Source organism: Bacteroides reticulotermitis JCM 10512, from assembly GCF_000517545.1.
Classification (GTDB): Bacteria; Bacteroidota; Bacteroidia; order Bacteroidales; family Bacteroidaceae; genus Bacteroides; species Bacteroides reticulotermitis.
Map to the genome: position 1 here is coordinate 57,672 of NZ_BAIV01000018.1, position 54,521 is coordinate 112,192.

Annotated in this window: 31 protein-coding genes and 10 pseudogenes (1 of these 41 only partly in view); 9 read left to right on the plus strand and 32 right to left on the minus strand. The window is 43.3% G+C overall.

What is annotated here, in order from left to right; translation table 11 throughout:
• From JCM10512_RS11990 to JCM10512_RS12055, 14 genes and pseudogenes are all read right to left on the minus strand, one after another.
• Positions 1 to 674, minus strand: partial view of a RagB/SusD family nutrient uptake outer membrane protein gene (locus JCM10512_RS11990; RefSeq protein ID WP_044163361.1) — the 5' end (the start) only. The gene continues 1,522 nt to the left of window position 1, outside the view; the window shows 674 of its 2,196 coding nt (coding positions 1–674); its start codon is at positions 672 to 674; the stop codon falls past the left edge of the window.
• A gap of 12 nt (positions 675 to 686) precedes the next feature.
• Positions 687 to 4,069 (minus strand): annotated as a pseudogene (locus tag JCM10512_RS11995) (SusC/RagA family TonB-linked outer membrane protein).
• A 20-nt stretch (positions 4,070 to 4,089) separates the two neighbouring features.
• Positions 4,090 to 5,550, minus strand: a complete 1,461-nt coding sequence (locus JCM10512_RS12000) for a DUF4992 family lipoprotein (protein WP_044163364.1) — start codon at positions 5,548 to 5,550, stop codon at positions 4,090 to 4,092.
• Positions 5,551 to 5,681: 131 nt separating this feature from the next.
• A complete protein-coding gene (locus JCM10512_RS12005; RefSeq protein WP_044163368.1) occupies positions 5,682 to 6,575 on the minus strand; it encodes a sugar phosphate isomerase/epimerase family protein in 894 nt (297 codons plus the stop codon).
• Between the two features lie 710 nt (positions 6,576 to 7,285).
• Entirely contained in the window at positions 7,286 to 9,556 is a 2,271-nt protein-coding gene (locus tag JCM10512_RS12010) for a GH92 family glycosyl hydrolase (protein ID WP_044163369.1), read from the minus strand.
• A gap of 6 nt (positions 9,557 to 9,562) precedes the next feature.
• Positions 9,563 to 10,543: a glycoside hydrolase family 130 protein gene (locus tag JCM10512_RS12015; protein WP_044163371.1), complete on the minus strand. Its 981-nt coding sequence runs from the start codon at positions 10,541 to 10,543 to the stop codon at positions 9,563 to 9,565.
• Between the two features lie 38 nt (positions 10,544 to 10,581).
• Positions 10,582 to 11,934, minus strand: a pseudogene (locus JCM10512_RS12020) (MFS transporter).
• Between the two features lie 100 nt (positions 11,935 to 12,034).
• Complete coding sequence (locus tag JCM10512_RS12025) at positions 12,035 to 14,233, minus strand: glycoside hydrolase family 20 protein (protein ID WP_044163404.1); 2,199 nt, start codon at positions 14,231 to 14,233, stop codon at positions 12,035 to 12,037.
• 1,026 nt (positions 14,234 to 15,259) lie between these two features.
• The gene (locus JCM10512_RS12030) at positions 15,260 to 16,171 is read right to left on the minus strand and encodes a DUF4999 domain-containing protein (protein WP_044163406.1); all 912 of its coding nucleotides are present in this window, start codon (positions 16,169 to 16,171) and stop codon (positions 15,260 to 15,262) included.
• Positions 16,172 to 16,222: 51 nt separating this feature from the next.
• Positions 16,223 to 17,422, minus strand: a complete 1,200-nt coding sequence (locus JCM10512_RS12035) for a DUF1735 and LamG domain-containing protein (RefSeq protein ID WP_044163373.1) — start codon at positions 17,420 to 17,422, stop codon at positions 16,223 to 16,225.
• 13 nt (positions 17,423 to 17,435) lie between these two features.
• Positions 17,436 to 18,529, minus strand: a pseudogene (locus JCM10512_RS12040) (glycoside hydrolase family 18).
• A gap of 28 nt (positions 18,530 to 18,557) precedes the next feature.
• Positions 18,558 to 20,096 (minus strand): SusD/RagB family nutrient-binding outer membrane lipoprotein, encoded by a 1,539-nt coding sequence (locus tag JCM10512_RS12045; RefSeq protein ID WP_044163374.1) that lies wholly within the window; start codon positions 20,094 to 20,096, stop codon positions 18,558 to 18,560.
• 15 nt (positions 20,097 to 20,111) lie between these two features.
• Positions 20,112 to 23,415: pseudogene (locus tag JCM10512_RS12050) on the minus strand (TonB-dependent receptor).
• A 572-nt stretch (positions 23,416 to 23,987) separates the two neighbouring features.
• Positions 23,988 to 24,985, minus strand: a pseudogene (locus tag JCM10512_RS12055) (FecR family protein).
• 159 nt (positions 24,986 to 25,144) lie between these two features.
• Here JCM10512_RS12055 and JCM10512_RS12060 point away from each other — a divergent pair.
• The 8 genes and pseudogenes from JCM10512_RS12060 (at position 25,145) to JCM10512_RS12095 (ending at position 34,845) form a co-directional block, all read left to right on the plus strand.
• Positions 25,145 to 25,750 carry an RNA polymerase sigma-70 factor gene (locus JCM10512_RS12060; protein WP_044163376.1) on the plus strand — a complete coding sequence of 202 codons (606 nt, stop codon included), beginning with the start codon at positions 25,145 to 25,147 and terminating at the stop codon, positions 25,748 to 25,750.
• A 24-nt stretch (positions 25,751 to 25,774) separates the two neighbouring features.
• Positions 25,775 to 28,944 (plus strand): annotated as a pseudogene (locus tag JCM10512_RS12065) (UvrD-helicase domain-containing protein).
• Positions 28,945 to 28,946: 2 nt separating this feature from the next.
• Positions 28,947 to 29,564 (plus strand): radical SAM protein, encoded by a 618-nt coding sequence (locus JCM10512_RS12070; protein WP_044163378.1) that lies wholly within the window; start codon positions 28,947 to 28,949, stop codon positions 29,562 to 29,564.
• Between the two features lie 4 nt (positions 29,565 to 29,568).
• Entirely contained in the window at positions 29,569 to 29,910 is a 342-nt protein-coding gene (locus JCM10512_RS25080; protein WP_044163408.1) for a hypothetical protein, read from the plus strand.
• A gap of 56 nt (positions 29,911 to 29,966) precedes the next feature.
• On the plus strand, positions 29,967 to 30,269 hold the full coding sequence (locus JCM10512_RS25085) for an energy transducer TonB (RefSeq protein ID WP_052517189.1): 303 nt from the start codon (positions 29,967 to 29,969) through the stop codon (positions 30,267 to 30,269).
• 21 nt (positions 30,270 to 30,290) lie between these two features.
• Positions 30,291 to 31,100: an energy transducer TonB gene (locus tag JCM10512_RS12085; RefSeq protein ID WP_044163379.1), complete on the plus strand. Its 810-nt coding sequence runs from the start codon at positions 30,291 to 30,293 to the stop codon at positions 31,098 to 31,100.
• A gap of 27 nt (positions 31,101 to 31,127) precedes the next feature.
• A complete protein-coding gene (locus tag JCM10512_RS12090) occupies positions 31,128 to 31,940 on the plus strand; it encodes an energy transducer TonB (protein ID WP_044163382.1) in 813 nt (270 codons plus the stop codon).
• Between the two features lie 40 nt (positions 31,941 to 31,980).
• Entirely contained in the window at positions 31,981 to 34,845 is a 2,865-nt protein-coding gene (locus JCM10512_RS12095) for a PD-(D/E)XK nuclease family protein (RefSeq protein ID WP_044163385.1), read from the plus strand.
• Between the two features lie 659 nt (positions 34,846 to 35,504).
• Here the strand turns inward: JCM10512_RS12095 and JCM10512_RS12100 are convergent.
• The 5 genes and pseudogenes from JCM10512_RS12100 to JCM10512_RS12120 form a co-directional block, all read right to left on the minus strand.
• Positions 35,505 to 36,639 (minus strand): annotated as a pseudogene (locus JCM10512_RS12100) (hybrid sensor histidine kinase/response regulator).
• A gap of 18 nt (positions 36,640 to 36,657) precedes the next feature.
• A pseudogene (locus tag JCM10512_RS12105) lies at positions 36,658 to 37,592 on the minus strand (UDP-glucuronic acid decarboxylase family protein).
• A 239-nt stretch (positions 37,593 to 37,831) separates the two neighbouring features.
• Positions 37,832 to 38,374, minus strand: a complete 543-nt coding sequence (locus JCM10512_RS12110; RefSeq protein WP_044163387.1) for an IbrB-like domain-containing protein — start codon at positions 38,372 to 38,374, stop codon at positions 37,832 to 37,834.
• Positions 38,371 to 39,675 carry a DUF3440 domain-containing protein gene (locus JCM10512_RS12115; RefSeq protein WP_044163389.1) on the minus strand — a complete coding sequence of 435 codons (1,305 nt, stop codon included), beginning with the start codon at positions 39,673 to 39,675 and terminating at the stop codon, positions 38,371 to 38,373. Before JCM10512_RS12115 ends, JCM10512_RS12110 begins: the two co-directional genes overlap by 4 nt.
• 6 nt (positions 39,676 to 39,681) lie before the next feature.
• Positions 39,682 to 40,077, minus strand: coding sequence for a hypothetical protein (locus tag JCM10512_RS12120; RefSeq protein ID WP_044163391.1), 396 nt, complete (start codon positions 40,075 to 40,077; stop codon positions 39,682 to 39,684).
• 867 nt (positions 40,078 to 40,944) lie between these two features.
• On the opposite strand from JCM10512_RS12120, the pseudogene coaW reads away from it, so the two are divergent.
• Positions 40,945 to 41,768: pseudogene (gene coaW / locus JCM10512_RS12125) on the plus strand (type II pantothenate kinase).
• Here coaW and JCM10512_RS12130 read toward each other — a convergent pair.
• The 13 genes and pseudogenes from JCM10512_RS12130 to JCM10512_RS23920 form a co-directional block, all read right to left on the minus strand.
• Positions 41,750 to 42,325 carry a PepSY-associated TM helix domain-containing protein gene (locus tag JCM10512_RS12130; RefSeq protein ID WP_044163393.1) on the minus strand — a complete coding sequence of 192 codons (576 nt, stop codon included), beginning with the start codon at positions 42,323 to 42,325 and terminating at the stop codon, positions 41,750 to 41,752. The pseudogene coaW and the gene JCM10512_RS12130 sit on opposite strands and share 19 nt — an antisense overlap.
• A 2-nt stretch (positions 42,326 to 42,327) precedes the next feature.
• The gene (locus JCM10512_RS24600; protein WP_439644375.1) at positions 42,328 to 43,080 is read right to left on the minus strand and encodes a S46 family peptidase; all 753 of its coding nucleotides are present in this window, start codon (positions 43,078 to 43,080) and stop codon (positions 42,328 to 42,330) included.
• A complete protein-coding gene (locus JCM10512_RS24605; protein ID WP_052517191.1) occupies positions 43,001 to 44,530 on the minus strand; it encodes a S46 family peptidase in 1,530 nt (509 codons plus the stop codon). Before JCM10512_RS24605 ends, JCM10512_RS24600 begins: the two co-directional genes overlap by 80 nt.
• Positions 44,527 to 46,578, minus strand: coding sequence for a zinc-dependent metalloprotease (locus tag JCM10512_RS12140; RefSeq protein ID WP_244437145.1), 2,052 nt, complete (start codon positions 46,576 to 46,578; stop codon positions 44,527 to 44,529). The genes JCM10512_RS24605 and JCM10512_RS12140 overlap by 4 nt, the downstream gene beginning before the upstream one ends.
• A gap of 186 nt (positions 46,579 to 46,764) precedes the next feature.
• A complete protein-coding gene (locus tag JCM10512_RS12145; RefSeq protein ID WP_044163394.1) occupies positions 46,765 to 48,321 on the minus strand; it encodes a DUF6850 family outer membrane beta-barrel protein in 1,557 nt (518 codons plus the stop codon).
• A gap of 15 nt (positions 48,322 to 48,336) precedes the next feature.
• Positions 48,337 to 49,533, minus strand: a complete 1,197-nt coding sequence (locus JCM10512_RS12150; RefSeq protein WP_044163398.1) for a DUF4876 domain-containing protein — start codon at positions 49,531 to 49,533, stop codon at positions 48,337 to 48,339.
• A gap of 14 nt (positions 49,534 to 49,547) precedes the next feature.
• Positions 49,548 to 49,844 carry a hypothetical protein gene (locus JCM10512_RS23895; protein ID WP_244437146.1) on the minus strand — a complete coding sequence of 99 codons (297 nt, stop codon included), beginning with the start codon at positions 49,842 to 49,844 and terminating at the stop codon, positions 49,548 to 49,550.
• Complete coding sequence (locus tag JCM10512_RS23900) at positions 49,826 to 51,412, minus strand: TonB-dependent receptor domain-containing protein (protein WP_369346472.1); 1,587 nt, start codon at positions 51,410 to 51,412, stop codon at positions 49,826 to 49,828. The genes JCM10512_RS23895 and JCM10512_RS23900 overlap by 19 nt, the downstream gene beginning before the upstream one ends.
• Positions 51,413 to 51,624: 212 nt before the next feature.
• Positions 51,625 to 51,969: pseudogene (locus JCM10512_RS24850) on the minus strand (TonB-dependent receptor plug domain-containing protein); the annotation flags it as partial.
• A gap of 14 nt (positions 51,970 to 51,983) precedes the next feature.
• The gene (locus JCM10512_RS23910; RefSeq protein ID WP_244437150.1) at positions 51,984 to 52,496 is read right to left on the minus strand and encodes a hypothetical protein; all 513 of its coding nucleotides are present in this window, start codon (positions 52,494 to 52,496) and stop codon (positions 51,984 to 51,986) included.
• A 33-nt stretch (positions 52,497 to 52,529) separates the two neighbouring features.
• Positions 52,530 to 53,591, minus strand: coding sequence for a FecR family protein (locus JCM10512_RS12160; RefSeq protein ID WP_044163399.1), 1,062 nt, complete (start codon positions 53,589 to 53,591; stop codon positions 52,530 to 52,532).
• 207 nt (positions 53,592 to 53,798) lie between these two features.
• Complete coding sequence (locus JCM10512_RS23915; RefSeq protein ID WP_244437152.1) at positions 53,799 to 54,017, minus strand: RNA polymerase sigma factor; 219 nt, start codon at positions 54,015 to 54,017, stop codon at positions 53,799 to 53,801.
• Complete coding sequence (locus JCM10512_RS23920; RefSeq protein ID WP_244437153.1) at positions 54,014 to 54,379, minus strand: sigma factor; 366 nt, start codon at positions 54,377 to 54,379, stop codon at positions 54,014 to 54,016. Before JCM10512_RS23920 ends, JCM10512_RS23915 begins: the two co-directional genes overlap by 4 nt.
• Positions 54,380 to 54,521 lie beyond the last annotated feature (142 nt).

Sequence of the window (54,521 nt, forward strand, 5' to 3'; positions counted from 1 at the left end):
CCAAAATCCGAAGAGGTCCATCCCCCATTCGTTGTGAACGGAGCAAGTAGTTCAGCAGATAAGTCTAAGTCTTCACATATAAAGTCAACACATTCTTTGGTTGTAGAACGAGGAACAACTGATCCGGATACAATTTCTTGCACTTCTTTAATGATAGGTACACCGCCATACCATTTAACCAGATTATAGTAACACCAAGCACGGAAAAAATAGACCTGTCCCAATAACTTACTTTTTTCTTCTTGAGTAAGCGTACTGTTTGTTATGCCCCGAATTACATCGTTACAATTGCGAATACGCCCCCAGACCATGGTTTGAATATTTCCACTTGAACCATGAAAATAATCAGGTACCGGATTGTTTCCTTGTTGATAAGTCAGTTCGGCATCTGGATCTACAAATACTCCAAAGCCACTATACTCCTCTGTTGATTTAGCCTGAGTATCAGCCAATCCTGTACTGTTGTATTTCCAACTGGGATCAGCATTTGCATCAGGCAGGCACCACATGTAAATGTCTGCTACACGAGCTAGTGCGCCACTATAATAATTGTACGAATCCGCATTAGCATTATCATAATTCTTTTTATCTTGCAAGAATTGATCACTGCATGAGCTAAAAACCCCGGCTGTTATCAAAGCTATGCTAAGAATTCTTATATTTTTCTTTTTCATTGTTATTTTCTTTTAGAATGTAACATTAACACCGATAGTAAACTTACGTAAAGTTGGATAGCTACCATAAGAAGTCATCGGGTCCATGAAGTTATCAGGATAAGGATTGTTGAAGCTCAATAAGTTCTGTCCTGTTACATTAAAGCGACAGCTTTCAATCCCAATCATCTGGGTATACTTCGATGGTATGGAGTAAGCAAATGTCAACCGATTAAGTCTAACTCGCGTTCCACTAACTCTCCAAAATGAAGATGTCACACTATTAATAGATCCCCATCTTAAGTTCGGATATTTTGCATCCCGATTAGCATTTACAACCACATTTCCTGCTGCATCAACAACATCGTTATAGACAAACATATTATCGGTATTCCAGAAAGAAGGCATATTAGTATATTCCAAGTCGGTATAGCTTCCTGATCCAGAACCAACCATATTACCTATTTTAAGTGCAGAAGAAGGAAGGAAACTATATCCACCCCAACTTGCGCTGAGCTGTGCTGATAAAGAGAAGCCCTTCCAATCCGCACTTAGATTCGTAGTGAATCCGTAAGGATTACTTCTGTTGGATAATCTCACCTGATCATTATCTTTATCTACAATACCATCAGGCATGGCATATGTGCCGTCTGTTTGCAAAGCTCCTCGAACATCTTTATATATTAACATACCGGGCTTTACATTATCCTTAGTCATTCCCATATATGAGCTGATGTTATATTTTGTAAAATATTCATCGATGTCCTGATAATTGCGGAACATACCGAGACACTGCATCCCCCATGTTCCTATGTCCGAACGGTCTCCCTTGCGAATACTTTTGAAAGTTGTAATAGCATCCCAGTCTTTTTCCAACACTTTATTATCCGAATACCCCGTATTAACTTGTATCTTATACTTAAAGTCTTTTCCAATCTTATCTCTCCATGTTGTAGACAATTCTACTCCATAAGTGTCAAATTTACCATAGTTAATATAAGCTGACTGAGTACCTACTGTACCGGGAATAGATTCTAAATATGGAAGTAACATTTCACGGTTCCATTCATAATAACCATCGATATTGAAAGTCAATCGGTTATCTAGTACATTTAAATCAATACCGAAGTTACCTTTATACGATTTATCCCAATGTGCATTAGAGTTAACTGCAGAATTGTTTTTATTAAGCGTAATGTGACTACCTGCATTAATCTCTGTACCTGTGCCAAATATAGGCCCCTTATCTTTATCTGTTCCATAGTTCTGCATCCACTGCCAAGCAATCGTATTATCACGTCCTGTCAAACCAAACGATGCACGCACTTTCAGATAATCAACCCATTTTACATTGTTTTTAAACCATTTCTCCTGTGATATAATCCAACCTCCGGAAACAGAAGGGAATACACCCCAATAGTTTTTCGGTGCAAATTTAGTAGATGCATCCGAACGTAGTAAAAACTCGAATAGATACTTATCAGCATACGCATAATTGATACGTCCGATATAAGACAATGTGCCCGATTCACTACGTGTAAATACCGTACCAGGTTTACTATCAGCCCAACTGAGTTAGACTGTCCAGTAGTAAATTCATACGGATCGGTAACACTACCATTCAAATATTCGCTTTCAGCTTCCGACTTCTCAATTGAGAACAGAGCACCGACATGATGATCTCCGAAGTCCCGACTATAGGCGGCCATAAAGTTCATCTGATAATTGTCTGTGCGATCCATATCGCGAGATAAATACGCAGCATCACCATTCGTGATAATTGCTCCACCATTGGCCAACAAGAAATTATTATCAGTAATTAAATCGTTATATGCATTTTCTTCACCGGCAATAGGAGTATATAAATGGCTACCACTTCCGGCACGTTGAGACATGTAGTATAACTTATATGAAGAACCGTATTGATTATTCTTTGTCGTATTAACACTCTTTGAATATGTAAATTTCAGAGTCAAACCTTTTAACCACTTGCTCCATCCAAAGTCGTATTCCAAACCTGCATTGATATTCATATTCGAAGTCATAGTCTTGTTATAATCTCCTGAATTCTGAAGTACATCAAATGCATAATTCTGGCTGGAACTTATTTCTTTATTGCTTATGCCATACGGTGCAAGAGGATAATCTCCTATTGTCTCCGGTATATACTGTGGATGCATCAATAACAGATTATAGTCTTTCTCACTATTGGTACCTCCGACTTTCACATTGGGCGTATTCCGATTCCCATAATCTCCAGACACCTGTAGATTAGCTTTTATCCATTCACTGATTTTTACATCAACACCGGCACGATAAGTCCAACGATCATAATCCAATTTACCTAGATTACCGTCTTGCTCAAAATAAGAAATACCGGCGAAGTAACTAGCTCTATCAGTAGCACCACTTAGATTAACACTATGCTGTTGTGTAAATGCAGACTTCCAATATTTATCCAACAAATCATAATTCAAACCCTTCATAGCATTCAATTCATCGGCTTGAAACAAATCAGTCAATGGATTCATAGCTGTATCTGTAGGATCTGCTGCACGTACGGCATTCCAAAGTTTACCGTATTGATTAGCATTCAACATTTTAGCACGAGAGACCTCATCAGCGACTCCAAATGTTCCACTATATGAGATTTTCGGTGCGCCTAGTTTTCCTCTTTTAGTTGTTACCAAAATAACACCATTAGCAGCACGAGCTCCATAAACTGCCGCTGATGCATCTTTCAAGACAGAGATACTTTCAATAACAGACGGATCCAAATTGTTGAATGCAGTTGCACCTAAGTTTTCAGTAGTAGCACCAATCTTAACTTCAGTAGGATAAATATATCCGTCAATTACATAGAGAGGTTCTACATTGGTCGCCTTCATACTTGTTAATGCATCATTTTGACGGATACTAACTCGAGCAGTTTCTCCCGGACGAGTATTACCACCACTAACGCTAACACCAGTTACTAAACCACTTAATGTATTAGCCAAATTACCAGCTGAAATATCTTGAATTTCATTCATAGGTACAGTACCAATGGCACCTGTTAAATGCGCTTTTTTCTGTGTACCATAACCAACCACGACTACTTCATCCAATTGCTGCGCATCTTCTTTCAGGATGATTTTAGTCTGTTTGAGATCTGGCAATACTTGCGACACATATCCAATGTAGGATATTTCAACTTTTCTTCCAGATGGCACAGTTACCGTGAACTTACCATCTAAGTCTGTAATTGTTCCTGTTGTAGTTCCTACAACTTTTACAGAAGCACCAATAATAGGTTCTCCTGCACCATCAACAACAACTCCTTTAAATGTCTGACCGGTTTGGGCTATAGCTGGAAAAGCTAATACAAAAGCCAAGAACATGCCAAGACACAATTTAATTATACTATTATGTTTCATTTTTATAGCATTATAGTTATTTATTTATACCAACGAGGGTCGCCTGCTTTATTTGAATAAGCCTTTGTACTGCTAGCAGGAACAAAATTAACTTGATCCGGATCTTGATCTACGGGACCGATAAACGCTGGGTCTTCTTCTGTTCCGTAAGTTTTGTCAGTATTGTCCAAAGCACCAACATTAGTAGCACCACTAGAAAACAAATAATTATCTCCGATGGCTTTTGTTGTATTACCAACAATCTTCTGTACTCGGTAAGTATTATAGAATATATTATTCTTAATTGTAGTGGTAACAGTATTTACGCTTGCCATATTATTCGCAAAGTCTTTATTGGACATCGTTTGGAAGAATGTGTTATTTGTAATCGTAACACTCCCGGATGTATCATTCCAAGTCTTATCAGGCCTAGCATTACTAGCGTTATTCAAACGAATAAAATAAGCTTTGCTATTAGTTTGCAAATTGTAGAATGTATTCTTTGAGATGGTTAAAGATTTAATAGCTCTACCACCATTGTCTTCAAAGTTAATAATAGGCTTACTGCTAGCCCCATTATTTAGCTCAGCAATACAATTTGTAAGACGTAAATCTTGTACTGCCCAAGGACCATTGTCCTTACCTGCATAAATTATACTATTATTAACTCCCTTGAAATTACACTCTTGAAAAATAATAGGATTACTGATAAGGTAAGCACCACCTTTTTCTGTTGCAGGCGCCCCGCTTGTTACAGCGTTTCCTAAAGTTACTAATCCGACTTGTGAATTAGCCGCACTCATTGCAGAACAATCAAAATTGATGAATTTCACTTTCAGCCCTCCTTCAGTAACTATACCACCAGTAGCTCCAACCACTACAGTTGGACGATGCGCTTTATCTCCACGGAATGTTATCTGATTTATTCCGAAGTCAACCAAGTCATTCAACGTATATGCTTTACCTGCTTCCAACTCAAAGCCCTGTTCTTTATCGCTCGGTTGAAGATTTGCTTTAACAAATTCAGCTATGTCTTGCCCTGCAGGGATAGTCACAGCAGAAATTAAAGTGGAATATGCAAATTCAGTAGCAGATGGAGCGTCTGTATTATGCAATTTCTCATTACCTAAAGCTTTAACAGAAACTTCATATTTCGTATCCTCTAACTTGGTAAATACAGCAGAACTACCATCAATAACACTGTCTTTTACTACAACAATGGGATTAGAAGGATCATCTACAATATTCACATTAAATAGATAACCTCCGGCACCCATTACTACCGACCAAGTCACCTTCACATTCTCTGACCCATCAGAATTAGTCAATGTTGAAAAGCTGTTCTCATCGATTTTAGGCGACGATAACTGCGTATTTGTTACTCCTCCAGAAAAGGTCTCCTTATCAAAACCATCTCCTGCACAAGAGCCAACAAAAAGAACCATCGACAAGCAGCATATGCCTCCGACAGCCTTCATTTTAATCTTCATTTTACTCTTCATAGATTAAACTTTAATTAAACAAATATAATATATCATACTCCAAAAAATAAGTTTTTATTAAGAAAGACGAATAACTATCAAATATGTAATCAGTCACCTCCCAAAAAAAGACGGTTATAAGTTATTTTTAGTCATCGCTCTTGAAAAACCTCCTTCAAATAGTTAATGTTCGTTCCGTAATTTTTCTTCACGTTATGAACATCATTTTTATCACGGGAACGCTCGACAACAAGCCATCCGCTCCACTTCATCTTATCTAAAGTTTCTTTAACTTTATTCATATCCAAACGCTCATTGTTAGGCAAAGTGACACCATCTGTGTCCGTGCAGTGTATTTGGCAAATTCGTTTTTTACCCAAGACACGGAGTTCTTTATATAAGTCACGTCCGTTTTCCAACGCATTCTGAAACTTATAATAGATTTTAATGCCCGGAGAGTTGATCTCTTTCAAGAGTCTAATTTCTCCTTTGGCATCCAATTGTGTTTCAATTCCAATAACCAAACCTTCGGATGCAGCCATATCTCCTACTTCTTTCAAACGCTTAACTAATTCTTTCCGGCGTTCCTGATCTTTTTCCCAACCGCTTTTAACTCCGCCAAGTGGGAGAAAAGCAACTTTGGTATCCATTACCTTCATCGCATCCAAGCATTCCCGAACTAACTCTTTATAGTTGGCACGCTCCAGAAAAGACTGTCCGTAAAAGCCGGACATGGCAATCGAAGAGACTTCTAACTGAAACTTTTGTGCTGTTTCCCGGAATAGTTGTTGGAAATGAGGCTCACGAAGTTTATTATCAAACTTCTCTCGCTGACCAAGACTTCCCATATCTAACTCAACACCATCACCATTCAATGAACGAACTAACTCAAACGAACCGATCTTCTGTCGTTTCAAAATCATCCAGTCGCACACTGCAATTTTATAACGCTGCTCAGTTGGTTGAACAGGAGTTACTGCTTGCAAAGGCAAACTCTCTGCAAACAGAATGAATATTAATATATATATTAGCCTAAGGAATTTCATATTTCATTGTTGGTTATTACATGACTGTACCTAGTAGACGGACGAAACGCAATTTTGTAATCGGTTTAATTAAAGTTTTTTTAGAGCCCCCTTACAGAAGCATCTATTTAATCAAACGATTCCCCTTCGTTTTTCATCCGCTACGAAATGAATACCACCTATCGGACAAGTTGTTGCCAAGCCTAACTTTAGTGCTAGTTTACCCTAAGTCGAATACTCATTTTGCTTAGTTCAACCGCTTGTTTGCCTTTTCTCAAAAAATAAAAGACTTCTGTATAACAAAATAAGAGACGTTTTTCTCATTCCATTATGATAAAAAAAGACTGCCGAGAAGTTAAAAATGCAATACTCTACTTGTCTGGGGAGAAGAAAAATTAGAGTCAATCCAAGTCAGGGTTAAGAAAAACTCGCCAATTGAAAATAGATATAAGAGTAGATAAAGCCAATTCAAAGGCTTCTTTTGAACTGTTTCATTACTCAAAATATTAGTTTGCAGTGTACTGATTCACAATACGACTTTATTGCAAGGCTTCAGCCCTACTTCACTGTCTCTTCCTACTCTTCCTCTCGGGGGTTAGCATAGGACACAGCGTATTCCGAACTTGCTTTCGCTGAAATATGTGAGAACATAAAAAAGGCTGCCGGACCAATCAAAATGATCCGACAGCCTCGTCACCTTAAAAAAACGATACCTAATGAAACGCTATGCGTTACTTTAAGTTAAAGAACAATTGTTTGCCGTGAATAAGTTCTTCGTGACTAATACGATATTTATTAAATCCTTTGCCATTCAACATTACCTTATTAATATATTGCGTTCCGGAGTGAGTACGATTACTTTCGATGACCAGTTCCTTTTCCTTATACCACTTCGGATCCAAGCGAATGGTTATTTTATTAAAGACAGGTGTTGTCAACGTGTATTCCGGTAGTCCCGGACAATCGGGATAAAAGCCGATCATATTAAAAATCGCCCAAGCAGACATCGTTCCCGTATCATCATTTCCGGGAATCCCATCCGGTTTGGTTGTGAAGTATTTGTCTAACAGACGTTGTACTTCTTTCTGCGTCCGCCATTCCTCTCCTTTGAAATAAGAGAATAGATGCGCGTAAGCAATGTCGGGTTCATTCGCCGGATCGTAAAGACCCTTATCGAAAATCATTTGTAGCTTATCTATAAAAGGCTTTTTACCTCCCATTAACTTAGCCAATCCATATACATCATGGGGAACATAGAATGTATAATTCCACGAGTTGCCTTCATGAAAGCCCGGACTAGGTTCAAAGTTCTCTCCTTGTTTGGGATCGAACGGAGTGTAGAAACTTCCATCCGGTAAGATCGGGCGAAGCGTACCAAACTCTTTGCTATAATAATGTTTATAACCTAAAGAACGATTATAAAACAGTTCCGCATCTTTTTTCTTACCTAACGCATCGGCAAAGCGAGAAAGGGCGAAGTCGGCTATATAATATTCCAAGGCATGAGATACAGAATTGTCGTACTGTTCGCGAAGTGGAACATATCCTTTCGACATATAATCATCGTTGTCCGGACGCATCAGATTCTCAGCTCCGGGTAAAGTCGCCGATTTATACATTGCTTCATAAGCCAGATCGACATCAAAATCACGCAAGCCTTTCATCCATGTGTCAACAATCACCGGAATGCTCGGATCACCTTCCATCGTCAGCGTTTCTCTTCCGTACAGCTCCCATTTGGGTAGCCAACCATGTTCCCGATACATATCAAGCATGGTGCGAACCATTTCGATCTGACGTTCGGGATAGACTAAGGTCAGCAACTGATGTACATTTCGATAAGTATCCCACAGCGAGAAGACCGTGTATCGATTCCCTTGTGTAGTTAATATCTTATCACTCTCCATGGCCGGATATTGTCCGTTGACATCTTGCAGAATATTCGGATGGATCAATAAATGATAAAGTGCGGTATAGAATACGGTATTCTGTTCTTTAGTTCCTCCTTCTACGGTGATGCGTGACAAATCGTCTTCCCAAGAAGCGCGAGCTTCGGACAGAACTTGATCAAACTGCTTGCCGTTTTGTTCTTTCTCTAAATTTAAGCGGGCATTTTCGATGCTGACGAAGGAAACTCCCATTTGTACCTCGACCTGTTCACCTTCCTGCGTGTCGAAAGTGAAATAAGCGCCGACATCATCGCCGGCAATTTCTTTCCCATAGCGGGTATATAATTTGTATTTGCCGTTGTCGGGATCCCATTCGGCTTCCACACCGCTCATTGGACGTTGTTTTTTCCAATACCCGGTTGTAGCAGGCACTTTATTTACCCGCATTACGAAATAGATGGGGAACACCGCTTGCGGATTATAACAGAAAGTACCCAGCAGTTTAACGCCTTCCACTTCGCGTTCGCTCACTCGGCGAAGCATCGCTCCGCTTTCGTTGGTTAAACCTTCACCGAGATTCAACAAAATATGGCTCTTACCTTTGGGGAAAGTGAAACGAGTTATCCCCGTACGTGGTGTAGCGGAGACTTCGGTTTTCACATTATATTTAGTCAGATAATTCGAGTAATAGCCCGGCGATGCTTGTTCGTCCTTATACTTACTCCCGTATTCTTTATAATCCACGTTCAGTTCTCCGGTAGTAGGCATTAGCAATAAAGAACCTAATTCCGGACAACCGACTCCACTCAGATTGACATGAGCATAACCGGTAAAGAAACAATTCGTATATTCATAAGGAGTCGACCACCAACGTGCGTCTTTATCATACGTATTTTCCGAAGAGCCCATAACATTGAAAGGCACAACAGACATCATCCCATTCGGACAAACTGCTCCCGGATTAGTCGTTCCGAAGTTTGTTGTCCCAATAAAAGGATCTACATAATCGATCAAAAGCTTTTTCCCTGTGTTAGAGGGGGAGCTTCCCTCTCCTCCCGCAAAAACGGGAAGAAGAGAGAAAGCCAGTGTGTAAGTTAATAAAATGAATCTCATATCTACTTAAATGATGCTTGTACGTTTGGTGAATTCGATAATCTCGGGTATATAACCAAAAGCCAATCCGGTCACCGTATCAGCACATCCATAATAGATCGCAATTTGTCCTGTCTCGGAATCGTGAAGTGCAGCGCAGGGGAAACAAACATTGGGTACATCACCCATACATTCGTACGCTTTTTGTGGAGAGAGCAGGTATTGGCCCGAACGGTATTTCACTTTCCAGGGTTCATCTCTGTCGAGGATAGCAGAGCCGAAGCTATATACATATCCATTGCAGGAATGAAGTACGCCGTGATAAATCATCAGCCATCCTTCTTCTGTTTCAATCGGAGTTGGTCCGGCACCGATCTTCATACACTGCCAGGCGCTCTGCTCGAAAGGAGCGGGAGCCATTACGTGCCGATGCTTTCCCCAATAAACCAAATCGGGTGATTCACTGTAGAAGATATCACCAAACGGGGTATGGCCCGTATCGCTTGGACGACTTACCATGGCAAAGTTACCATTGATCTTCACGGGGAACATCACTCCGTTGCGGTTGTAAGGTAAGAACGCGTTCTCTTCCTGGTGGAATGTCACGAAGTCATCAGTCCACGCTACACCGATAGTCGGTCCGTGGTAACCATTACACCAAGTCACATAGTAACGTCCTTCAATTAGGCATACGCGGGGGTCGTAGCCATAAACCCATTCTCCTATTTCCAGGTTATCACATTGGAAACGTAGTGGCTCTTCATTGATCTTCCAGTTAATGGCATCATCACTGAAACCCACATGCAAAGCCATGCGCCTGTTCCGGTCGTCACAGCGAAACACTCCGGCAAAACCTTCTTTAAAAGATACTACCGCACTGTTGAATATGCTGTTGGAAGTAGGAAGAAGATCACGGGGGATGATCGGGTTCTTTGAACAACGCCACACCACATCCTTACATCCGGCTGGGCGGTCTTCCCAAGGCATCTGATTGGTATTCATACTCATTGTCTTTATTTGTTAGTAAACGTATATTTTATTCTATCTTATTCAGAGGGTAACTCTGCTACTTGTTCTTTTTTCGAATCATCGTATGTAAACGGGATGAAGTAAGTGATCAGGAAAGCTGGGATTGTGGCAATCAATACATAAATAAAGAAATCCTTATATCCCAACCAATCACTCAAATAACCACTCAACATACCAGGAAGCATGACTCCGAGATTCATAATGCCCGAAGCAAACGCATAATGCGACATTTGGTGTTTACCCGGAGCAACCTGTTGCATCATGAACAGGGTTAAGCCGACAAACCCGAAGCCGTAACCAAAATATTCCATTGTAATACATCCGCCGATCAAGTACACATTTTTCCGGCTGTGCCACAGCCAAAAAGGTATAAGCCACAAACGGTAGGTTAAATACGCAACACAAAGAGAACAGTGTTTTCTTCAATCCGAATCTCGAAACATAAATTCCTGCAAGCAAAGAGCCAAGCACAAAAGCTGCCGACCCAAAGATACCGTTCAAGGTTCCGATCTCCGTCAAAGAAAGACCGAGTCCTCCCACTTCTCTGGACGCACGCAAAAACAAAGGAGCTATCTTCATGATAAAGCCTTCCGCCAAGCGATAGAGAATAATGAAACAGATATAGTAGAGAATGTGTCTTTTGGTGAAAAAGTTACCGATAATGCCAATCAGTTCCCGGCCAGCCTCCGAAGCCTTCTTCTTACCGTCGGAAGGAACTTGTGTAGAGGGTAACATTTTAATGTGATAAATACTGAGTAGTATAAGCATCGCTGCAATTACACCAAAGATTATCATCCAGGCAGAAGAGTAAGCGCCGGCATTAACATCCGTAGTGGCTCCTTCAATTGCACCGAAGTGTTCAGCCAATTTTCCTGCCATAGCAACCAGACCTCCGTTGGCAACCAATTTGGCGATGTTATAAAACGCCCCTTGCACACCGATATACTTAGCCTGATTTTGTTTGTCCAGTTCGGCCATATATACACCATCGCAGGCAATATCATGTGTTGCACCACTGAACTATCAACGCCATAGTAGAAATACTAATTGCGAAAAAGTAGTCGAAACATTAACGAAAAGGCTACTACTCCGAATAAGATTCCGCTCAAGAGTTCAGTCAGTAGAACGAAAAACTTCTTTGTACGATATATTTCAAGGAAGGGACTCCAAAGAAACTTCAAGGTCCATGGCAGCATGACAAGCGAAGTCCAAAAGGCAATCTGCGCATCAGACACTCCCATATCTTTAAACATAAATACCGAGACCAAGTTAATAGCAATGAAAGGAAGACCCATTGCAAAGTACGCAGTAGGTACCCAGCACACCGGATTTACTGCTTTTTGTTTGGAAGATGTTTTATTCTGCTGCATATTTCAATAGCATATAGATGAAGGATTCATGTTTTTTTTAATGCCTTTATATATAATACAACCAAGAAGGCCAAACTACTAACCCTCCTTCACACTTTTTTTATTTTATAGTAACCTCGTCGATGAAAAACCAAGAGGGATGTCCCACACCGTAATGCCAGGTCGGACATACTTTTGTTCCGCTAACTTCGACTTTTAGATAGCGCATTTTTATCGATTGAGCCGACTCGGTCTTGATGCCATTGAACTTCACCACACCTGACCGATCTTCAGGCAAATCATGAGTTTGCCAACGTGTATAGTGCTCGCCATCTTCCGAATAGGAATAAACGACTTGCAACGGGAAGAGTATCCAAGCCCCTATTTGATGTAAGAAATCAGTCTCGATGCTACGAATATCTTTAGATTCACCCAGATCGATCACAAAAGCACCGTCGGTACCTTCCCAGCCAACCCAACTATCCGCATAAGTAGCTCCGCCAAACAAGCCATCGACTAAAGCTGTTTTCCCAAGTTCGGCATATTTGCCTGTAGGAGGAATCAGATAGGTCACTTTAGCTCCCAATGCCAGACTCTGCTCCTTTTGCGGCATATAACGTTCTTTATATAAATGGCAATACTCTATTGGCGAATTGGAGCGTTCGTTGAGCGTGGGTACATCGAATAACTTTACCCGTTCTTCGAAAAGAGCGAGCTGTCGGCTAATATCTGCCAAGTCTTTTTCGGTTTCCGTACGGGCTATTTCCAAAGCTGAATATTGAATGGGCAAACGAGCGCGCTGTACCCGTCGAAGCAATACATCATCTGTTGCAACCGCTTTTTCCGCTTGATCGAACAACTGGTTGTAGCGACGCATCAAAGCAGGCTTCAACATACCATTTTTATGAGAAACCGGAGAATCATAAATCCATAACCGTTGCCCGCTACCGATCAGTGCGCCTTCCATCACTTGAATATACCGATAGATGTAAGGGGCCGCTTCTCCATAATATCCATGCAAGAAGTGTTGCATCAACGAATCTACATTAGCTTCGGGGTTCCACATCAGTTTGGAAACCAAATAAGCACGCAGTTCGGCAAAGTCCCCTCCTCTACTTCCGGCAATCTGCGAAAAGTGCATGGTTGCATGATTCTTCTTGAAAAGACGAATGTTATCCTGCAGAATATGGAAGTTGGGAAAAGGAGAAAGATAGTTATCGAAGTTAATACCGTAATCCCAAACAAAGATATTATTGGTTATGGCAGACCATCCTTCCATTGCTTTCACAAACTCTCTACCCGATGCGTTTTCGGTCAAACTGACTTCCCGGTTACAGTCAATATCGCAAAGCATGATGTTTACATTCGGCAATGGTTTTATATGCTTCGGAGGATTCATTGTGTATAAATAAGCCAGTGTAGAGAATTCCTTATCAGGAAAACGAGCTGCCAGTTTATTCAGGAAAGTAATGATACTGCCTGACAATGCTCCTTCGCGGTCATCAATCGCTTTACACGAGTCGCAGGTACAGTTTGTATAGTTGCCATCATTCTGGCTCACAGAGATGATGTGTTTATCCGGGTTCGCCCGAAATATGGAATCTATTCGTTGTGCTACAATCTCGAACACTGACGGATTGGTGAGACACCATTGGCTTGCCTTACCGGGGTGACGTTTTCCTTTGAAGTACGAATAATATTCCGGATGTTCTTCTCCATACACAGAGGAAGGAAGAAGCTTGTCGAAAGTGTGTACCCAATATCCGGCAGCAAAGACTTCTTGAGGTTCTTCCAGACGATTCCACCATTTATAAACACTATCTGTTTGCAAGGCGTAACACTGCGTTTGCCGATAGCGAAAAGCGGGATTTTCTATTCGATCGATTAAAGGAAGTGTAATTGTAGCCTGAGGTGTAAGGGAGTATTCATTTTCTCCCCAATAGTCGACACCTAGATATTGTTCCAACAGCGTGACAACTCCATATATTGTGCCTTTATCAAGACCGGAGATACGCAGATAACCCTCTTTGGTAGTAAGATGAAACCCATCCTCGGTTACTCCTTCTGACGTTTTCCCACCGATCACAATATCTCCCTTTCTTACTCGAGTGTTTTCCTCTATGGGCAATGTACATCCCGAAATCTTGTGCACAAATGACTGCAATAGGTTAGCGGATGTCTTTTCGTTCTCATTCTTTTCCAGTAATACAATCTTTGAATTGGTTTTACCGTTTTTTATTAACGATACTTGTGCCTGAGTAGTCAAACAAAAGCTAAGTAAGATCAATAAAACAGATGAACTTAAAATGGGTGTTTTCATTTTCATTATATTAAGTCGTTTGATATAATACAATCCAAACGCCCCAACTCCTAAGGGGAACGGCTAGGATTTAACAATTAATAATTCATTCGATGCTTATACTCGGTTTTCAACGTGAATCCAGGAAGACTTGTAAAAGTATGGGGCCGATGTGACCTCATACCTTTTTGAGTACTGCTTAAGTTTCTATTCTTTTTGCAACCTGTACAATATCCGTGTGGCCATTCTGTGTTCCTAATTTCATCTTCGAGGCTTGACAGAAACACTTAGCACAATGATACAACACTCTTATGACTTAGTCACTTTTTTGCATATCATTCAGTATATCAGTGTCTTATTTTGCGTCTTCTTTTTTTTAGATCATTTTAATTTTATGAGCGATAGCTATTGCTTATTTTCTCAAGAAGCAGAGCGTACAATTTACCCAACAGGCCTTTTTAAGAACCGTATCGTACGCAATTATTAGTGGATCTAAGCAGTACTTTTTCAGGTTTATTCCCTTTTATTTCCTGTTTCACATTATGTGCGACGACTGTTTCACATTATGTGCGACGCCTGTTCCACAATATGTGAGTCAGCTGTTCCACATCTGTGGAACAGGAAATATAATGGGCAAAAATGTCTTTAACTAGTTGTTTACGACTATATGCCGGGGTATTTTAGCCAAGTACACAGCCTTTGGAATTTGGCATTATGTATTGAGTCGATCAGTCTGAGAAAAGCACCCGCATTGTATCAAGATATCAATCAGACATTTATGGCAAAAAGTGACTGTGACTAGATATGATTCTACATGCTGTTACTCTAATTTTTATGCTGATTTTAGTTAAGGGAAGTAATGAACCGACTCTTATTCCTGCATAGATTAACGAAAATAACGCATAATCTCCATACTTTTGCAGATGATTCTGAATTCAAGCATATCTTTCATAGAGATACCTTAAAATGGAAAGACAAGGGCAAACATATACATTGTCTGTAAGTCTACCCTTGTCTTTCTAGTTTATCGGAAAAGTCTAGTATACTTTATTCATAAGAATAGATATAAAACCGTGTAATATCAACACGATTAGGGACATCGATCATTTGGTATTTCAAATATCGAGTTTTAACACGCTCCCCAAATGTAATAGTTTGCGTAGATCCTTTAGTAACATACACCCCGGCTGTAATCCATTTCACTCCGTCACTAGATGTGAATATCTCCACTTTTGTCGGAGCATAAGTAGCCCCCCAGTGTCTTGTCTGAACTCCGGTTACAGTCTTTGTCGTCTTCAAATCAACAGTCAACCAGAATGGAACTCCATTAGTAGCAACATCGCTAGAACCAGTTCCAGCAACACTATTTGATTCAGAATTCTCCACACCTTCCATAAAAGTGAATATCCAGTCTTTTGCATTAGTTAACAATTTATTTTCTTTTGGTTTCTCAGCTGTTTTAGAAATCCTCAGCACTATCTCCTTATAATAAACCGAACTACCCACATCTTCAGCTGTTGTCTCTATATCTTTGAGTCTAATTTTTAATGTGCAATTTGTAGCCGTCTTTACATCCTCCAAATCCCCCCAATTTCTAACACTAATGGTTATCGTATCAGACGTTCTAGAACCAGCTTTTACAATTGCAAATTCCGAAGTAGCCTCAACATTATCCTCCGAGAATCCATCACATTCAAAGTCAAAATACGCTTTAACATCCTGCTTAGCAGCCTTACTGACGGCAGCTACGAATTGGAACTCAAGACTTCCCTCAATACCTTCTTCTTCAACATGAGTTAATGCGAAAGTCGGTATGGGAGTGAGATAGTCAGCAGGTAATAAAGTGACATAACTCATATCCCACTCGTTGTTTGAATCATCATCTGCACACGAGTAGATAAGAGAACTAAGTCCGAGACTCAGAGTCACTATTAACATGATTTGATAAATCTTTTTCATAATAAATATCATTTTCAAATGGTTACTGTAAGAGAATAGTCATTTTTTTACTTATGGCCAAGGAGTAGCAATATCAGTTGATAAAACTCCTTCTATCCATACGGGAGTAGACGATGTCGTAAGGGTGTGTCCTTTGCCGGTACTATCTTCAAATACGTTTCCTTTCCCTTCAGTAAAATGCCAATAAGCTTCCAATCCCGGTGATTTAGGACTTATCATCGTCATATTATTCTGAATTTGAAGTTCGGTACGGCAAGTCGACCAAATACGAGCTTCGTTCATGAGTATTTTACAATTAGCCCATGGATCTCTATTGTCATCTCCCTTACAGAACCAATTAACATCGGAAAAAGTAGTTGGTCCAGAAGGTATCTCTTTGGTTCCGGCATACACTCCATTGATATAGAGACGGTAATTCGAACCATCACAAGTTAAAGCCAAGTGTTGCCATTTGTTTGGCTCGAATGAATAAGTAGGATTCATGTAGAGACGATTCCGACCAACAATCTGCACCAAAGCATGAGCTTTATGGTCATTTGTATTAGTCTGTGGATCTTCAAAGCGAAGCAGAACGAAGCTAGCATCATCAGCCAAGTTCTTGAAAATAGCCCGATCTCGGTCGGCAGTATTACTTACCTGAAAACGAACCTCTATTGTATATTGCCCATATGTTTCGGGGCTTTCCGTATACCTGTCAACATGCATATTGACAGCATGCGTAAACATTGGAACCGGATACTTCATAATACTACCGGCAGCTATCACAAAGGTTCCTGTGCTAGCCATCGCAGCTGCACTTCCATCTTGTTCTACCAATTTTAAAGGCAATGCATAAGATTCGCCGGAGTCATTCATCTCTTTACTGAATGCCTTTATTGGTATACTTACGGTCTTTGCATTGTATTCACCAGCCGCAATTATAATATCTTTTGGCAGTGTATAATAGTCAGATGGCAACATGGTGTAGTCAGTCCCGTTTACTTGGTTATACTCATCTAATACCGTTTGATCCGGCACCAGTTGATAATGATTATCCACTGATGAAAGATCACTTAAGTGAATGTTCAGGTTCATGGTAGTTTCGCCTTCAGCCAATACCGTTATTTTGGTCCCTGTACTAGCTAACGCCTCTTCAATATAAGCGTGGATACCTAGCTTTTGATAGTTGGCATCATTACAACTAGCTAACGCTCCTGCTCCAATGACAAGTAGCATAAAGAATATATTCCGGATAACATTTAGTCGTTTCATAATACTGTATGTTTTAATATTTAACCAAAGGATGTGCGGAAGGATTCATAATTTGAATCGCCCTGCGTAGATTCTTATATTCAGGGTTTGTATGGTATTCCGCTTCCATGTGATAAGTTCCTACTCCTCCTTTTTCAAAACTATTAGTAGGCTGCCAACGTGCCATACCTTCCAGAGATTTCATATCGTTTCCATGACGGTCAACATAGGGATATCCTCCATCCATGGCAGCACTGACACTCTCGAAATTTTCAGTTACAATATACTTATTAGTAACCTCCTGAGCGGTAAGATATCCATCATAGTTATTAACTGTAGTTCGTAATCTGCCATCTAAATTACTATCATCTTTGGGCTTGTAAGCCTGAACAATGAAATAATCGAAGTATTCTCCTGACTCAGCAGGCATCGTTTGGGGTTCACCATCTACAACCAATAATTTACCTGTATGGGATTTAGGACCAAGACGCTTACTCAGCTCGTTAGCAAAAATCAACATACGATCCTTGTAGCTAGCCAGTTTCCCTCCACCTCCAAAGTTTGGTTCAAAGTCAAGATCAAAGCCATCATAGTTATACTTAGCTACCGTATCACAAATCGCATTGGCATATTTGCGGATAGCTGTTTCAATGGCTTCATCATCGGCATCTTCCCAACCCCAAAAGTCTTCTACTGCAGCACTTACAGAAGGAAAACCATTTGCTTCATAATCGTCCCGAACTGTTTGAGGAGTTATTTGATCTCCTATAGTTGTAACAATTAAGCAAAGTAAAAATTTAGTGCCTTTTACTTTTTGACAAAATTCCAGATCAGCTTTCTTTGCCGGTGTCATATTGGACCAATTACCCCAAATAGAAACCATATCTACACTATCCGGAATACCGGCCAGACTATTTGTCAGTGCCGCACCTTCACCCGACCAGTTCCCAAACCAGCCAAAAGCTATTTGATGTTTGCTTTTTTATAGGCACGGAGAGATTCATAATACTCATCCGAAGGACCTTGAAAATAATCTTTCGCCTTTGCATCAGTCCACTCACTGCAACCGATCCATATGGTAGCGGCAAACAGTAACAATAGAATATATAGTAAATAATTCTTTTTCATATAAGTTTTGTTTTATAAAAATAGATTATCATTTCTTTGTAGCCCAAACTAATTCTGTTGCTTCATTATCCGGACCACCCAAATAAGTTACTCCCTGAACATGATTGGCAGAATTGTTCTGTACTTCGGTATACGGATATCTTAGCCGGCGCATTCCACGTTTGCTATCTACACCTGATGTAGACAAGTTATCAATACACGGATAAAGTTCCGGATAACCGGTGCGGCGATATTCGGCCCACGCTTCTAGACCTAAGGGATAATTTGCAATCCATTTCTGTGTAATGATACGTTGTAGATTTTCTTCCGTATTCGATCCCCAACCAACAGTAACAGTATTAGTTAAATTGTAGTTGTAGCTAGCGCCTCTTGGATCATTAGCATGTCCGGTAGGTTTAGCGGTACTTGTTAGATAGTCTTCAGGCATTGATACGCTATACTGTTCCATCGAGAGCTTAATGCCATCTTCATAGTAGCTTTTAGCATCTTTTTCACCTACATTCCAACTCATCAGCTTGCCTTCGGCACGTAAGAATGCGGTTTCTGCTGCACAAAAAACCAGTAATTTGGAAGTTGGCGCAAAAGCGGGAATAGAATATCCTCCGACAGATGCTTTGTCAAAACCGGCCTCTCCTGTACGCATACCTACATAATTTTGCGTATGCCCACTAAAGGTCGAATAGTTGAAATATTTACTCATACGTGGATCAGCATAGCCTTTCATATAGTCAACAATATTTGCATTAACACGCAAATCTCCCCAACTGATGGCAGCGAGTTGATACGGATTAGTTTGTGAGCCACAGTCAAGCATGGCATTATCATTATTTGATTCAATAAGGCCAGCTTCATCCTTTATAGCTCTCTCCGCATTCTCCTGAGCTATAGCCGGATAAATAGAACTGATACGTATAGCGACTCGTAAGCGCATTGAATTTGCTAATTTAGCCCAACTCAAATAGTTACCATTAAACACCGGATCATTGATCCCCAACGGAGCATTCCCATTGGTATCTTTGTGATAATTATATAATACATCGGCCGCATCTGCCAAATCCGCTAATATATTCTCATATACTTGTTTTTCCGTATCATATACCACATAAAAGTTTCCTTTTTTAACTTGACTATATGGAATCGGACCGTAGCAATCAGCTACTCGCAACATGGTTATGGCTCGAATGAGTCGTGCAAATGCATAATAATGCCCGTTTGACTGAGTAGCCTCCTGTATACTAAAGAAGTTTCCATATATCTTTTCAAAGTTTGTATTCCACAGACTTGCATTCCAATCATCACTCTGATTGAATGTCCCAAAGTTAGTGCCACTCCATGTGTTGGCACATACCAAGTACCCTCCTAGTTGACCAACCATTTGATCTTGCATTTGTGAATCATTCTGCTGAATATTTACAATCGTCTCAATCATTGATTTCATCAGAGTCGAAGGGTCAGCATTATGAATTTGATATTGGTTGGTATTATATTCCTCAAATTTGTTCGTACAACCTCCTGCCAATAGTAACAAAGCGGCTAAGATTGTTATATTTCTCAGATATTTTTTCATAATTCGTTCCTTTAATTAAAATTGAACTTTTACATTAAAACCGATATTACGCAAACTAGGCTGCATAAAATAGTCAACATTCATGTAGTAATTACTGCCGGTAGAAGCAGATAATTCGGGGTCAAATGGTGCTTTACAATAAATCAGCCACAGATTGCGTCCTACTAAGCCAACAGTAACATCGGCAATATTGTTAAGCCATTTCCTAGGTAATGTATAGTTTAAACTTAACTCTTGCAAACGCACATTGGTTGCACTATACAGATAATATCGTCCATAACCGCCTTCACCGGTAGCAATCGCCTGATAATATTTTTGAGTATCGGCTTTACCATTATTGAGGGGTATGCCACCATTATCGCGAGCACTTTCCGAAACTGCTGATACTCCATAATAGTCAAGAATACCTTGTGTAGCAGAGTACGCTAATCCACCAACGCGAGCTGTTAGAACGACGCCTAAATCAATACCTTTATAGGAGAAATGATTAGTCCATCCCAAATGAAAATCGGCATTAAGATTACCCACTTTAGTCGGAGTATCTGATGTATGTATACTCAGGTTACCTGTTTGAGGATCGACTTTGATATTTCCATTATTATCTTTTGTCAGCTCATTGTATACATAAATATCTGTCATCGTTCCACCTTCTGTTAAAATAACTCGTGGAGCTACATTCTCTTGCCCTAACCACCCAACAGGCATATTAGGCATTTCGATTAGTTCGCCAGTAACAGTTGGTAGAACCGCCTGCTAAACGTTTCACTTCATTTCGGTTTAACGTAAATGTAGCATTTGAAGACCAACCAAAGTCCGCCCATTTATCAGTAAATCCTAAAGCCAATTCAATTCCTTGATTCTGTACATTACCAGTTTGAACAATTGCTTTTTTATAACCTGATGAAGACGGGATGTCTACTTCAAAGGTTTGATTTTTGGTATTGGAACGATAATATGTTGCATCCAGATTAAAACGATTTTCCCAGAATCTCACATTTAAGCCGATTTCCCATGAACTTGTTTCTTCCGGCTTCAAATCATCCATTGGAAAAACAGTAGGGTTAGCCCAGTTATGGGTCTGGCTATCATATTCATATCCCGGATTCGTTAGGTAACGATCAAAAGAACTAGCTACCTTCGTATACGAGCCACGTAACTTAGCATAAGTAATGATCTTGGGTAGCTCAAACATTTCTGTCAAAACAGCCGACAAACCTACCGAAGGGTAAAAATACCCCGGCTGTTTGGAGTAAGCTAATTTGGAATCCCAGTCATAACGCCCGGTTAGCGTCAGATACAATTGACTTCTCCATCCCAATTCCACATTCGCAAAAACGCTCTGAATTTCATCTTCATAACCCTCCGGCAGAGGTTTATAATTAGCCGAATAATTAAGGTTGTTCAAAGCAAAGAAGTTGGGGATAATCAAGTCGCCGGCAAATCCCATCGTCTGCATAGACGTATGATAGATAGAAGCTCCGACGTTGGCATTCAGCCTAAAATCACCGAATGCTTTATCAACAGTAGCCAATACGTCTGCATATAGTGAACGCTCTTGGCGCATTTCATCTTCATAACCACCGCTGACACCGCAGAAAGTAGTTTTTGTGGAAGCATACTTTTTTAGTTCATTACGATAATCTGAATTATCAAGATTGACACGTCCTGTAATATTAAACCAATCGGCAGCTTGCCACTTTAAGGAAGCGTTCAACATGTATCTTTTCTTATTCGAAGTATTTAAAAGGCGATTTTGTACCCAATAAGGATTCTGTAAAGACAATCCTCCGTCACCATAAGGCCAATACTGCGTCATGTATCCATAGTTTGTACTATAGCGTTCGTACAACCTAATCTCATCGAAATCATCACCACGCGGAAATAAATACAACGACGGTAAAGGATTGTAGTATTGTCCTTGCGACATCATATTGGTATTGTTCTGAACGATATATTGAGCACCAAGATCCAGCGTCAATTTATCATTCAAAAAGCTAGTGGTATTGCGTGCGGTAAAGTTATAACGATTGTAACTGTTATTGGGCAATATCCCATCCGAGTTTGTAGTAGAAGCTGACAGATAGGTCTGATTTTTATCACTACCGGTAGATAGCGCAATCGAGTTTATGATATTAGATCCGGTATTGAAGAAATCTTTCGGGTTATATCTCCTATCGGTAGGTGCTCCCCAACTAAATAGTCCTGTACTTGTTCCGTATCTGTTTTGCATATCAGGCATTATATATGCGCTGGAAAAAGTGGTGCTATTAGATACAGTAAGCGATATTTTCTCTTTTTTTCCTTTCTTGGTATTGATAAGAACAACTCCATTGGCGGCTGACGAACCGTATAGTGCAGCTGCTGAAGGCCCGGTCATCATGCTGATACTTTCAATGTCATCCGGGTTCAAGTCCGCTACTGCATCCGATCCCCCATTTACGCCATACTGACCTTCTCCACCGCTTGCGCCCGTGTTGAAAATCGGCACACCATCGATCACATACAACGCATTATTATCTTTAGTCAATGATTTCATACCACGCATAACGACACGCGTAGCACCACCGGCTCCGGTAGCTCCACTGTTGATCTGCACACCTGCGACTTTACCCGCTAATGAGTTCATGAAGTTGGCATCCTTTACAGCCGTAATAGCGTCTCCTTTTACCTGCTGTACATTATAGCTCAGTGCTTTTTGTTCGCGTTTGATACCTAAAGCAGTGACTACTACTTCGGCCAAGGTTTGAGCATCTTCGCTCAATACAATTTGCAAAGGTTGTCCGTTTGTGAGTTTCACTGTCTGAGAAGTATAGCCGATATACGAAAATTCCAGTACATCACCTACAGCAGCCTGCATATTGAACTTTCCATCAATATCGGTAATATAGCCTTTGGTAGTGCCTTTTATTAAGACACTGACTCCAATCAGAGGTTCTCCCTGATCGTCTGTTACTGTTCCGTTTACTGGAATGTTTTTTTTCGGTTGCTGATTTGTAGAATTACTTTTAGTAGATAAAACGATGTGATTATCCACAATTGAGTAAATGACATTCGTACCTTTAAATAGCCGATTCATTGCAGTAGATAAAGAAACATTGGATACGTCAATGGATACAGTACGAGCTATATCGACATCATTCGTGTTGTATACTATCGACATTGACGTTTGTTTCTCGATTGTTTTCAGCGCAGTATTTAAAGGAACCTTAGATAGGTTAAGGGAGATTGTTCGCGCCTGCCCATTAGCAGAAATAATAGCAGAGAACAATAAAAGGAAAAATACCAAGTATGTAAACTTGGGTCTTACAAATTCTTTCATTTGATTCTTTTTAAGTTAGAAATAGTTTTTAGATCGTTAACAAGACCGTGCGGTGAAATTTTCCTCCACTCCGGCAGAAAGGAATTTTACATCTTTTTGTTTTTCATAAATTACAGTGTTAGAAGGTCAAACTAAATTATTCTTTATAAGCGCTTATTCAGTAGTAATACATTTTAGAAATCAAGTATACTAAAAAGAAAATGTTTTTTTTAGTATATTTAAAGTGCGAATTAATTGCCATACATAAGGTCTATGAAATATTACCGATAAAATACACCACATCAGCATAAGCCGGCGATTTAGAGACAAGGAATTAATTATAGAATCCAGCAGATGAAAGTATGCTGAGACTTCGTAGCTCTGTGATAAAAACATATAATTAAGGAGTAAGTCAACCAATTCACTGCGAATCAATTGACCTCCGTGCATCTTTTAGTATTCCGCTAAAAGTTAGGGAATTGAAATGTGATAAATATAAAGTAGAATGCTTGCCTTCTACCCTGTTATTGAAATTATAACGACATCCATCTGCTCCGAAGAGCTATTATCGTTATCATTTAAGATTTGGCGTATTAGATACTTTTTTTTATTAGTCGGATGATGCGTCCTTCTCTCTTGTAATTAAAATGTTTGGTATGCATTAATACATTCAGAATTTCATCAGGAAGATTATCTGTTGAGAACTCTCCGGTAAATCGTTCGGTTTTCAAAGTTTCATCCTCGTAGATGAATTTCACATCACACAATTTTTCGATAATGTTTGTGATCTCCAACATCGAGTGTTGCTTGAATATCAACTTACCATTGATCCACAAAAGGACTTCAGCCGGTTCGGCATATTCAACTAATTCAGTCTGGTACGTTTTTGTATCAATTGTGAGGGTTTGTCCCGGAGTCAGCAGATAGTTATTGTTTGTTGCTTGTGGCGACTCTACCTGAACCGAACCCTCAAACAGGGTAGCTATCACTTTATTGTCTTCCTCTCGCGAGCGAATATTGAATTTAGTACCCAATACAGATGTTTTGATGTGATTGCTATTTACAATAAATGGCGCATATTTGTCAGGTGTTACTTCAAAATAGGCTTCTCCTGATAAGTCAATCTGACGCTTGGAATTCCAGAAAGAGGAATGATAGACTAACTTTGTCGATCCATTCAGCCAAACCTTACTCCCATCCGGTAGCACGGTCTGTGCCCTTTGTCCACCAGTAGTCAAGATGGTATAATCTGTTTTTTTATGAGAAATCACACCTAAACCGACTCCTCCGGCGAAAACAAGCCCAACCAGGAAAGCGGCTGCTAAAGATGCATAGCGACTCCAACGCATCGACAAATGTTTCCGCTCTACTCTTTGTTTCTTTTCTTCTATAATCGACTTAATTTTGGCCAACGAAGCTTCCGTGTCTACTGCATTCATGACCTCTATCCGGTCGCCAACGAAAAGAGTATAGTAAAGCTGCTCCAACATTTTCTTGTTCTCCGGAGATTCATCATACCAATCCTCTACTTGCTTAGTTTCTTCATTACTCTCGTTCCTCGCAAGTAATTCATCAAAATTGCTTCATCCATGTTCAATCATTCTTTCACTACAAAACATTATACCTTTCCATTAATACAGTTGACAACGCAAATATACTAAACATAAAAAAGAAAAAATCTTTTATTTCTCATTTATTTCGTATCTTCCATCGCTTTCATTATTTTTGTTCTGCATAAATACAATATGAAATGCCACAATCTTCTAAACATATGGATATAAACGACAATCATTTTGTCATCACAGCCTTAAAGGCGAGTGATGAAAAGGTGTTTGAAGCTGTTTATCGACACTATTTTCGCAGTTTATGCGGTTTTTGTTCGCAATACGTTAGCGAGCAAGAAGAGATAGAAGAGATTGTACAAGACACTTTGGTATGGCTTTGGGAGAATCGAAGTAGCCTGGTTGAGGAACTTACGCTAAAGACTCTCCTCTTTACAATTGTTAAAAATAAAGCACTCAACCGAATATCTCATTTTGAAGTCCGACGAAGAGTATACCAGATAATCTCGGAAAAGTATGAAAGGGAATTCAGCAACCCCAACTTTTATCTGGAAAATGAACTCCTTCAGCTTTATGAAGAAGCATTAGCCAAGCTTCCGAAAGAGTTCAGAGAAGCTTATGAGATGAACCGCACACAACGCTTAACTCACAAAGAAATAGCCAGCAAACTGAACGTTTCACCGCAAACGATTAACTACCGAATCGGACAAGCTTTGAAATTATTGCGGATTGCTCTAAAAGATTACTTACCTTTGTTCGTGTTCTGCTTTGGGCCGACATTTTTGAAACAATAATAAAAGATATTCCATAACAATAATATGAGTGAACTTCTAGTATATAAAGCATCTGCGGGCTCGGGTAAAACATTTACGCTTGCCGTGGAATACATCAAACTATTAATAGCCAACCCACGGGCATACCGACAAATACTCGCCGTGACTTTCACCAATAAAGCGACAGCCGAGATGAAAGAGCGAATCCTCAGCCAGCTCTACGGCATCCAGACCGGAGATAAAGACTCGGAAGCCTACCTCGGCCGGATTAAGGAAGATACGGGTAAGAGCGAGCCGGAGATACGAAAAGCCGCCGGTGTAGCTCTGGGGTTTATGTTGCACGATTACAGTCGTTTTCGGGTTGAAACAATCGATTCGTTTTTTCAGTCCGTCATGCGTAACCTGGCACGTGAACTCGAACTAAGCCCCAACCTCAATATCGAATTGAACAACACCGAAGTACTCAGCGATGCCGTAGACAGTATGATCGAGAAACTAATCCCGACCTCCCCCGTCCTGGCGTGGTTGTTGGATTACATCGATGAACGAATAGCCGACGATAAACGGTGGAACGTTTCGGATGAAGTAAAGAGTTTCGGACGTAATATATTCGACGAAGGATATATTGAGAAAGGAGAAAGCCTTCGCCAACGACTTCGTAACCCGGACGTCATCAAAGAATACCGGAAGCAACTGAAGGCGTTAGAGGCTGAAGTATTGGAGCAGATGAAAGGCTTCTACGACCACTTTGAAGAAGAACTGGACGGACACGCACTGGTTGCCGAAGACCTGAAAAACGGTTCGAGAGGGATCGGTAGCTATTTCCGTAAACTGAATAACGGAAACCTAGGCAATGACATTCGCAACACAACCGTCGAGAAATGTCTGGAAGATGCCAAGCATTGGGCAACCAAGACATCTTCCCGTCATGCGGATATCGTCGCCCTTGCCGAATCGAGTCTGATGCAAATACTGGAAGAAGCCGAAGCGTTGCGTTCGAAAAACAATTTGCTGCTAAACAGTTGTCGCCTTTCGTTGCAACATCTTAATAAAGTACAACTGCTTGCCAATATCGACGAAGAGGTGCGCCGGTTGAATTACGACAACAACCGCTTCCTACTTTCAGACACCAACGCCCTACTCCACCAATTGGTGAAAGACGGCGATTCCTCGTTTGTGTTCGAGAAAATAGGAACGAACATACGCAACGTCATGATCGACGAGTTTCAAGATACCAGCCGTATGCAATGGGGTAACTTTAAACTATTGCTACTCGAAGGCTTGTCGCAAGGGGCCAATAGCCTGATTGTAGGCGACGTCAAGCAATCGATCTATCGGTGGCGAAACGGCGATTGGGGAATCCTCAATAGCCTGAACGAACGTATCGACCATTTTCCTATTGAGGTAAAGACCTTGAAGACAAACCGCCGGAGTGAAACAAATATCATCCGGTTCAATAATCAGCTATTCACTGCCGCCGCCAACTACCTCAACGGGGTATACAAACAGCAGTTAGGCAATGATTGCGAGGAGTTGCAAAAAGCTTATGCCGATGTTGCACAAGAGTCGCCGCGGAGTTCCGAAAAAGGCTACGTGAAGGTTTCGTTTCTCGAGCCGGACGAAGAGCACGATTATATCGAGCAAACGTTAATTGCATTAGGCGAAGAAGTGACGCATCTGCAAGAGACAGGTGTCCGCCTGAATGACATCACCATATTGGTTCGAAAGAACAAAAGTATTCCGCGCATTGCCGATTACTTTGATAAAGAACTGCATTGCAAAGTGGTATCGGACGAAGCCTTCCGGCTTGATGCCTCGCTGGCCATTTGCATGATGATGGACGCCCTGCGCTATTTATCGGACGAAAAGAATCCGATAGCGTGTGCCCAGCTGGCGACGTCTTATCAAAATGAGATTTTACAGAAAGAAATCGGATGGAATGAGCTTCTGCTTCTCCCCACCGTCAATTATCTTCCGTCCACTTTTACCGAACGTTTGAAGGAATTGCGACTCATGCCCCTTTACGAGTTGCTGGAGGAGTTGTTCAGCTTGTTTGAAATGAATCGCATTCAGGAGCAGGATGCCTACCTCTTTGCCTTCTTCGATGCCGTGACCGACTATCTGCAAAGTAACTCTTCGGAGCTTGACGCTTTCATTCGCTATTGGGACGATATCTTATGCAGCAAAACCATCCCGAGTGGTGAAGTGGAAGGCATTCGCATCTTCTCCATACATAAATCCAAGGGATTGGAGTTTCACACCGTGCTACTCCCCTTCTGCGATTGGAAAATGGAAAATGAGACCAACAACCAACTGGTGTGGTGCGTGCCGCCGCAAGCTCCTTTCAATGCACTCGACATCCTGCCCATTAACTATTCCACCCAAATGGCCGAGTCCATTTACGGAGACGAATACCTGAAGGAGCGTTTGCAACTCTGGGTCGATAACCTTAATTTGCTATATGTAGCCTTCACACGTGCCGGAAAGAACCTCATCATTTGGAGCCGGAAGGGACAAAGAGGAACGATGTCGGAGTTGCTCACCAACTCATTGCCCGTAGTAGCACAGCAAGAAGCGGTAGAATGGGACGAGGAACTTTATGAGCAAGGTGAACTTTGTGCCTCGGAAGAAGAGAAAGTAAAAGAGACTACCAATAAACTGGTGCGGAAACCCGATAAGTTGCCTATCCGAATGGAGTCTATACGTCCCGACATCGAGTTCAGACAGTCCAATCGCTCTGCCGACTTTATTCAGGGGACTGAGGAAGAAGATTCAGACGATCGTTTCATCAATCGTGGACGTATGTTGCATACCCTATTCTCAGCCATTGATACGGCGGATGATATCGATTCGGCCATCGAACGACTGCTATTTGAGGGAGTAATCAGTACCCGTGAGAAGGAAGCGGAAATACGCGAACTCGTTCAGAAAGCCTTCTCTTCGCCTGAAATACAAGACTGGTATTCGGGCACATGGACCTGTTCAATGAGTGTGCCATTATATATAAGGAGAAAGGAGTGCTGCAAACACGCCGTCCGGACCGTGTAATGATGAAAGACGGACAGGTCGTGGTAGTCGACTTTAAGTTTGGTAAAGAGAATGCGAAATACAACAAACAGGTGAAAGGTTATATGCAACTGCTCACTCGCATGGGATATAAGAACATAACCGGTTACCTGTGGTATGTGAATGAAGAAAAAATAGAAAAGGTATAAAAATGAAAGCAGTTCCCCTCATAGGCATTGCCCGCCACCGATTATCCATCGACGGTGAAGGAGTTACCACACTGGTAGCCTTTCACGGTTGTCCGTTGCGTTGTCAGTATTGCCTCAATCCGGCTTCCCTACAACCCGATGGTGTTTGGAAAGACTACGATTGCGCCAAGCTCTATGAAAGGGTACGTCAAGACGAACTATACTTTCTGGCTAGTTGCGGAGGGGTCACCTTTGGCGGTGGTGAGCCGCTATTGCAAAGCGAATTTATCCGGGGGTTCCGCTATTTCTGCGGACCGGAATGGAGGATAACCGTGGAAACATCTCTCAATGTTCCACCGCAAAACATAGAAGAACTGATTCCCATTGTAGATAGTTACATAGTCGACATCAAAGATATAAATCAGGATATCTATCAACGATATACCGGACAGAGCAACGAAAGGGTTATCCAAAACCTCCGTTATCTAATCGAACAGGGTAAGAGCGAGCAAATCATCGTTCGGACACCACTCATACCCGCTTATAATACGGAGAAGGATGTTGACCACAGTATCGAACGACTCAAAGAAATGGGAATTACCCAATTCGATCGATTTACCTATAAAACCTTGGAGGATTAATGCCATGAAACGAGGAAAACAAACTTGTAGAATTTTGAAAGAGATTCGTCGGCAAATAGCCGAAGCGAATGATATTGACTTCATCACTTCTGAATGTCAATACCAGGGAGACTGTCTGGGTACTTGCCCTAAATGCGAAGCAGAAGTGCGTTACCTGGAAAAACAACTTCTTTCCCGGCAAAGGGCCGGACTAAGTATCAAAACGGTGGGAGTATCGCTAGGCTTATCCGCTGCATTGGGTTCCTCTGCTCTATATGGACAAGAAACGGCCAAAGACAGTTTGGATAAATCACCTTCTCAAATTGAAGTTGCGGGTAAGAAATCACATGCGAGGCAGATAGCCTAACTTCTGTCAAAAGTGCGGATACGCTAATATTACAAAAAGAGGACGGTTTGTTTGGAATGGTAGAAGCATCACCCACATTTCCCGGAGGACAAAAGGCGTTATTTGATTATATAAAAAATAATTTTGAATATCCCAAAAACCCACCGAGCCTTTCAGGCCGTATTATTATACAAATTTTGATTACTAAAAAAGGAGAGATTACCGATGCAAAAATAGTACGTGGTATACATCCGGATTATGACAAAGAAGCATTGAGAGTTATAGCAAATATGCCGCAATGGAAGCCTGGGACTCTAAACGGGAAACCGGTCGATGTAAAATATTCAATTCCAGTCATATTTCGAGCGAAACAAGAATAACCCCATTAATAAAAGAATGCCATGAGACGAGGAAAACAGACCTGTAGAATTTTGAAAGAGATTCGTCGGCAAATAGCCGAAGCGAATGATATTGACTTCATTACCTCCGAATGTCAATACCAGGGAGACTGTCTGGGTACTTGCCCTAAATGCGAAGCGGAAGTGCGTTACCTGGAACAACAACTGGAACATAAACAAATACGTGGAAAAGCAATCACCGTATTAGGTATATCAGCCGGAGTAATTGCAGCGGCCTCGCTTACCGCATGTGGCAACTCGTCCAACAAAGGAAACGAAGTAAATGCGACACCAAATGAAATTACGACTCCCGTTACTGAGGAACCGACTCCGTTATTAGGCGACTCAATTCCTCCGAAAGATTCGATTAAGGCTAAGGAAGCTACTGTCAAATTTGTTCCCCCTGTAATAACTGATGAAATGGACTTGAAATCGGGTGAGATAGAAGGTCTGTTAGCAACAGAAGAAATACCCGGTGAAGTAGCTGTCCAAGACACTGTAGACTTCCCTGAGGTTATGCCGGAGTTCCCGGGAGGCATGAGTGAGTTAATGAACTTCATTGCCGCCAACCTGATCTATCCGCAAGAGTTCGCACAAGGAGAGATGTGTGTGGAAGGGCGGGTTATCATCCGAATAGTTATCGACAAAGAAGGAGATATAGTCCAATCGAAAGTCATACGTAGCATACACCCTCAGTTTGACAAAGAAGCTTTGCGAGTAGTGCAACTTATGCCGAAATGGAAGCCGGGCTTAGTCGATGGACAACCGGTCATTGCAAAATATACAATTCCAATCACATTTCGGTTAAGATAAGAATACCCCCATTAATAAAAGGATGCCATGAGACGAGGAAAACAGACTTGTAGAATCTTAAAAGAGATTCGTCGGCAAATAGCCGTAGCGAATGATATTGACTTCATTACCTCCGAATGTCAATACCAGGGAGACTGTCTGGGTACTTGCCCTAAATGCGAAGCGGAAGTGCGTTACCTGGAACAACAACTGGAACATAAACAAGTACGTGGAAAAGCAATCACCGTATTAGGTATATCAGCCGGAGTAATTGCAGCAGCCTCGCTAACTGCCTGTGGCAGCTCGTCCAATAAAGGAAACGAAATAAATGCGATACCAAATGAAATAACGACTCCCGTCACTGAGGAACCGACTCCGTTATTAGGCGACTCAATTCCTCCAAAAGATTCGATTAAGGTTAGAACCACTACGATCGGATTCATTGCCCCTGTAATAGCTGATGAGATAGACACGGAATCGGATGAGATAGTATCAGGTCTGCTGCCAACAGAAGAAATAATACCCGATGAAGCAGTTATCCAAGACATCGTTGATCTTCCTGAGGTTTGGGCGCAATTTCCGGGAGGCATGAGTGAGTTAATGAATTTCATTGCCGCCAACATAATCTATCCGCAAGAGTTGGCACAAGGAGAAATATCTATGCAAGGGCGGGTTATCATCGAAATGATTATCGACAAAGAAGGAGATATAGTCCAGTCGAAAATCATACGTGGCATACACCCTCTGTTAGACAAAGAAGCTTTGCGAGTAGTGCAGCTTATGCCCAAATGGAAGCCAGGCTTAGTCGATGGGCAACCGGTTCTCTCTAAATTTACAATTCCAATCGTATTTAAACTCTAGTAAGCGAATCAATAAATCATAAGAAAACAATACCTATAATATGCAATCATTTCTCAGCCTAGTAGCTCATGACTTATACAACAAGATTGGCAGCGACCTGTCTCGCACCGTTCTTGTCTTCCCTAACAAACGTGCCAACCTATTTTTCAACGAATATCTGGCCGGTGAATCCGATCAGCCAATCTGGTCGCCCGCTGCCATGAGCATCAGCGACTTGTTTCAGAAGCTATCCGTACAGAAAAAAGGAGATCCGATCCGGCTGGTTTGCGAACTCTATAAGGTGTTCATCGAGGAAACACAAAGTCAGGAAACCCTCGACGACTTTTACTTCTGGGGAGAATTGCTTATTAGCGACTTCGACGATGTAGACAAGAATCTGGTAGATGCCGACAAACTGTTCAGCAACCTACAGGATTTAAAGAAACTGATGGACGATTACAGCTTCCTCGATGAAGAACAGGAGGAAGCTATACAACAGTTCTTTCGCAATTTCTCCATTGAAAAGCGAACGGTGCTTAAAGAGAAATTCATCTCGCTCTGGGATAAGCTGGAAGCCATTTACCGCCGCTACCGTGAAAACCTCTCCGCCTTGGGTATTGCGTACGAAGGTATGCTCTACCGCAATGTTATCGAGAAGCTGGAGGCCGGCCAACTGCCGTACGACAAATACGTTTTTGTAGGATTCAACGTGCTCAATAAGGTGGAGACCCGGTTCTTCCAATTATTGAAAGATGCCGATAAAGCGATGTTCTATTGGGATTACGACCTCTTTTATACTCGACAGATAGAGAAGCATGAAGCCGGTGAATTTGTCAACCGCAACCTGAAACTGTTTCCGAACGAATTGCCGGAGAGCTACTTCGACTCGTTCCGCAAGCCGAAGAAGATTCGCTATATCTCCGCTTCGACCGAGAATGCGCAAGCCCGCTTCTTACCCGAATGGATCCGCACAACGCTCTCCTCCGATTGCGAAGAGAAAGAGAATGCGGTGGTGCTGTGCAACGAAGCTTTGTTACTTCCCGTGCTACACTCCATCCCCGAAGAGGTGAAGAATGTCAATATCACCATGGGATTCCCTCTGGCGCAAACACCGATCTACAGCTTTGTCAATGCAGCCATCGAGTTGCAAACCAACGGTTACCGTAGTGATACCGGACGCTTCATCTATAAAGCGGTGTCCGTCTTACTGAAGCATCCCTACACCCGTCAGCTGTCCGACAAAGCGGAATCATTAGAGCGCGAGCTGACCAAGGCGAATCGCTTTTATCCACTTCCCTCAGAGCTGAAAGCTGATGATTTTCTGGCCAAACTCTTCACACCCTGCAACGGGATCAAAGCGCTATGCGACTATCTTGCGGAGCTTATCAAAGATATTTCCGTTCTCTATCGGACCGAAAGTGAATACGACGACGTGTTCAATCAACTCTACCGCGAATCGATTTTTAAGAGTTATACACTGATCAACCGGATGTATAGTTTGATTGAGGCCGGTGAACTGAATGTTCGCGTGGATACACTCAAACGGCTCATTAATAAAGTGATGACCTCTTCCAACATTCCTTTCCATGGCGAACCGGCCATTGGTATGCAGGTGATGGGGGTGCTCGAAACACGTAACCTGGACTTCCGAAATCTCATTCTGTTGTCACTCAACGAAGGGCAACTACCCAAAGCGGGGGGCGATTCTTCATTCATCCCGTACAACCTGCGAAAAGCGTTCGGAATGACTACGATCGAATACAAGAATGCCGTTTACGCGTACTATTTCTATCGTTTGATACAACGTGCCGAGAACATCACCCTGATGTACAACACCTCCTCGGACGGACTGAACCGGGGAGAAGAGTCTCGTTTCATGCTGCAACTGCTGGTAGAAGGACCGCATGAAATCACCTCCGAATATTTAGAGGCGGGACAGTCGCCTCAGAGTACGACCGACATTCAGATAGAGAAGACACCCGAAATACTGGATCGCTTGCGTCTCGCATACGATAGTACCAGTCCCAAAGCAAGAGTCCTCTCTCCATCCGCTCTGAACACCTACTTAGATTGCCGATTGAAATTTTACTATCGCTATGTAGCCGGACTCAAAGCGCCTGAGGAGGTCAGTGCGGAAATCGACTCCGCCCTTTTCGGTACGATCTTCCACCTTGCGGCTCAATTGGTTTACACCGAGCTAACAGCTAACGGGAAGACGATTCGCAAAGAGGATTTGGAACGTCTGCTGCGCAATGACTTCAAGCTACAGGATTATGTAGATCAGGCATTTAAACAGGAGTTCTTCAAAGTCGAACTGAACGAGAAGCCGGAATACAACGGTGTGCAGCTCATCAATTCGAAAGTAATCGTTTCCTACCTGAAACAGTTACTGCGTAACGATCTGCAATATGCTCCTTTCGAAATGGCGGGTATGGAACATCCGGTTAACGACCGTTTTGAGATACAAACCGCAAACGGACCGCTCACATTGCTTCTGGGTGGCACAATCGACCGAATGGACATCAAGGAAGACACGTTGCGCATTGTTGACTACAAGACCGGAGGAAGTCCTAAAACGCCTAACAACATTGAGCAGTTGTTTACTCCGGACGAAGGGCGACCGAACTATATTTTTCAAACGTTTCTGTATGCCACCATTATGTGCCGACAACAACGGCTTAAGGTGGCCCCTGCCCTACTTTATATTCACCGGGCATCATCTGAAGATTATTCGCCTGTTGTTGAACTCGGGGAACCACGCCAACCCAAAATCCCGGTCAATAACTTTGCTTTCTTCGAAGATGATTTCAGAGAACGGTTGCAAAATCTACTGGAGGAAATTTTTAATCCGGAGGAAGGATTCTACCAGACCGAGCACACCAAGCAATGTGCGTATTGTGATTTCAAGGCAATCTGTCGGAGATAGGAAGCTATCGGAAGTAAAAACAAGCGGCCGATTGGAGTTAGTGGCTCTTCTGCCATGGAGTTAAAAAGCCATTTTGGGTAATACTTTTTGGTTTCGTACAGCACCCTTTCTTGAAGGAAAGTCGTGTATCAGGCTATGCCTGTCCGTTGTCATAACGATATTACAGTGTGGCAACGGATAGGCATTATTGCAACTGTGGGGAGTAGTGTTGTGAGACCAACTTTAAAACAGTAGAAACGATGGATTGTCTCACCTTGAAACAAGTGCTTCTTTTTCAATCTGCTTTTCAAATAAATTAAAAAGGGATTTAGCAAGTTGCCCCGTGGAGTTGAGCAACTTGACCGGTGTACTTGAACAACTTAACCCGTGGAGTTGACCAACTTGACCGGTGTACTTGAACAACTTAACCCGTGGAGTTGACCAACTTGATCGGTGTACTTGAGCAAGTTAACCCGTGTAGTTGACCAACTTGACCGGTGTACCTGAACAACTTCACCCGTAGACTTAAACAAATTGACCGGTGTACTTATCCAACTTCACCCGTAGACTTAAACAAATTGACCGGCTAAGTATCATAGAGTTATTTTAAATTTCAAGCGCCTATTTACGAGAATTAAACGATTCGTAAATAGCGCTTGAAATTTCAGTAATATACTTGTTTATGCTTCCAGCAAAGGAATTGAAAAACTAAAAGTTGAACCTTCGTCCTTTTGAGATACAAACCAAAGTTTACCTCCATTTCTGACTACAAAGTCCTGACAGAGAAGTAGGCCCAAACCGGAACCCTCCTCATTATTCGTTCCAAATGTGCTGAAATGTGTATCGGTATGCAACAGCTTCTTCTGATTTTCCTCATCAATACCACAACCCTGATCTTTCACACCTATCACAGCCATCCCCTCCTCTTTCGCTACTGTGACATGAATTTCCGAATCTTTGTTGCTAAACTTGATGGCATTGCTGATCAGGTTTCGGGTTACAGTCTTAATCATATCGATATCAGCATGCACCATTAACTCTTTATCAGTCGCTGTCAACACAATCTTTATATCTTTCAATCCGGCAACCATCGAGAAGATCTCGATCACTCCTTCGATCACCTCTATGACATTGAAGTTTTGATAAACCACATTCAGTTTACCAATCTGGCTCTTCGTCCATTTCAAGAGGTTGTCGAGCAGTGAAAACACATCTTCGGTTGTTTGATTCGCCAGCGTAAGCAGCTCGTACATCTCATTACCAATCTTCTCGACAGGCAAATTAAGGATCAGCATATTCAACACCATCTTGATTGATCCCATGGGAGAACGTAAGTCGTGGGCGATAACGGAATAAAGCTTATCACGTCCGGTTATGGTTTTGCGAAGTTCTTCTGTTTTGGCTACGATTATACGCTTAGCGGCAATTAGTGAGATCTGATGCCTTACGCGGATAATAAGTTCTTCCTTATTGAATGGCTTGGAAATAAAGTCATTACCACCTACCTTGAATCCTTTCACGATATCTTCCGTGCTATTGAGAGCCGTAAGGAAAATGATCGGAATGTCCACCATTTCGGGTGTTTCCCTCATTTTTTGTGCTACTTCAAATCCGCTCATATCCGGCATCATTACATCTAGCAATACCAAATCGGGCTTTTCGGCCTTTACTTGCTCCAGTGCTAGCCTACCATTATTGGCTGTTGCTATGTTAAACTTTTCGTTCGTCAAGAGTACTTTGAGTAACAAAAACGTTTGAAAGCACATCATCCACAATGAGGATTTTATATTCAGAAGGGGTTACTTCCATATTCATTTTTTTAGCTATTACGTGTTATTTCAGATTATTCTTAAAATATTCGATCATACGCATTAAACCTTCTTCTAATTCGACAGTCGGTTGCCATCCCAGTTTTTGTTGAGCCAGTGTAATGTCCGGGCGTCTTTGTTTAGGGTCGTCAAACGGCAATGTCTTAAACACAATCTGAGAAGAGGAGCCTGTCAGGCTGATTATTTTATCGGCCAACTCAAGCATCGTGAACTCGTGAGGATTTCCGATGTTGACAGGACCTGTAAACTCGTCCTCTGTATCCATCACCCTCACCATACCTTCTATTAAATCATCAATATACTGAAAGCTACGGGTTTGTTTCCCGTTGCCGTATATGGTATATTTTCATGTTTCAAAGCCTGCACCACGAAATTCGTTACCACGCGTCCATCATTGGCCAACATTCGGGGACCATAGGTATTGAATATACGTATAATCTTTACCCGAACCTTAGCCTGTCGGTGGTAGTCCATACACAGGGTTTCCGCACATCGTTTGCCTTCATCATAACAAGAGCGATAGCCAATGGGGTTGACATTGCCCCAGTAACTTTCACTTTGAGGATGCACCAACGGATCGCCATAGACTTCACTCGTAGATGCTTGCAACATTTTCGCATCGACCTTCGCAGCCAGCTCCAACATATTAATAGCTCCGATTACCGAAGTTTTTGCAGTCTGTATAGGGTCGTGTTGATAATGAATGGGAGATGCCGGACAAGCCAGGTTGTAGATTTCATCTACATCGGCGTGATAGGGCTTTGTGATATCATGCTGAACTAATTCAAACAACTTATTGTCAAGCAGATGGGCTACATTCTCTTTGTTACCTGTAAAAAAATTATCCAGACAAATAACACGATGATTTTCGTTAATAAGCCTCATACAAAGATGCGAACCAATAAACCCGGCTCCGCCACTAACTAATACTCTTTTCATGTCCCCTTCTGTTTTCATAAGATACAGTCACTCTCATATTTCTTATTATAGACAAAATTAACAGTTTTTCCTATAATATGCAAATTATACAGAGAGTTATTTTCACAGTTTCTTATTCCCTATTTAAAAAATTAATTATTAAATATTGAAAGACAAGTCTAGGTTTATGCATCAACAGAGAAGCCTGTGTAGATGCAGGCTTGCGAGTATAAAGTCACACTGTTTGACAGGAAAAAAAGTCAAAGACTCTTCCGCTCTACTCCCGTAGGTGCCACTTCTTCGGGAATACTAAACTCACGGTTGGCAAATAAGTCGGCCAAGCCTGATATTTGCTTCAATCTCAGGAGTTCGTCACGGTCCATTCCAATGTTCTTCATGATCCATTGATCGGACATTCCCGCCTTGTCTAATTCCGCTACAATGTGGCACATCAGTTCAATGTTATGCATTCCTCTGGCGCGATTGTGTCGAATGGTAGAACTCATTCGGTTGGATAGGTCTTTATCGATCACTACAACCGGCAATAGGCCATTTTCACGTCTGAAGATTCGTTTAGAGGTTTTTAAAACCGTATACCGGTGATAACCATCAACCAATATATAACGATCTTCATCCTTATTGTAGTAGCACACACAAGGCATTGTAAAGCCATCTTCCCAAATTGAGATCTCCAACAATTTCATTTCAGGTGGAGCTACTACATTGGGATTGTAATCGTTAGCAAAAACTTTTTCTACGGGTACGGCTTTTACTCCGTATACCGGGCTTATTTCTATACTCATGATACTATGATTCTATATTGTTCCATTATCTGCGATCTTTTACTCATCTCTTCCTTGGTAGGCGAGAATCCCATGTATTTGCACGCATGGTCATTTTTAAGGATGCAAATGCACATACGCTTGTAAGTCGGTATTTCTCTGAACTCAGCAATGTCCACATCGTCCTGATATTCCATTCTTACGGGCTTTTTCAGCGTTTTATAATTGCTGTTGTCCATCACAATAATAGGGATTTTGGCATCGATGAGCTTTTGGATTGTAGCGTCACTCAGGCAACCGCCTTTGGAACGCCAGAACTCTACGCTCACAGATAGCTTCCGAAGATAAGCTTTACGCGTTCGTTCGGGTAAGGTGGACAATAGAAAATACATAAACTCACGCCAGGTATATCCTTCGGGAAGCTTGACTGTTTGCCACCCCATTGCGTGCGTGCCGCCGTACATACCGGTAAAGTTCACGCCATTGACACGGCCTATCATTTTCCCCCAGGTATTAGGATCGAGCACCCGATAAAGAGCCAGGCTCTCTTGTGCCTCATTGATAAAAGGACTAGCTACCCGTTGTCGTTCCAGATTAACGCCCGCTCTGTAGTAGAGGTCGTAAAGGGTATTGTAATCCCATTGGAATTTACCATTAGCCGTCCACACATCGGTTGTCTTCCAATCGTATATGGGATAAGCATTATAAATATCATTTCCGATTTTCGAGGTCCATTTGTACTTATGATACATCTGGTATTTGCGATTCATGTGGATACACCGCCAACGGTTGAAGCTTTCTTGGGTACGAATCCCAATCAGGCAACAGGTACGTACCGCATCTTCCTTTTGATGCATCCATCCGGCAAAACGCATTTGGAATTCATAATCCCACATGGATGTGTTATAAAACGGAAAATCCTCTTTGGTCATAGCTTTCTTGGGCAAAGGCCTCACCCAGATATCTTTTTTACTGTCTTCCCACGGACGCCAGAAGGATTGATACATAGAGGTACACGTGGCCACACGGAAGGGCACACAAACGCGATACACGTCGAGTATATCTTTATTTGCTTCTATTACCCGATCCACATAGTCGATCGTCATTTTGTATTGTACTTCATAATCCATGTGAAAGAGCTTCAGGCGAACTTTCAGATCATGTTTTCGGATGTAGTCGATACATAGATTTAATAAGATCCCACTATCTTTACCTCCTGAAAAAGAAACGTAAATATTGTCAAATTCATCAAAGATAACCTTCAGGCGTTCCTGGGTTAATTCATACACATTCTTGCTCGTTGTCGTTTTTTTTGTTTTCATTGTGTTTTATCGGCTCATTTTTAGATATCGAGTCCATTCTCTATCGATTGTAAATCCTTGCTGAATGAATTCGTCTCTATCTTCTATCAAAGTGACAGAAGATAATATCCATTCTTCAGCATTCTCGTAATAGCTAATGATTGCTTGCAATAGAGTAGGCAGCACTTCTCCTCGTTTTGAACCTATATAGTAATTATTCACTATAGCCTGATTCCCCCTCTGCTCCACCGGAATGAAGCCTACAACTTTGTTTTCCTCCACAGCTATGAACCAAACAAAATTCTCACCCGTTTTAAACGGATAATTATTATTCGCATGAAGGACCTTCGGGTCCATCACTAAAGGGGCAACAAGTTCGTATAACTTTTTATCTTCCCCCTGCAATCGTACAGTCTGTATCATCAGTATTCAAATATTGATAGACAAAGCTACAGAAAAAAAACATTATAGATGTACTTTATTCCGTAAATCTTGCCTGAGCAGCCTTCTTTTCTATGTTTTACAAATATTTTCTCCTTACCAACACCTTTCTTCCCGATTTACCTACAGTAAGTAACTGTCGCATCCGTTTTCCCGAAACGACCGATTTCGGGCACATCGTTCTTGTTTGAAATTCTGTCCGGCTCGCAGATTTCCAAGGATGAAACGCACAGTTATTTGCTACCGAATTACCTCCTGAAACCTCGGCCAAATAACGCGGTGAATCGTGTTTTATTGGAGGCAATTCAGTCGCATCTTCTCTCAATAAGATTTCACAGATTTGTTTGAGTAACCCAAATGTTATATTCCAGCTTTTATCACATACCGTCCGATGGTTTTCACCTCAAGCTTCGTTCTCTTTTAATCAAAATTTCTCAAATGAAAACAAGCATATTTATGTGTCTTTTTTTCATGATACACTACTAGCTATTCGATATTTCCTTCCCCTAAATATGTAAAACAATAGTAGCATATAATCCCTGAAAATGTTTTTCTATTCGCACGTATCGAATGAAATAGGTATGGTTCCCAAGCAAGCTATTAATTAGTATTATTTAATTGCAAACAATTTGCCGTCAATAAGCAAGACATGCGTAATTAAGGCGATTTTGAATAAGCGAATCAACCGCTTATTATTAAGTTTCTTTTTACGAACTCGGCAAACAGAGCGTCTGTTTACTTCTCAGTGAATAGTAAATTTATTAAAACCACAACGTACAATCGTAGGCTTAAAATGCAGAAGATATTGCAAAAAACACTATTTTTGCAATAAATCTTTAAAGTAAATATATGGGAATCATTATAGGTATCGATGTAGGAGGAAGCACTACTAAAATTGTAGGGCTTGATCATCAGGAGATTAAGTCGCCTATGTTTATCAAAGCGGCTGATCCGGTGACCTCATTATTTGGCGCGTTTGGCAAGTACATTTACGACAACGGTGTTTCCCTTTCGGATATCGAAAAGGTGATTCTGACGGGCGTAGGAAGTGCTACGTAGACCAACCTCTCTATGGGCTACCTACCGGAAAGACCAATGAATTCCTGGCTAACGGATTGGGAGCCCGTCATAGCACCGGATTAGAGAAGCTGCTTGTGGTGAGTATGGGTACCGGTACCTCTTTCGTACGGGTAGAAGGCGATAAGATTCAGCATATCGGTGGTATTGGCGTCGGTGGTGGCACGTTGCAAGGCCTGTCACGGCTGTTGCTGAAGACGCAGGACATTCACCGCATTGCGGAGATGGGAGCTAAGGGAGACATTACAAACATCAACTTGCAGATTCAAGATATATGCAACAAGCCTCTGCCCGACTTGCCGCTGGATGCTACGGCCTCTAATTTCGGAAAAGCCGATGGAAACGCTTCCGTAGAAGACATCGCCATCGGCATTATTCACATGGTATTGCAATCGATCGGGCAAGCGGCTTATCTGGCTTCCCTCAACAGTACCATCACAGATTTTGTATTGATAGGCAACCTGACTCAATTGCCTCAGTGTCGGCCTATATTTTCCCGCATGGAGGAGATGTACCGCGTACGCTTTATCATCCCCTCACATGCCGAGTATTGCACCGCCATTGGTGCCGCGCTAACTCACACGGCTAACCAATAAATAAGTAGCGGGATAAGTACACCGGCAAGTACCAGTGCACCTCCCCAGCCAAAGACTCCCTTCTTTCCCGGCACGATGAGTAGTCCGGTGATGATGACAATCACTGTCAGCAACAGGAAAGCATCGGAGAAGATTGTCCACGTGGTATTCGGGTTGCGGTGCAATTGATTGAGCGCGGTCAGGAACTTAGGCCGATGAATCTCTTTGATATACGCCTGCTTGCTGCCCGTCTGTATCTTGATGACCAACTGATTGGCTCCGACAATGCTCAGTGTTCCGTCTTTAAGCGTGAAACGCTTGTAGTCTGCCGCATCATAGCCCAAATCACGCATGATCTTCTGGGCCTGTTCAGCTGTGAAATCAAGCTTATTTTCGGGAACTTCGTACACATAGTCAACTATCTTCTCCTGTTTTTGTCGCATGAACTCAAACTCTTTATAATGATTGAGCAAGAAGCCCGAAACGATGTACACCAATAGGATACCGGTGCATATATAAGATAGATACCGATGCGTCAAACGCGTATATTTTAATACTTTAGGTGAGATCTTTTTCATGGTCAACGATTTACTTTTAGTTCATTCAACAGATAGGCCGAAGCCGAATATTTCTCGATAACCCAGAGGATGTAACGGATATCGACCACAATGTTGCGGCTTTTCTCCGGATTCCATTCATAGGTTGAAGACACGCCTTGCCAGATACGGTCGAAGTTGATTCCAACCAGTTCCCCTTTACCGTTCAAGACAGGACTACCTGAACTTCCGGCTGCTGTATTCGCATCCGTGAGGAAACAACAAACAGGCGTCTCCCCCGCTTTCCAATACGTTCCGAAGTCTTGTTTATCGATCAGACTTCCCAAACGTGCCGGTAGGCGGAAGTCATTGTTGCCGGTAAACATCCGTTTCCGTGCCATCAGTCCGTCTACAGTTGTGAAAGGCGTGTACACGATTCCTTCACCCGGTAAAGCCGATTTGACCTTTCCCACCGAGTAACGCAGCGTACGGTTGGCATCGAATGAGAACATTTCCCCCTGATGCTTCTCGGCGTATGCCTGCAAATAAGACGCGTACAGCTCCATGTTCCGGCTCTGAAACTTCTGCTTCTCACGGGCTACTTTGTCGATGTGCATGAAGTAAAAGCCCAATGCCAACTGATAAAGCGGATCGTTCTGCAAAGCATCTACTCCCTGCGCCGGTACGCTGTCGATAAAGGCAAGCATCTGCGGTTCGTCATGCAGCAGTGAATTCACATAAAGACTGTCTACATACGTACCGATTCCATGCGGAGCATGCTTCGCCAGACGCTTCAAAGCATCCGAATAGTAGATCGTATCTACGTTGGATATAGATGCCCAGGAGTTGCTTCATCATCTCTTTATCGTCCTCCAGCTTGAAGTTACGATAGAATGACTCTGTCAGCGGTCGAAGCTTACGTAATTCCCCCTTCATGGCCGATTCTCTGTTTTTCCGGTTTTGTCCGGCTATTCCGATCAACTTCTCAAACTTTCCGGCAAATGGAATGACATCTGCCCCATTCAAAGCCACTGCCTGTAACATTTGCTCGGTGAAATTCAGCTTAGTCAGCTGCGAATAAGTCTCTTTCATATCCGCACATAGATCAGCTCCATAACGTTGCTTCCTTGCTTCATCCGCCAAGATCCATGCAGTTAGTTCCTGTTCCTCTTTGGCTCGTTTAGCTACCAGATCGGCTTCCCGCACGCCACTTATCTCACCGATGGAACGAAGATATACATTGCCAGCCCCTCCGGCTCTCACATTGTAATACGAGTAAAGCGAATCCGTGTTCTCCTTGCGCTTCGTATAGAAGTCCAACTTTATTTTAGCAATGTCCGCATCGGCTTGTGTATCCTGAAAGACGATTTTGTCCAAGGCAAACGAGGGAACATACCGACGAGTCTGCGACGGATAACCTGCCACCATCACAAAATCGTTCTCCTTCACCCCTTTTCCCGAAAGAGTCAGAAAGGCTTCCGGACGATAAGGCTGATTCTCCTTATTATACGAAGAAGGTTGGTTGTCGGCATTGGCATAGACACGTAGTACCGCGAAGTCCGCCGAATAACGAGGCCACTGCCAGTTATCGGTATCTCCACCAAATTTCCCTAGACTGATGGGAGGTGCAGCCACAATACGTACGTCCTTAAAGCTACGGAGCACTGCAAGCACATATTGCTGTCCGCCAAACAAAGAGTAGACTTTCCCGTCCACACCCCGGCCCTTCTGAAAGGTCTTCATCACCTCCGCCGCATTGCGGTTGACCTGTTTGGACAGTTCCGGTTCTTTCAAGCCATTCGTTCCCTTGGTTACATCCGAAGTAACATCCTGCACCGATACCAATTGGTTAACTTGCAGGTTGAACAGCGGAGATTCCTCCGCCCGCTTGGTTGCCCAACAACCATATTGCACATAATCATGTTCGGGAGTCGACATATGTTCGAGGTAACGCATCACACAATGGTAATTGGTCAACACCAATCCTTCGCCCGAGATGAACGAAGCACTGGCAAACGGCGTAAATGTTCCGTCCTCGCTACTCAATGAGAGAATAGCATCTGTCAGACATGCCTGATTGATATCGTAAATATCTTTTTCATTGAGTCGTAGCCCATCCTTCTTCATCAAGCGATGCAACTTTCCCTGTATCTGGTTAGGCAACCAAAAGTCACCATCCGCCCATGCAGTGGAAGAGAGTAAAACAAAAAGCCCGCAAAGAAGTATCTTCAATCGAGAAATAGTCATTTTATTTTCAGTTTTAAATAATTAGTCCATAAGTCAGGAGTCAGTTCAAGCTCCTTTTTGATTTCAGTAAGGTGATCGACGACCACCGGTAGTAGCAACACATCATAATAAGTAGGGGTCTTGGAGTCGAGCAACTCGTTCAACCGAATGAGATAGTTTTGTTGTAGGTTACGGGTTAGCACATCCGCATCCTTCACCGCAAACAAGCGGTTCGAGACCTTATCCAGCAAACGGGCATACGTAAACCCGGTTTGCGCCTGTGTCTGCGCGATATGTTCCAAAACGATGGAACTCAATATCTTGTCCAGTACCTGTTTCTGCTGTTTAACCAACGTTTCCGTTTGATTACCCGCATATTGCTGTACGGCTTCAGAGGTAAGAAACCGATACCCATCGAGCAATTCATCCAACAAGAAATCGACTGCCCTTTCGGACTCTTTCCCTGCTACGGGAACCGTCTTTCGCTCCTCATTTCTGCGACGTTCTTCGAAAGAATAAAGGCCTCCGATCAAGGGAATCACCCGTTCCATATACGAGAAATAATAGCTTTGCAAATCTTTATAGTCCGCCGGCATTCCCTCAAATGGGTTGTTCGCCCCTTTGTTCCAACGAGGAAGTTCGGTTATGATCCGTTGCAGATTCCGAATGCCATAGGTAGACGAGGCAACCGGATCATTCCCGATATCGGAGTTTTGCACGGAAGGGTCGACCGGTACCACACTCGGATTCATCCGTCCATAGAGATACATGGGATCTTGCTGTTTCTCATCCACCCACTGCGTGATCGTTTTCGCTTTTTCTTTCGGAAGATACGCATAACCTACCCGAATCGCATAGTAATCATACACACCCAGATACGGGGGAAACACCTCTGTCACCCGATCACCCGGTTGAGCTACGTAGTTGAAGCGAGCGTAATCCATGATGGAAGCCGTCGTGCCATATTCCGCTGCAAAGTCCGGACGTCGCAGGTCCTCGGTCGCATACGCATAAGATGCCCGGAAGTTATGTTCCAAGCCCAGGCAATGCCCAACCTCATGGGCAGCCGCATAGCGAATCAAACGTTTCATCACAGACTCCGGCAATGTCTTTTCACGAGCAAGCGGATTGTAGGCCGCTGTTTGCAAGAAGTACCATTTCTGCAACAGAGAGATTACGTTGCTGTAAAACAACACATCGGCTTGCAGAATCTCTCCGGTGCGCGGATCACACCAATGCTTCCCCATCGCATTCGGGAAATCGCTAACCACATACCGGAAACAGTTGACATCTATCGCATCCGGATCGAACCCCTTGCCTGCTTCAGCATACGTTTTCGCCACCATCACATCCCGAAAGCCAATGGCTTCGAAGGCTTTGTTCCATTCACAGATGCCCTCTTTGATCGCTTTCTTCCAGGATTCGGGGAAAGCATCGTCCACATAGAACACAATGGGTTGCATGGGTTTCACCTTCTTCCCCCGCAGGTACTTCTGCTGGTCTTCCGGCGCCGGAGTCAACCGGAAACGGGTAATCAGGTTTTGCGACTCGATGCCCGGAGAGGCGAGTTGAAAGCGGCGATTCTGTACGAAGTCATATCCCACCCTCGCGTCGTGCAAACGGGGTGTCATGCGTTGTTCGGGAAGTAGGCTGAGCGACTTCCGTATCGTTGTGAGAAAAGGAGCCGTTGCCCCCTCATAACCGTACTGCACACTCACTTCCAGGTGATTGCCATGCGCGTTTACAGCGAGTATCTTGTTGAGCGATGGGATGTTTCGGCCCGGTTGCGTCTTGCTGTTGAAAGGATCAACTCCTTCGATCGGTTCGGTGAAGAACTTGGTCCAGTTGACCACGATCGACGAATCGGTTTCCTGTTCTACCGGGAACGTTTCCATCACCGGGATAACCGCATTGCGCTCATAGGCCGGGAAGGACGGATGAGTTGTTTCATCACAACCGTTTTTCACATCCGGTTTTAAGATATAAAGCTGCTTGTCCTCGTACTTCAGCTTCACCCAAATGGGGTCGTACAACCGTTGTCCCGCACAAAGCTTCGCTTTATTATTCATCGAGCTGACCGTTTGTACGCGGCCAGCCAGTAGGAAGTCCTTCGACAGCAAACGCTTGGGTATTTCAACTGAATAGCCCTTCGGAGACTGCTTGACATGAAACAACGGAGTCTCAGGCGCAGCGTGCTCATGCTACCCAGCAAAGCCAAACCGGCCAATAACACAATTCTTTTCATTCGAATACAATTAATGATACAACCCGATAGCCAACGAATACATCGTAGCATCCGTGTGCTTGTTGGTCTTCAAATAACTTGCTCCTATTTTGGCAAACCAGATGGCGGTAGTCTTCTTGATCGTCACCGGCATTTGGTATTGCAACTGCAAACGTCCCCCAAAATGAGAAGCTCCGTAATAGTTCATATCGGGAAGCAGGACACTTTGCGCATACTCGGTGCTCGGATCAGTCAGATTCAGGTCGGCCGATAAGGAAGCGTGGTAGCTTGCGGCGGCTTCCACCCACAACGAACGGGAACCTTTAAACAGAAACGCATATCCGCCTTCAACCTCCGTACGTGCGTAGTCGGACTTGAACGACGACACGGGCAATGTGTATTTGTTCTCCGCACTATTTAGGATTCCCCGTAGGCCGACATAGGCTTTGGATGTTCGCAGTTGCGGATTGGTCCACATCAACCGGTAGTGCACATCGGCGTTGAGCAACGTTACCTGATAGCGTTTGTTGTACGTGATCAGGGTATTCCAACGGGTGGATTCGATGCCTGTAACGGGATCTTTCTCCGTCACCTTCTCCTGCCGATATTCATCCGCATCTCCTTGCTCATAACTCACGTTGACGTCGAGCGAATGAAGCTTATCGCCAACCGTATAACGGTTTTGAGACAGCAAGCCATAGTTGGACGTAGCGTATTTACCCGGTTCATACTTGGTATCACCGTACACACTCTCGTTCCCTTTCGAATAGGTGAGCGTGGTCAGCGAATGGAACCGTTCCGTTTGGTAGCTATAGGCCAGCTCCGCCCCCAGTTCATGGTTGGTGAACTGACGTTCGAAAGCGGAATACCCGCCGATACTTCCTTTGGCGTTCTCCATACCGGTATAGGTATAGTATTGCATGTTGGGATCGGTCTGCACCGTTATGATGTTCGGTATCTTCTCCTTGCGTCGCCGATAGTGCCCACTCAGTCCGACGGTATGCTGCTGCCAGCTATAGGTAACAGCCGGGGTGACCCGATAGTCGGCCAGATTGGTACGCGAACGCGGATCTTTCAGGCGAGATAAATCACCTACTTTATAATCCAACCGGAAACCGTAGGTGAAGCTATGCATCGGTCGCGTGGCCAGCGATGCGGAGAGATCAAAGTTCTGCACATCGTACTTGCCCTTGATCGAACTACCTGAGAAATAGGGATTGGAGTGATGGCTGCGCATCACATCACTCCATGAACGTTCAAATTGACGGCCCATATCAAACGTAAAGCTCCCGTATCCGTAGAGATACTTGCCTATTTGTTGATATCGTTCCGATTTGAACACCAGTGCATTGGAGGCATCCCCGTCCTGAACAAGGGAATGCGTTCCCTCCTGACGAGTCAGGGAGAGATAACTAATCCCTCGGTTGACCAATGTATCCAGTGACAAGCCGGCCGGATTCAATGTGCTTCGCCACAACTGAACGGCATCCTGATATTCGTATTTCTGTTTGGTTTGCAACTCACTCTGCGCCTGTAAACATACAGGCAACAGTAGCAGGCCAAACAGAAATTTACCTCGATGGGTCATATCTTTTTCTATAATTTATTTATACTCTCCAACTTTGATATTGTCCGAAATCGCAAAGTCATTGCTGCTGTTGTTGGTGTCCGCCAATACAGAACGTCCGTTTTCGGTTTTATCAACTTTGCGATACAGCACCTCACCTGTATAGCCACTCACCGCCTGAACGTTGGTGTAACCGGCATCGATATAGTCATAGAGTCTCTTTTTGGTTACATCGATGCTTTCGGCAGCATACTTCAGACACTCCACGCCATCCATCACATATTTGATAGGCATCTTCACATAAAGCACACCCGTAGAAGATCCCTTTTTGTAAACCCGTTCCCATGTGCTGATATCTTCCGTTGTGCTGAACAGGACGATTGAGCAAGGACCGGACTGTACCAGATTCATCGAAGGAATTGTGGAATAAGCCGTATAAATCAGTTCGACTCCGGGAGTTGCCGGATTGTTGGTATTCTTGGTATCTTTGGCTTCAAAGTCAGCATTCGTCAGGTCCTGTTCCTTCTCGGCAAACGGTGTATGATTGATGGCACTGTTGGCAACTACCAAGCTCTCGCCCGGTTGGATTTCCGTGCGGCCTGTGCTGGGGAAACGGAAGATCTGCTTGATGTAGATGTAGTCCGGTGTGTCATTGAGCAGATAAGCGGGAGAAGCCTCCGACTCGATCAGCGCGAAATACAAGCCGGAAACGTTGACTACATCATTCGAATTGTTGTAGAACTCAACGTATTTGCCTGCCAGGTAATTCTTATTGTTCAGGTCTTTGCTACCCGCGTAGTAGACCTTGCTGATAACCAACGACTGCTTAACGGCCGCTGTGGTTTGGAGCGTAATCACCCCATCGGTGGCAATGGTTTGCTTGAGCAATCCACCCGAAAGCGTATAGTTTTCGTTTTGCACTTCCTTACCGGTCATCTCTGTGTACTGTTCCGGTGTGATTTCCCACGAAGTGGCAATGTCATAAAGATCCGGAATTACGCCCAGGAATGTAGCAACACCCTGTTCGTCTGTGGTTACTGTGTATGCTTGTCCGTTCCGGGTTATGGTTACCTTCTGTCCCGCATTTCCATGGCCGGTAAAGCCTTCGGGAAGCAGCACTTTGACTTGTAGTGTCAGGGCCTGTGTACCGTTGTCATCGGACGAACAAGCCGTCAATAGGGTCATTAAAGCAATACAGGCTATCTTACCTATAAAGGATAATTTTCTTCTCATGATTTCTCTTGTATTTATAAATTAAAAAATAATTCAACTCCAAAACTGAAACTTCCGGTATTACGCTGCATCAACGTATTGGAAGTAGAACTCTTTAAGTAAGGCTCGTAGAAAAACAGGTTGTTGGCATAGAAAGAAAGTCCCCCGATTGTTCCCAACTCCTTGGTCAGGCGTCCCGACACCAACCAGGTGATCGGTGCTTTGGAGGGCACATTATCTTTGGGATTCTTTCGCTGACTCTTCAACAACACGCCTTTGATTTTATACGCTTCGTCGGCCAACATATCAGCCGTTATCTCGTGATAGGACAAATCGGTATCGATCCATCCGATAGGTCCATCGGCGGGTTGATGCTATTCATGTAACTATACCACATCACCTGTCCCGAAAAGGAGGCAACCATCCGTAAGGCCGGAATGTTGGTCACCACCCGCAGGTTGTTCGAGAAGCGTCGGTAAACGCTTTGCTGCAAACCGGACGGGTAAACGATTTTGAAAGGTGTGGTATTGGTGATGGAATACTCACTGGGCAAATCGGTGGGATTCGAAGAATTTAGATCCGTTGAATGGGTTTTCGACTCCATGTAGGCGCCGGTGAGGTAGAACGAGGTGTGAATGGAACGTATCTCACCCAAGTCGAAGTCCATCTCCAACCCTTTGTTGATCGATACGTTGGTGTTGCCGATCTTTCCGGTGGTAGAGAACACCACATCGACCCGTTCGGGATTAGCCCAGTCGACCTGCGTGGCGGCTCCCGGTGTGATAATCAAGCCTTTGTTCTGTGAATAGAAATTGGCTTCGTAGATGTAGTATTCGGTATCGGAACCAAATCCGGTAGCTGTTTTATCATGATAGCCCACCAGACTGATCTTCCGGTCGCCCGGCAACTTAACATCAAAGCCTAATTCAATTTTCCGGTTGGTGGCATTCTTCAATCCCTGCGTACGTTGAATGTTGTACACTTGGGTGTGGTACATCAGCAATTGCGCGGCTTTGTCGTCCTGCGGCATATAGTTGGCAGCGATGCGGTCGGTGTACTTCTTATCGGGATAGAGGTAGTCAAGTCCCGGTGTTTTGGAGTTCAATCCATAACCTCCCCGGAGATTCAACCATTTGTTGACCGAGAAAGAGGCGTTCAGACGGGGAGAAACCGCGTAAGTAGCCTCCTCCGCTCCGGGTTGCATGGAGGTGAAACGTGCACCCAACTGTACTTTCAGGAAGCGGTCTTTGCTTATGTTCCAACGGAAATTATCTTCCACGTAGGCGGATAGCTGGTGAAGTCCCGGAATATCGGAATACGGACGCGGACGTCCCCCGTTGTTGGGCCGCAAGGGGTAGCGGTCGTCTACATTATAATAGCCCTGAGCGTTGTTCCAGTCGTAGCGATAGTCGGCTCCTACCTTAAAGTTCTGATGGGTTTTACCGGCTTTGAAGAAGAAAGCGTTGCCCACTTTGGCGTACACATTGCCCGGACGGCTGACGGTCTTGCCGCTTCCCTGATAAGAGGTTTGCTCAAAGGGTACGTTGAAGTAACCGGTTTCCATCGCTGTGAGTATCGGTAGCAGCCCGGAGGGATTGGGCACGATGGCTGTCTTGTCCATATCGGTCTGGTTGAAACTCATACCCAGGGTATAGCTCAAGGTACGCGAGAAGAGTTTGTTGACGGATATTTTCCCGTTATGACTCAGGCTGAACATTTGATTGCGGTCTTTGAGGTATGTACCGTCGTCAATGGCGTCGGGATCTTTCCCGTTCCAGTCTTTACCAAGGGCGTAACGGAGTTTGGTTGTGGTGTGCCACTTAGCGAGAAGTCGTGCCCGTAGCCTACGGAGAGCGTATAACGGTCGAATGATTTCGTTTTCTGACGAGGGTCTCCCCATGCCTGCGCATAGTCGAGGTTGAAGTTCAGGATACCGGCATTCTTCAACCGCATTCCTTTGCCAAGGGAGTAGTTCATGGTGCCGGGATTGACTTTCGCTCTCGCCTGCCAAGGGGTCTGCCCTACTTTGGAGTGTACCACTACCAGGCCGGATGTGAGATCACCGTACTCGGCTGAGGGAATCCCGCGGATCACTTCTACCGATTCGATGTCGTCGGCACTGATCTGACGCAGGTCGGTTCCCACGAAAGCGGTACTCGAAAAGCCTCCTTGTGACAAGGTTCCGTTATTGGACATGGGTACGCCGTCGACAACGACACTCGATCCGAAGGCGTTGGTGTTGTTGTTGACCAGCGAACGAATCTGTACGTTGGATTTTGAGGTGAGGTCGGTGTTCTTCATCAACGCTCCGGGAACCAATTGCATGACATCGTCCAGACTCATCGCCTGTAAATGGTCGATGGCTTGGCGTCCGATGATGGAACTGGTTGACTCTCCGGCGGCATTCTGACGAGCCACTACGACAACTTCTTTCAGCGCGAGGGAGGTGGGTTGCATGCGAATGACCAGATTCAGGTCTTCCTTGACTTCGATGGGGCGACGGATCGTTTCAAAGCCACATAGGAGATGTCCAATGAATAGGAACCGGCCGGAATACTCTTCAGAGTGGCCTTGCCGTCGACATCGGTTGCCGCATAGGCTCCCAACGGATTGAGGGCGCAGGTGGCCATCATCAACGGTTGGCGATTGTCGGCATCCAGCAGGGAAACGCGAACGTCGTAGGTACGTTGCTTGCGTATGGGGTATAAGAGTACGATATCGCCCTGCAACTCGTATCTCAACTTACTTTGTTTGCACAGGTCGTCCAAGATCACGTCGAGCGGGGTCTCTGTGCGATAAGAGAGCGTGATGGCGGACGCTTTGTCGACACTGGCTTCTTCATAGACAAAATGTACATTGCCGGCTCTTTTATCTTTTCCAGCGCTACACGTATGGAGACTTTTTCTACCGTTACCGCAATTTTCTTGCCTTGTGCCGCTGCCTGTGGTGTATAGCTCACCATTCCGACGAGCATGACCAACCAAACCTTTAAAAAACTTTTCATACCAATTATGCTATCACTCATCTTTATCTGTTATTTCTATAATCTTTCCTTTTGAAACGAAACGTACATCGGAGACTTTGGACAAGATGTTCACAGCCTGTTGCAGGGGTTGATCCCGAAAGATCACGCCGGCGAATCTACGTTTACGCAAATAGGGTTTGGCGAATACGATGTCGACGTCGTACCAGCGGGACAATTGCTGCACAATGGTCTCCAAGGGGGTGTCGGTGTATTCGTAAATGCCACTGGCCCACGAGGTGTGGTTTTTGACTTGTACCGGCTTCACGGCTATCTCACGGCGTTCGATAATGGCTTGTTCGCCGGGAGAAAGGATGTATTCTTTGCCGCCTCTGACAATCTTGACGGAACCTTCTTCGAGGGTTACCAGCACGCAGTCGTCTCCATAGGCGGTGACGTTGAAACGGGTTCCGAGGACTTCGATGTTGCCCAATTCGGTATGTACGATGAAGGGTTTGCGGTCGTCTTTCTCTACATCGAAATAGGCTTCTCCTTGCAGATAGACTTCACGCTTGGCCTGATTGAACGTTACCGGATAGGTCAAATGGCTCTCGGCGTTGACGTGGATATGGGTCTTGTCGGACAGCACCAGCCGGTATTCTCCTCCTCGGGGTACGTTGAGCGAGTGCTTGCCTGCCATCTTGGACGCATCGGACTGGGCGTTGTAGACGAGTTCCTTACCCCGATTCTGGGCTATGGCAACACCGCCGTCGTTGACAACTTTATCATCGGCCGACGAGAGTCGGTATTCTGATCCGTCGGTGGCTACCAACATGGCTGTCTGAGCGCCTTGCTGGGTAAATCCTTTGTCGGCGTTGACCCAACCGCCTTCTCCATACAGATACCAGAGTCCGGTTCCGACGAGCACCAGGAGTGCGGCGGCTACCGAAGCGCATCTCCTATACAGCCGCATTCTGCGACGGGCATGGATAGCGGATTGGATCTGCTGCCACGCATTTTCCGCATCGCACTGGGCTTCAAACTCATTGATTCTTGTGATGCGATACCAGTTAAAAAGGGTAATCAGGCTTGCTTTAGGGTCTATCTTCTTATTCACTTTTAATTCGTTTTATCTTAATGATCCCGAAAATGCCAAAATGGGTGGCAAAAAAAAAGGATATTTTTAAAATAAGTTTCCAGCTGACTAGCAAACAGGCCAATAGAATGACAGGCAGATTGCGAGTAACCTACCGGACAGTGCGAGGGACTTGTTGGTTGTCAGCCCGCCACATGGATGTAAAATGATGTTATAACCTAGTCGGTTTTAAAGTAATTCGATGGTACGATCGATACAGAAAAGTGACAATAACATAAGTTTGTCGTTCTTCCGCAATCTTTTTAAGGCTCTTGATAAGTAACTTTTCAGGGTATTGACGCTAATATGCAGCTCTTCGGCTGCTTCTTTGTATCTTTTATTTTCAATCACAACCCGATAGAGTGCTTTCCGCTCTTGTTCGGGTAGTTCGTCTAACGCTTTTTTCAACTCTTTCTCTTTGGCTTCCCGTTCGCTGTGTCCATTTCTTCATAAGCGTAGAGGTGTTCATCGCTTATCAGGATCTCATCGAATGGGATGCGCTGGCGCTTCTCGAGGTATTTCAAAGCTGCATTACGCACGCATAGATAGGCATAGTTTTTCAAATTAACAGTTACCGTTTTGTAGAGTTCTTTCTCCCAAAACTGGACGAAGAAGCCTTGAACAATATCTTCCGACTCAGAGAAATCATCCGTTATCTGCACCGCGTACATACATAACCGGACGTAATATGTGTCGAAGAAAACGCGAAAAGCTTTTTCTTTATCTGTCGTAAATTCTATCTCTAATTCCTTATCTGTTAACCTACTCATGGAATCAATCAGTCATGCTTTCAAAGTGCAAATGAAGATAAAAAACAGCAAAAGAACACTATCTTCTGGCTTTTTTCATGCAAAAACGTGAGAAATACCTAAATATAGGTATAATAATGGTAGGACCGGAAAGCACATTGGC

What these genes read in the sequence shown, in the direction of transcription:
- JCM10512_RS12000 (WP_044163364.1), bottom strand. Translation starts at nt 5,550, where the DNA reads ATGAAGAGTAAAATGAAGATTAAAATGAAGGCTGTCGGAGGCATATGC.
- JCM10512_RS12005 (WP_044163368.1), bottom strand. Translation starts at nt 6,575, where the DNA reads ATGAAATTCCTTAGGCTAATATATATATTAATATTCATTCTGTTTGCA.
- JCM10512_RS12010 (WP_044163369.1), bottom strand. Translation starts at nt 9,556, where the DNA reads ATGAGATTCATTTTATTAACTTACACACTGGCTTTCTCTCTTCTTCCC.
- JCM10512_RS12015 (WP_044163371.1), bottom strand. Translation starts at nt 10,543, where the DNA reads ATGAGTATGAATACCAATCAGATGCCTTGGGAAGACCGCCCAGCCGGA.
- JCM10512_RS12025 (WP_044163404.1), bottom strand. Translation starts at nt 14,233, where the DNA reads ATGAAAACACCCATTTTAAGTTCATCTGTTTTATTGATCTTACTTAGC.
- JCM10512_RS12030 (WP_044163406.1), bottom strand. Translation starts at nt 16,171, where the DNA reads ATGAAAAAGATTTATCAAATCATGTTAATAGTGACTCTGAGTCTCGGA.
- JCM10512_RS12035 (WP_044163373.1), bottom strand. Translation starts at nt 17,422, where the DNA reads ATGAAACGACTAAATGTTATCCGGAATATATTCTTTATGCTACTTGTC.
- JCM10512_RS12045 (WP_044163374.1), bottom strand. Translation starts at nt 20,096, where the DNA reads ATGAAAAAATATCTGAGAAATATAACAATCTTAGCCGCTTTGTTACTA.
- JCM10512_RS12060 (WP_044163376.1), top strand. Translation starts at nt 25,145, where the DNA reads ATGCCACAATCTTCTAAACATATGGATATAAACGACAATCATTTTGTC.
- JCM10512_RS12070 (WP_044163378.1), top strand. Translation starts at nt 28,947, where the DNA reads ATGAAAGCAGTTCCCCTCATAGGCATTGCCCGCCACCGATTATCCATC.
- JCM10512_RS25080 (WP_044163408.1), top strand. Translation starts at nt 29,569, where the DNA reads ATGAAACGAGGAAAACAAACTTGTAGAATTTTGAAAGAGATTCGTCGG.
- JCM10512_RS25085 (WP_052517189.1), top strand. Translation starts at nt 29,967, where the DNA reads ATGGTAGAAGCATCACCCACATTTCCCGGAGGACAAAAGGCGTTATTT.
- JCM10512_RS12085 (WP_044163379.1), top strand. Translation starts at nt 30,291, where the DNA reads ATGAGACGAGGAAAACAGACCTGTAGAATTTTGAAAGAGATTCGTCGG.
- JCM10512_RS12090 (WP_044163382.1), top strand. Translation starts at nt 31,128, where the DNA reads ATGAGACGAGGAAAACAGACTTGTAGAATCTTAAAAGAGATTCGTCGG.
- JCM10512_RS12095 (WP_044163385.1), top strand. Translation starts at nt 31,981, where the DNA reads ATGCAATCATTTCTCAGCCTAGTAGCTCATGACTTATACAACAAGATT.
- JCM10512_RS12110 (WP_044163387.1), bottom strand. Translation starts at nt 38,374, where the DNA reads ATGAGTATAGAAATAAGCCCGGTATACGGAGTAAAAGCCGTACCCGTA.
- JCM10512_RS12115 (WP_044163389.1), bottom strand. Translation starts at nt 39,675, where the DNA reads ATGAAAACAAAAAAAACGACAACGAGCAAGAATGTGTATGAATTAACC.
- JCM10512_RS12120 (WP_044163391.1), bottom strand. Translation starts at nt 40,077, where the DNA reads ATGATACAGACTGTACGATTGCAGGGGGAAGATAAAAAGTTATACGAA.
- JCM10512_RS12130 (WP_044163393.1), bottom strand. Translation starts at nt 42,325, where the DNA reads ATGAAAAAGATCTCACCTAAAGTATTAAAATATACGCGTTTGACGCAT.
- JCM10512_RS24605 (WP_052517191.1), bottom strand. Translation starts at nt 44,530, where the DNA reads ATGACTATTTCTCGATTGAAGATACTTCTTTGCGGGCTTTTTGTTTTA.
- JCM10512_RS12140 (WP_244437145.1), bottom strand. Translation starts at nt 46,578, where the DNA reads ATGAATAATAAAGCGAAGCTTTGTGCGGGACAACGGTTGTACGACCCC.
- JCM10512_RS12145 (WP_044163394.1), bottom strand. Translation starts at nt 48,321, where the DNA reads ATGACCCATCGAGGTAAATTTCTGTTTGGCCTGCTACTGTTGCCTGTA.
- JCM10512_RS12150 (WP_044163398.1), bottom strand. Translation starts at nt 49,533, where the DNA reads ATGAGAAGAAAATTATCCTTTATAGGTAAGATAGCCTGTATTGCTTTA.
- JCM10512_RS23900 (WP_369346472.1), bottom strand. Translation starts at nt 51,412, where the DNA reads ATGGGGAGACCCTCGTCAGAAAACGAAATCATTCGACCGTTATACGCT.
- JCM10512_RS23920 (WP_244437153.1), bottom strand. Translation starts at nt 54,379, where the DNA reads ATGAGTAGGTTAACAGATAAGGAATTAGAGATAGAATTTACGACAGAT.